This window comes from Prevotella brunnea, from assembly GCF_008016795.1.
Classification (GTDB): domain Bacteria; phylum Bacteroidota; class Bacteroidia; order Bacteroidales; family Bacteroidaceae; genus Prevotella; species Prevotella brunnea.
This window is the reverse complement of sequence record NZ_SDIK01000029.1, coordinates 1-47,748: the sequence shown is the minus strand read 5'-3', so window position 1 is coordinate 47,748 and position 47,748 is coordinate 1. Positions and strand designations below refer to the sequence as shown.

Below are 47,748 nucleotides of genomic sequence, written 5' to 3'. Positions count from 1 at the left end.
CACTTTTAAGGACACTACCGTTTATTTTCATAATTCATAGAATCAAAGCATTGAGTCCCAAAAGACTTTACCCCAGACAAGACGTGCTCAGATATCGTCCTGCGTTTTGACAAGCATGACAAGCCAATTAATACAGGAAATATGACAGTGTTAAGTGATTCAGAATGCATGATTTTATAATGACAAGCAAAAGCTATGAACAACAAAACTGATAAGTGCTTTCAGGAGAAAACAGATGTTTCCAAAAAGAGCCATTATCCACATCTCGGATAATGGCTCTTTAGTTGTTTATGTTTTACCTCCTTCTCGTAAGGAGTCAGGCTTCGTTTATTTTACTTTATCAACAATCGCCTTGAATGCTTCCGGATTGTTCATGGCAAGGTCTGCCAACACTTTACGGTTGATTTCGATACCATTCTTATGGAGCGCACCCATCAACTGGCTGTAGCTCATATCATAAAGACGAGCGGCGGCATTGATACGCTGAATCCACAACGCACGGAAATTACGTTTTTTGTTACGACGATCGCGATAAGCGTAAGTCAAACCCTTCTCATAGGTATTCTTGGCAACCGTCCAAACATTTTTGCGAGCACCAAAGTAACCCTTGGTCTTCTTTAAAATTCGAGTTCTCTTTGCTTTTGAAGCAACATGATTTACTGATCTTGGCATAGTTTTCTTTCCTTTTAATTTGTTTGACTAATGTGATTTAACGAAGATTTAACAAGTCGCGTACCTGTTTCATGTTGCTCCTGTCCACTATTGTAGAGCGAACGAGATTTTTCTTCTGTTTCTTTGTCTTCTTAGTCAAGATGTGACTGTGATAAGCTTTGTTACGCTTAATCTTACCTGTACCGGTGAAAGAAAATCTCTTTTTAGCACCGGAATTTGTTTTTTGTTTTGGCATTTTTTTATTATTTAAATTGTTATTTATTCATCCGTGGTAACGTATATACCAAGACGTTACGCACAGGAAGCTTGCCGATATTTTCCTCATCGGAAATACTCGGGAAGCTATTCTTTCTTTAGTTTCGCGAGTGCGTCAACCCCATTCTTCGCATTACCGAAGATTCCATTATCCAACGCTGTTGGCTCTTTCTTGCTTTCTGCTTTGGCATTGTTCTCTGCTTCCTCACGGTCGCGACGTTGCTGGCTCTTCTTGGTGGTGCCTGATTTCTTTGGAGAGAGATAGAGGAACATCTTCTTTCCCTCAAGCTTAGGCAATTGTTCCACCTTTGCCAATTCCTCGAGGTCGTTGGCAAACCTTAGAAGCAATACTTCGCCCTGTTCCTTAAACAGGATGGAACGACCACGAAAGAACACATAAGCGCGCACCTTATTCCCATCGTTGAGAAACTCTTGCGCATGTTTGAGCTTAAATTGATAATCATGCTCATCGGTCTGCGGTCCGAAACGAATTTCCTTTACATCCTGCTTTACCTGCTTCTGCTTTATCTCTTTCTGACGTTTTTTCTGCTGGTAAAGGAACTTTGAATAGTCGATGATACGACAAACAGGAGGTTGTGCGTTGGGAGATATTTCTACTAAGTCGAGCCCTTCATAATGAGCCTGCTCGAGAGCTTTGCGAGTGGGTATCACTTCAGCCCCCCCATCACTTACCACACGTACTTCCCGAGCGCGAATTTGCTCGTTCACCCGGTACTGAAACTTCATTTTGTCATTTTTCATCAACTATATTTATAATGGTTTTTATTGATTAAACGGCTGCAAAGTTACTATTTTTCAAATGATTAACCAAACTTTTTGAGTACTTTTCGTTGTTTCAAGTCTTATTTCTCACCTTATTTTATATAACAAAGTACTAAATTACAAACCTTAATCAGAAATCCCAATTTCTAAGAATCAGGTACAAATAAAGAATTGCTAAAAGGAAGTCGCGTTCACAAGTTACTTTCCTAAGCTGTTTATCCTTTATCTTCACATTTTTAAAAATAAGACTATATAGGGTAAAAATAAGACCTAAAGAAAAGAGTACTTGAATTACTTTTTCGTACATGATAAATAGTTCTATTTATTAAAAATTTGCTTTAATAGCTATAGTAAAGATTCGTTTATGAAATATCGGCTCAGTCGAAATATCTGAAACATCATAACGGCTACTACATTAATAGTCTCGCACAGAGCTGTGCAAGACCATTATTCCATAAGCATTGTGCAAATAATTCACGATGTCAATATCTATTTCAATCCAAATTCTTCAATTGTCCACTGACTTCATCATTGATGCGCTTTGCAAAGTCTGCCATAGGCATGGTAGCTTGTTCGCCACCTCCTTGCACACGCATGGAGACAAGCCCTTTCGCTTCTTCCTGTTCGCCCACGATTATCATGTATGGAACGCGTTTTAATTCGTTATCGCGAATCTTACGACCAATCTTTTCGTTGCGATCATCCAGCAGCACCCTTATACCTTTATCCTCAAGGAATGACTTCACTTTCTCGGCATAACCATTATATTTCTCCGAGATAGGGAGGATGGCTACTTGATCGGGTGTCAGCCAGAGTGGGAAATGTCCGGCAGTATGCTCAATCAGCACCGCGGTAAATCGTTCCAAAGAGCCAAATGGTGCACGGTGTATCATCACCGGAGTTTGCTTCGTATTGTCTTCGGCGGTATATTCCAGTTTAAAGCGGTTCGGAAGGTTATAGTCTACTTGAATGGTACCCAATTGCCAACGACGCCCGATAGCATCCTTCACCATAAAATCAAGCTTTGGTCCATAGAACGCTGCCTCTCCGATTTCAACACGAGCTTTCAATCCCTTTTCCTTACAAGCTTCTTTTATGGCGTTCTCGCTCTCTTCCCAAACATCGTCGGAACCGATATATTTCTCTTTGTCCGCAGGGTCTCGAAGTGAGATTTGCGCTTCATAGTTCTCAAACCCAAAGGTGGTAAATACCTTTTGGATGATATCAATAACGTCTTCAAATTCCTTTTTCACTTGTTCGGGACGAACGAATAGATGCGCATCGTCCTGTGTGAAAGTACGCACACGCGTCAAGCCGTGCAGTTCGCCACTCTTTTCATAACGAAAAACAGTACCAAACTCAGCGATACGCAAGGGAAGATCTTTATAGGAACGTGGTCGGCTCGCAAAGATTTCACAATGGTGCGGACAGTTCATTGGTTTCAACATATACTCTTCATCTTCTTCCGGTGTTTGAATGGGTTGGAAGGAATCTTTGCCATAATGTGCATAGTGTCCGGAGGTGATGTACAAGTTCTTTCCACCGATTCCGGGCGTGATTACTTCCTGATAGCCATAAGGTCGTTGCAACTTTCTCAGAACTTCTTGCAGGCGAAGTCGCATTTGCGTTCCCTTTGGCAGCCAAATGGGAAGTCCTTTTCCTACCCTGTCGGAGAACATGAAGAGTTCCATTTCTTTACCTATCTTGCGATGGTCGCGCTTCTTGGCCTCTTCCAACATGACGAGATACTCGTCCAGCATTTTCTTCTTTGGAAACGTGATACCATAAATACGTGTCAGCTGATCGCTATTAGAATCGCCACGCCAAAATGCACCGGCTACACTTGTTAGTTTCACGGCTTTGATAGCTCCTGTGGACACAAGATGAGGACCGCGACACAAGTCAGTGAAATTTCCTTGTGAATAGGTAGAAATTGTTCCGTCTTCCAAGTCTTCTACGATATGTTCTACCTTATAAGTCTGCCCATCAGCTTTAAATTCCTTTACAGCATCGTCTTTCGCAACGTTACGACGAACTATGGGAGAATCTTTTCTCGCCAATTCAAGCATTTTCTTCTCTATCTTCGGGAAATCATTCTCAGAAATCGGAGTACCGTCAGCTGTCTGTACGTCATAGAAGAATCCGTTTTCTATTGCAGGACCGAATCCGAATTGAATTCCCGGATAGAGTTCTTTTAACGCCTCAGCAAGTAAGTGAGCCGAAGAATGCCAGAAGGTATGTTTTCCTTCTTCATCTTCAAACTTATAAAGTGCTATTGTAGCATCCTCATTAATAGGACGGTTAAGTTCCGTCGTTACACCATTCACCCCACAAGATACAACGTTGCGGGCGAGAGCCGGTGAGATGCTCTCTGCGATTTGAAGTCCGGTAACTCCCTGTTCGTATTCGCGAATGGAGCCGTCCGGGAAAGTGATTTTAACCATCATACAAATTAGTTTTTATAAATCAATATTGCCACAAAGGTACAATTTTATGATGAGAATGAACAGGTTTGTGTTGAAAAATCGGGAAAAACAAGAATGTGTTGCCCATTTATTTGGTAAAAAAGTAAGAAAAGGAACACATAAATAAAAAAAAGTTCTCTGGGAGATAATTTTTTACGGATTTATATAAGCTTTTTATTCATTTATTCCTATCTTTGCAGCATGAAATCAAATACTACAACACAACCAAGCACAATGCGAAATCTATTTTACCATTTAGTAGCCCTATTTGTGGTTATCGTATGGGGTGTTACTTTCGTGAACACACGCGTACTCGTAGATAATGGTCTGAAACCACAGGATGTTTTTCTCCTGCGTTTTGCCATTGCTTATATCTGCATTTGGTTCATTTCGCCCAAAAAAGTTTTCTGCGGAAATTGGAAAGATGAACTAATGATGCTACTTTTGGGTATTTTGGGCGGTTCGCTTTATTTCATCACAGAGAACTATGCCGTAAAACTGACCTATGTAAACGATGTGAGCTTCATTGCCAACACCTCACCACTGCTAACGGTCATCATCGCGCTCATGTTCAGTAAGAAAGTAAAGTTCAGCTGGATGCTTGCTATTGGTTCCATCATGGCATTGGTGGGATTGGGATTTGTCATTTTCAAAGACCATTTTGAGTTGAATATCAAGTCTTTGGGGGATATGTTGGCTCTGACTGCTGCCATTAGTTGGGCTTTCTACTCATTGCTTATCAAGAAAGCTGCGAGCAAATACTCTTCTGTGTTTATCACCCGAAAAGTATTCATCTATGGTGTGCTAACCACGCTACCCATGTATTTGATTGAGCCTTGGCACTTTCCGCTCAAAGGTTTTCTCAATCCGGAAGTTTGGGGCAACCTTATTTTCCTCGGACTGATCGCATCGTTCGTATGTTTCGCTTTGTGGAGCTGGGTGGTAACAAAATTGGGAGCACTCAAAACAGCCAATTATATTTATCTTAGCCCCATAGCCACTGTTGTAGCCAGCTATTTCGTTCTTGGTGAAAATATGGTACTAATGTCTTACATTGGCAGTGCGCTAATTCTCGGTGGCGTGTTCATAGCCAATCAGGCAAAGAACGTGGATTATTGACATTCATGGCTATCAGATAAACCATCTACATTTGTTCCTATTATAATTGTTCCGGTAAGAACAAAGATGCAAAAGGGCTGACTTTCCAAATTAGAAAAGTCAGCCCAAACTTGTTTAATAATGACACTGCCTTGGCAAAAACCACACGCAATAAACTCATATCAACACCTGCGCTTGTCCGGGCAAGACAAGAGATAAGCACATTCTCTTTATTTAGCCGAACGCCATTGAAAACACGAAAATCCTTCCCTGCTATATGTGAAAAGTTCAACAGTGTCCTAAATTTTCTTCATTCATCCATCCAAAGCTTAGCTTTTGCTTTCCAAAAGGTAAGCTTTTGCAATGCAAAAGGTCATGAATTAGAGTGCAAAAGCTTACCTTTTAAATTACAATCAATATCATTCTGATTATCAGTAGATTACAAGGTATGTTTCTGACGCAGTTTTTGTAATATAATTTCGCGGTTTTGGTCGAGGCGAATGCTCGCTATCAAGCGTTTGTTAGCCACCATCTGAATATGAATTGAAATGATAAGAAGGTATGTGCTATTCTGCATTGAAACAAAAATACGTCAAGTCTCATGATTTGATACAACCGTACGTGGGGGAGGGGCACGAAATCATTTAGGACACTATCGGGGAAAGATAAAAGAATTGCTCACTGCCATATAACCCCGAGAAATCCTAATGTCCGATTTGGGTTTAATGGGGGGCGTCATAAAAGATAGCTCCCAGTGTCAAAACCATGTATGTGGGACAAATTGTTATCAGTTTCATCATGTGCCAAAACTGAAAGAAGACTGCCATGAACGATGGCAGCCTTCTTTTCAAAGATTTTATACGAATGTGTGTTTACTTTATAATACACTTTCAAACTCGTGTAAGAAACGTATGTCGTTTTCCGAGAATAAACGAAGGTCGTTTACACGAAATTTCAAGTTGGCAATGCGCTCCACACCCATTCCGAATGCGTATCCGGTATAAACAGTCGAGTCAATGCCACAAGCCTCAAGGTCGTGCGGATCAACCATTCCGCATCCGAGGATTTCCACCCAACCCGTATGTTTACAGAAGCCACATCCTTCCCCTCCACAGATATTGCAGCTAATGTCCATTTCCGCACTTGGTTCCGTGAATGGGAAATAGCTCGGGCGAAGGCGTATCTTGGTATCAGCTCCAAACATCTCTCGCGCAAATGTGAGCAGCACCTGCTTGAGGTCGGTAAAGCTGACATTCTTGTCCACATAGAGTCCTTCTACCTGATGAAAGAAGCAATGGGCGCGAGCCGAGACAGCCTCGTTGCGATAGACACGTCCCGGACAGAGCACTCGAATGGGGGGCTCATGGGTGGACATATAGTGTGCTTCATCATTGGAGGTATGACTGCGGAGAAGTACGTTCTTGGTAACATCCATCGTATTGGTGCGCTCAATGAAGAATGTGTCTTGCATATCGCGTGCGGGATGATCCGCAGCGAAATTCAACATCGTGAACACGTGCTTGTCATCATCGATTTCCGGTCCTTGATAGAGCGTAAAGCCCATACGCGCGAAAATATCTATGATTTCGTTCTTTACAAGGGTGAGTGGATGGCGCGTACCCAATTGAATGGGATAAGGCGTTCTGGTAAGGTCAAGGTCGTCGTCAATCTCTTCTTTCGTGGCAACTTGCTCTTTCAGCTCATTGATCTTTGTCTGTGCGAGTGTCTTGAGCTGGTTTATCTTCATCCCTACCGTCTTTTTCTGGTCAGCGGCAACATTGCGAAATTCGCTCATCAAAGCACTGATTTCACCTTTCTTGCTAAGATATTTCACACGAAGTTGCTCCACCTCCTCGGCGTTTTTGGCAGAAACAGCACTTACTTCTCTCAGGAGTTCTTCTATCTTTTCTAAGATCATTTTCTTAAATTTTAGTGCAAAGATACAACTTATAATTTGAACAAGAAAGACAGCTGCGAGAAAAAAAAGTTTTTGCTGTATTATTAGAAATAAATATCGTACATTTGCATCGAATTAGAGAACAATATACAGATATGAGAAAAGCAGTTTTATTTCTTGTTGTTTTTTGCGCGTTTATGACGTTTACGACCATTGGGTGTTCCAACAAAAAGGTTGAACCAATTGATTCCACAGCAGTTGATTCCTCATTTGCCGATACCGCGACAACCGTGGACACCACCGCTGCCATCATCGAGGAGACCCCAATGCCAAAAGCAGCCGACCAATTGTTCGACGACTTCTTCTTCAACTTCATAGCCAACAAGAAACTACAGCGCAGTCGCATCAAGTTTCCGCTGGCAGTTGTTACCAATGGAAAGACTACTCAAATCAATCGCAAGGCATGGAAAACCGACCATTTCTTCCGTCCGCAGGGATATTATACACTTATCTTTGATGATGAATCGCAGGCGGAATGGGCAAAATCCACAGACTTGGACACTGTGATTGTGGAGAAAATCCACTTGAAAGAAGGACTTGTGGAACAATATTGGTTCGATCATCAAGCCGGATATTGGACGATGAACCAAATTCGAAATGTGGGTTTTTCTTCAAATCATAATGCTTCGTTCTTGAAATTCCTGCAAAAGTTCTTTGTGTCGAAAAACCTTACCCATGTTGCCCATCCCTTAACCTACGATGGTCCAGACCCCAACGGAGAGGAAACCAACCATGTGCACACCACGATTCCGGCTGAAGAGTGGAGCAGTTTTCTACCGGAAATACCGGGGGATATGATTTATAACATCCTTTACGGTCAGAAATACAAGGAAAGAAAAAAGAAAATCTTGACTTTCCGCGGACTTTCCAATGGTATAGAAACACAACTCGTGTTTAAGAAAAAGGGAGAGACATGGAAGTTGGTGAAAATCATAGCCTATTGATGTATTCACCACGCAAAAAAGTGGAATTTGCCAAAAAGGATGAACCAGCATGAAAGATTTGAGAAATTATAGCCTTTTGAAACATAACACTTTCGGCATAGACGTGAAATGTAGGAGATTCATTGAATATGACTCCGTGGACGAGGCACAAAAGATAGTGAAGCATCTTAACGACGATGACTTGCCTTTGCTGATTCTCGGTGGTGGAAGCAACCTGTTGCTGACCGGAGATTATGATGGCACTGTGCTTCACTCCGGCATCAAGTATCTTAAGCAAATCGATGAAGAGCACGTAAAGTGTGGATCGGGATACGTATGGGACGATTTTGTGGCATACTGTGTCCAACACAACCTTTATGGAGCTGAGAATTTATCGCTCATCCCCGGAGAAGTAGGTGCGAGCGCGGTTCAAAACATTGGTGCATACGGTTCAGAAGCCAAAGACTTGATAGAAAAGATTGAGGCGGTAGAAATAGCTACGGGAAAAATTGTACAGATAAAAAAATCAATGTGTGAATACCGCTACCGTCAAAGTAAGTTCAAACACGACTGGCGAGACAAATATCTCATCACATCGGTTACTTACAAGTTGTCAAAGACATACGAGCCGAAGCTGGATTACGGAAATATTCGCGCGGCTTTGGAAAAGAAAGGGATTGTGAATCCAACGGCAGAAGAACTGCGGGAAACCATCATTGAGATACGCAACGCGAAACTTCCCGATCCTAACATGTTGGGAAACGGTGGAAGTTTTTTCATGAACCCCATTGTGGCACGGTCAAAATACGAAGAGCTTGCCTCCCAATACCGGAACATGCCCCATTACACCATTGATGCCAAGCACGAGAAAATCCCCGCTGGGTGGATGATAGAGCAGTGCGGATGGAAAGGCAGAACGTTGGGTAAAGTGGGAGTTTACGAAAAACAGGCTTTGGTATTGATCAACCGGGGAGGTGCCACAGGTCAGGAAGTGATGTACCTTTGCGAGGCAATTCAAAAAGATGTAAAGGCTAAATTCGGAATAGACATTTATCCGGAAGTAAACATAAAATAAACGACTGTCTCAGTTTGAGAATAGACTGTCGATACGAACAATCCATGCAGAAGATTAGTTCGCTTTCATGAAATGACATGGAATAATTGACATGGAATGTGCGTTGTCTTTAGTCGCTACCGAAATATGAAATTACGATTTTTGGGAACGGGAACTTCCAATGGAGTTCCGGTAATAGGCTGTAGGTGTAACGTCTGTCTTAGTAATGACTTGAGAGACAAGCGGCTGAGAACATCTGCCCTATTGGAAACAGAACATACAAGGATTCTAATAGATTGCGGACCAGACTTTCGACAACAAATTCTCCCATTACCCTTTCGCCGGATAGATGGAGTACTCATCACGCACATTCATTATGACCACGTAGGTGGGATTGACGACTTGCGACCCTATAGCAAACTTTCCGACATTGACGTTTTCGCCAATAAGACTACTTGCAATGGATTGCGACACACGCTTCCTTACTGTTTCACTGACAAACTCTATCCCGGCGTTCCCAAACTAATTTTGCACCGCATTGATGCGCATCGGAGTTTTACGATTGGTGATGTGGAGGTGATGCCTGTGGAGGTAATGCATGGGAATTTACCCATCCTTGGATTCAAGATAGGGAAGATGGCATATATCACGGACATGAAAACGATAAATCCCGAAGAGCTTGCTTATCTGGAGGGCGTGGATACGTTAGTAGTGAACGCACTTCGATGGGAGAAAGAGCATCACTCACACCAGCTTGTGGGAGACGCCGTGGAGTTCAGTCGGCAAATCGGTGCGAAATCCACTTACTTAACTCATCTCACCCACGAGATAGGGCTACATGGTGAAACCCAAAAGCGATTGCCGAAAAATGTCCATTTGGCCTATGATGGTTTGGTGTTGGACGTATAAACGATGTATCTTGGTTTAATCTCATTGTCTTTTGCGACAAAATTAAAAAAGCCACTTGACTGAAATGACATCAGGAAAAAATTATTATCTTTGTAATTATGAAGTTCAGAACAATAGTTGATATCCCCAAGCCCATTTTTGAAATACGTCCCGGTGAACGTATGCTATTTGTTGGCTCTTGTTTTGCAGATAATATAGGAAGACGCTTCCTTGAAGAACATTTCTCGGTAATTGTTAATCCATTCGGCGTGATGTATAATCCTGCCTCCGTTCTTCACACGGTTGAGAAAATCAAGGAGACCTTTGATACCGTGGTGGTCACTTTGGGAACCAATCATGTATATATAGAGAAAGCGACGGGAGAAATAGTGGATAACTGTAGAAAACGCCCACAACGATTGTTCGAAGAGAAAGAACTGACAACAGAAGAATGTGCGGCTTATCTTAAAAAAGTCGTTGGATTGCTACAGGCGGTGAAACCGAATGTGAACGTTATTTTTACCGTAAGTCCCATCCGATACGCAAAGTATGGATATCATGCAAGTCAGCTGTCCAAATCCGTTCTCCTTTTGGCGGTTCATCGGGTGGTACATAATTCTTCCGGGCATTTGGTTTACTTCCCTGCCTATGAAATTGTGAACGATGAGCTTCGCGATTACCGCTTCTATAAACCTGATATGCTACATCCCAATGAGCAGGCAATAGAATATATTTGGGAACGAATGGTTGAAGTGTATTTCTCGGAATATGCAAAAAAGTTTTTGGATGACTGGCAACCCATAAAGCGAGCTTTAGCCCATCGCCCTTTCAATGAGGACTCTACAGAATATAAGACTTTTATAGAGAACATGATGAAGCGAAAACAAATAATTGAAGAAAAATATAATATTTCGTTCGATAGATAAAGAAAGTATAGAAAAGCTTTCAAAACATGAACGCAAAAAAAGCTATTTGTTCCATAAGCGCATAGAGAAAGAATAAGAAAAAATGGATATAGAAGAATTGCTTACAAGACACGGAATAAAACCCACAGCCAACCGAATGATAATCGCTGAGGCTTTAGCGATGGAAAACTATCCATTGTCGATGAAGGAATTAGAAGTGAAATTACAAACCATTGACAAGTCGAGCATCTTTAGGTGTCTCGTGCTTTTTCGCAAACACCACTTGGTACATCAGGTAGAGGATGGCAACGACATTGTTCGTTATGAACTGTGCATGAGTGAAAACCACCTAAGAGATGAAGACTTGCACGTGCATTTCTACTGTGAGCACTGCCGGCATACCTATTGCTTGTCAGAAATTTCAGTTCCACAATTACAACTTCCAAACGGTTTTGAGCAGACCGGCGTTAATTTCATGGTGAAAGGTTATTGCCCTAAATGTTCCAAGAAACAGCATTGAAGAATAAAAAAGGTAAAAAAGAAGCTGAAAGCAGGCAAGCTATTTAGTTTTTGATTACCTTTGTATCCGAAACTACGTTACAATGTAGTCAAACGTTCTTGCTTCATGCCTGAGCGAAAGTATCTTAATAAAAAGTGCAATGAATTATTCTGTAGAAAAGTTATCATCCCTAATTGACGCGAAACTGATTGGCAACAACAAAGCTAACATAAGCTTCGTCTTAACGGATAGTCGTTCACTGTGTTTCCCCGAAGAGACTGTGTTTTTTGCGTTAAAATCAGAACGGAACGATGGACATCATTTCATACCGGAACTTTATAGAAGAGGCGTGAGAAACTTTGTGGTGCAGGAACTTCCGGATAAATTATCAGAGTTTCCACAGACCAATTTCTTGATGGTAGCCGATTCATTGACAGCTTTGCAACAGCTGGCAGAATGCCACCGCAAAGAGTTTCATATCCCCGTGATAGGGATTACGGGGTCGAACGGTAAGACAATGGTGAAGGAGTGGTTGTATCAACTGCTATCGCAGAATATGAATGTAACGCGTTCGCCTCGCAGTTACAACTCTCAGATAGGAGTACCACTCTCTCTTTGGCTGCTCAACGAACAATCACAACTGGGAGTCTTTGAAGCAGGTATCAGCAAACCGAAAGAAATGATACGATTGCAGCGCATTATTCAGCCCACGATTGGCGTGATGACAAGTCTTGGTTCCGCACATCAGGAGAACTTCGGCTCATTGGAAGAAAAATGCAAAGAGAAACTGTTGTTATTCAAAAATGCAGAAGCCATAGTCTATTCCATGGACGATGAGATAGTTTCCAAATGCGTGTGTACGTCCGATTATCCGGCATTAAAGCTCACTTGGTCGATGAAAGATGACACGGTGGCATTCTACGTAAGAGCTATTGAGAAACAAAACATTAACACTACCATTGCTTATACATGGAAAAATAAAGTAAATGGGAAGTTCACCTTACCATTCATTGATGAGGCAAGTCTAAAAAATGCCATCTCTTGTGCCGTTGTCGCGCTTTATTTAGGACTTACGCCTAAGGAACTGGCATTGCGAATGGAACGACTTGAACCGGTAGCGATGCGCTTGGAGGTAAAAGAAGGACAACACGGCTGTACGCTGATTAACGACTCCTACAACTCAGACATAAACTCGCTTGACATAGCCTTAGACTTCATGAATAGACGCCCCGACCACAAAGGGCGCAAACGGACTTTGATTTTAAGCGATATTCTCCAAAGCGGTAAGACCGAGAGCCGTCTTTATGAAGAGGTCGCTGAGCTCATAGAAAAGCGGGGGGTGAGAAAATTCATCGGTATAGGGACATCGCTGACGCACGAGTGCGATGCTTTTAAGAATATTTCGGAAAAATTCTTTTTCCCAACAGTTGCCGATTTTGTTCACAGCGAGGTGTTTCGTGGATTAAGCAACGAGGTCATCTTGCTGAAAGGAGCTCGTTCTTTCGGCTTCGACCGACTGACGGAGCTATTAGTAAATAAGGTGCATGAAACCGTATTGGAGGTAAACTTAAAAGCAGTGGTTGCCAACTTAAACCACTATCGCTCTTTCATGAAGCCGGAAACAAAGCTGGTCTGCATGATAAAAGCCGATGGCTATGGTGCCGGCGCAGTGGAAATAGCCAAGACTTTACAAGAACACCGTGTAGATTATCTTGCCGTAGCGGTAGTGGATGAGGGCGTAGCCCTTCGAAAGAATGGGATTACAAGCAGTATCATGATAATGAATCCGGAGATGAGTTCTTTCAAAACGCTCTTCGACTACGAATTGGAACCTGAGATTTATAGCTTTCGATTGTTGGACGCTCTTGTAAAAGCGGCACAAAAAGAAGGAGTAACAGGCTTCCCGGTACATATAAAGCTTGACACGGGAATGCACCGTTTGGGCTTCAATCCCCACACGGACATAAATGAGTTGATAACCCGCCTGAAGCAGCAAAGCTCCGTTATTCCCCGATCGGTTTTCTCACATTTTGTAGGGTCTGACAGCAATGACTTTGATAGATTTTCCGCCCATCAGTTTGAGTTATTCGATAAGGGAAGCAAACAACTCCAAGCAGCTTTTGAACATAAAATATTACGACATATTGATAACTCTGCCGGAATAGAACACTTTCCCGAACGGCAATTGGATATGTGTCGTCTGGGGTTGGGGCTGTATGGAATTAACTCTCGGAACAATGAGATTCTAAACAACGTATCCACGCTAAAAACAACAATTTTGCAGATGCGGAATGTTCCCAAAGGCGATACAGTGGGCTATTCGCGCAAAGGAATCATTGTGCGAGACAGTGTCATCGCGGCAATTCCCATTGGCTATGCCGATGGATTGAACAGGAGGCTCGGCAACCGAAACTGTTATTGTTTGGTGAATGGTAAAAAAGCGCCCTATGTTGGAAATATATGTATGGACGTTGCCTTAATAGATGTGACGGACATTGACTGCAAAGAAGGAGACAGCGTGGAAATCTTCGGCGACCATCTGCCGGTAACCGTTCTCAGCGATGTTATGGAAACAATCCCATACGAAGTGCTTACAAATGTAAGCAACCGCGTGAAGCGAGTCTATTATCAAGATTGAAACCGAAAACTTGTTACAAAAAATAAAGTGAGATTATCTTTAACGGGTAATCTCACTTTTTGATTTTAAGATCTCTTCGCTATGAGAAAGCGTTTTTTACCAAAAGAGCTTACCTCTATTGCGCTTCTTTCCTCCGCCGAACCTGCGATAGAGTTTCCATCCTAAAAGCAACCCATCTATTATTCCAGCCCCCGTGTTCATAAATCCCGATAACCGCCGTGTGGGAGAAGTGCTGCGGTTTCCGTTGTGAAAAACATCGTTCCACAATTTCGACATATGCTGATTGTCTTTCGCTATATCAGTTTGCAACTGAGCCTTGCGCAATCTAATCTCGCTCAAAGTCTTATAAACGGGTTCGTGTGAATGTGAGTTGTTTAACATGAGGTGAAATTATCTTGACATGAAAAGTCTTGCTAAAAATCTTACAAGCGGACGCTCCACAAGCTGATGCCGAAGAAGAACGAACAAAATGAGAAAGACTACGTAAATAAGTCCGACAAGAAGATATGCTATTGCCAACGACCCTACAAGCGGCTCAATGGCATACGCCGCAGCGAACGAGAGGTATATCAGCGAGATGAAAAACAAGCCTACAAATACCGCCAACAAAGCGATGGCGGTAAGTAGTTTTACAACCTTCTCAATAACATTTAACTTCACGTATTCATACTGAAGTCCGATGTAATGTTTGGCTACCTCAATGAATTGAGCTATCGTCTCTACATTGTCGTTGTTCGAGAACATACTTTTCTTTAGAGTACTTCAGAAGCTGCGTCTTTAATGTCTTCCACGAACTCGTCTGCCTCTTTCCGACTGAGTTTTATGTCGTGCTGTTTGCAGAAATCATCTACCGCATCGGCAATCTTTGTACGTGTCTCTGAACCTTTTTCCGGAGCCATCAAAATACCGAGAGCCGCACCGGCGATGGCACCGCCGAGGAATGCACCAATATAACCTAAAGTCTTCATAATCATTCAGTGTTAAAGTTAAAACCAATTATTATCAATCGCAAATATAATAAAAATATCTCACAGTCAATAACTTTTCATGTATATTTTATGTTAAAAATGTCATATTACTTTTATTTAACAAACTTTAGTTGCCCTGTTTATTTCATTTTAGAGGTTATTTCGTATCTTCGCGTAATAATCGTGAATTAGTATAATTATAAAATAAGAAGCGTATATGAAAAAGTTGATGATTTTTGGAGCGGCAATATGTATTGCCCTTGCTTTCACCGGTTGTAAATCAAGCGAAAGTGCATATAAGAAAGCCTACGAAAAGGCTAAAGCGCAAGAGCGTTCCGGTTATACTGCTGCAGAAGCAGAGACTGCCACAGAGACAACCAACGCCCCCGTTGTGGCACCGGTCGAGACACAACCGGTTACTGAAACCAGCGTTGTTGATAATTATGACAATGAGGCTGTTCGTCGCGAGAACGTGTCGTTGGTAAGTGGTACGGGCTTGAAAACTTATAGTGTAGTGGTCGGCTCATTCAGCGTAAAAGCCAATGCAGAGGGGTTGTGCCGTCGTTTGCAGGATGCAGGCTATGGTGCGCAGATAGTTTATAATTCCGGAATTAATATGTATCGCGTTGTGGCTGCCACATACGACAGCAAGGCATCCGCAGTTCAGAGTCGCAACCAATTGCGGTCTCAATTCGCCGACGCTTGGTTGCTCTCTAAATAATGAGTCGGATTGTTTCCGTAGATTACGGGAAGAAAAGAACCGGCATCGCAGTCACCGATCCATTGAAAATAATTGCCAACGGATTGGTGACTGTTCCCACGTCAGAACTTTTCGAGTTCTTGAACAACTACGTTCGGAAAGAGGAAGTGGAACGGATAGTCATAGGCAGACCCTTACAGCTGAATGGAACTCCGAGTGAGAACTTTGCTCGCGTGCAGCAATTCGTGAATCGCTGGAAGAAAGCCATGCCCGCAATACCAATAGAATACTTTGATGAACGTTTCACATCAGCCATTGCTCATCAGGCTATTATTGCCGGAGGAGTGAAAAAGAAAACAAGAAGAAACGACAAAGGATTGGTGGACGAAGTGTCTGCCACAATTATCCTACAAGATTATATGAAGTCGAAAGGCTTATAAATTAAGGTGCTTCTTCAAAGCAGAGAAGAACATAATTTTTTATAGATGATTTTACCGATATTTACTTACGGACAACCTGTTTTGCGCAAAAAAGCAGAGGATATTCCTTTGGATTATCCCGGATTGCAGACATTGATACAAGATATGTTTGAAACTTGTTCTGCCAGCGATGGCATCGGACTTGCTGCCCCACAGATAGGAAAGTCCATTCGCTTGGTGGTAATCGATTTGGATGTTATTTCAGAGCATTATCCGGAATATAAGGGCTTTAAGCATGCGTTCATCAATGGGCATATCTTGGAATTCGATGATTCCGAAACCGAGACATTAGAAGAGGGTTGCTTGTCGCTGCCGGGCATTCACGAAAATGTGAAGCGCGCCAAACGAGTGCACGTGAAATACGTGGATGAGAATTTGCAGGAACACGACGAATGGATTGACGGATATCTGGCACGTGTGGTTCAGCACGAGTTCGATCATATTGAAGGAAAAGTCTTCACCGATCACATCTCTCCCTTCCGCAAGCAAATGATAGCCAAAAAGCTGAAGATGCTTGCTTCCGGCAATTTTCGTTGTGCATATAAAGTAAAGCCGGCAAGGAGATAACCCCATGATCCGATGCTTTGTAATATGCCTGCTGGCAATTATTACGCTACCTCTTTCCGCTCAGTACAATATCAAGAAATTAATGGGAGAGGGGCGAAAAATGCTGGACATGGGATATTACGTGGCATCATTGCAAATCTTCAATCGTATCGTTGCCTTAAAACCCAATTTGTATGAGGCATGGTATCTGATGGCACTTTCCAAATACAGGTTAGAAGACTATAAAGGTGCATACGAAGATTGTGGGAAAGCACTTGAGCTACAACCTTACATTGCCGACATCTTCGAACTATACGGAATGGCTTGTATTCGCGAGGAACAGTACGATAGTGCGGTGGTTGCTTATACGAAAGCATTGGAGATCAACCCCGACAATCGCGACTATTGGTATAACAGAGCCTATTCGTTCTATATGGGCAATTACACGAAAGAAGCTCTTTCTCAGCTTGATTATATCCTGAAAAGATGGCAGTCGTTTGAGTTGGCAGCGACATTGCGCGAAGAGATACGCTTGGGAAGAAAGCCCAGGCAAAACCCATCCGGAACAGTGCGTACGGAATGGTTAAAACTAAATACTTTGAACAAAGGCTCGTGGTTAATGCAGCAGATAAACGAAGATGTCGAAACGAAAGAGAAACATCGCCCCATTTCAATAAGGCTGCATTAAAAGGAATGGATATGTATTGTTATATCATCCATGAGATCAATCATTGTCGGAGTGCAGACTACTAAACGACCATCTTTTTTCTCAATCCCACTTACTCTCTAACCTGTCATTAGACCAAATATAGATATTTGGGCTTAATGCTTCAAGATTATTACCACTTATTGGTAAAGGGATTACCAAGCACCGGTAAGAGGATTACCAAGCACCGGTAAAGGGATTACCACGCACCGGTAATTTCTTAAAAGTTAGTGAGAGACCATGTCTCTAAAAAAGAAATTCCACCATTGCTCTATCAATCTTCCTTCTTGTAACGCCAATCCTCGGTGAGATTGTTCAAAAATGAAATGATAAGAAGAAGCATCAGACGCGCAACTCTCTTTCTATACGCCTCTTATGCCACATCTTCCATAAGAGATTTTATGGATTGCTATTTGGAAGTGAGAAGCTCGCTACGTTTTGGTCGTTTGTAAGAACGATAATCGTCCAATTCTATTTCCACCTCAGGTTCTACTAGGGTGCCTGATGAAGGCAACCGGAATTTCATGTATTTAATGTTCAATCCTCTTTCAATCCATTGTGTCTCGTAATACGTGCGAATGCCTAATATCTCGCGGGTTTTATCATCGGGCATGGAATAATTTTGCGATTCGTTGCTCGTTATTTCATTGGCATATAAGTTCTCTGTTCGGAACACCATGGGAAGATGGTTCTTCTCTATGAGGTATGTGGTGTAAGTAAAAAGAAAACCGGAGTCGGTTTTGAGATGAACAAGACCGTTATCAATAAGAAATTTGCGATAACGATTTAAGAAGAAAGTAGAAGTCAGGCGTTTATGCACATTCTTCATTTGCGGATCAGAAAATGTCAGCCATATTTCCCTGACCTCGTCCTTAGCGAAGAAGTTGTCTATGAACTCAATATTGGTGCGCAAAAAAGCCACGTTATCAAGTTGTTCCTCCAAAGCCTGTCTAGCTCCCGTGTATATTCTCGCACCTTTAATATCTACCCCTATGAAATTTACATCCGGATAAGCTCGAGCCAGTCCAACGGTGTATTCACCCTTTCCACAACCTAATTCCAAAACGATGGGATTAGCATTATGGAAATAGTTGTCGTTCCAAAGTCCTTTCATTGGAAACGCTTCCTTACTTATGACGCTAAACGGATATTGGAAAACATTACTAAAGGTTTCCATCTCCGCAAATTTCTGTAGTTTTCCTTTGCTCATGGCTGCAAAGATAAGACAAAAAAATTAATTACCGATTGTTATTTTTCAAAAACAGATATTGGTTTTCATCCGTAACTTATAAGGTGAGGTCTAATATTAAGGGAAGATGGTCGCTATAGCCTCCGTTTTGACGCATCCCATTAAAAGTTCTCCGGGGTTTGAAGCCGCCATAGACTTTATCTTCTTCCATGAGAAACTTCTCATCATTTATGAAACAACACTTTACTTTGGGCAGAAGGTTCTTGCTGATAAGTATTTGATCCAAACTTCCCCAAGCTCCCTTATATTTATATGTTCCCTTTGCTCCATTTGTCCCACTCGCTTTTTCTGAAACATTCACGAGACCGTGGGCATAGAGATTTTTCAGTGAGGCATCTTGAGCATAATCGTTGAAATCGCCCATGACAATGATTTTTACCTCGTGATTATGCTGCCTTACTGAATCGATAGCAGCACAAAGGCATTCGGAAACATACTTTCTGAAAGGGCGTGTCTGAATTTCTCCACCTGAACGACTTGGAGCATGAATCAAGAAAATGTGGAGGGTATCTCCACTTATCACCTCACCTGCCACATGCAGAATATCTCTGGTTGGCTTCATTTCTTTCATGGGCTTTATTCTTATCGTATCGGCATGCAACAATCGAAAGGAAAAGGGCGAGTAGAGCAAAGCCACATCAATGCCACGCTCATCGGGAGAAGCTGTCATGACATATTTGTAGCGTGCCTTTCTGAGCAATGAACGCTCCGTAAGATAAATCATCGTGCTGTCGTTCTCCACCTCGCACAGACCTACTAAGTCGGGGAGTCTTCCCCAACCGTCTTTGAGACCACCGGCAATAATCCCCTGTCCCACCTTGTTCAGCTTTCTCCAATAAGCCGCCCGTGTCCAATGACGTGGCGAAGAAGGCAGAAAGTCTTTGTCGTTTTTCAACGAATCGTGTTCCGTGTCGAAGAGGTTCTCCACATTCCATTCCATGATTCTTAACCTGCACTGCGCATTTGACTCCAATGAGACAAGCAGAAACAAAGAAAGAAACAATATTTTCATGGTATGCCTTTTTGAGAAAGAAAGATTAAGGTCGTAAAATCAACAGCTGTTGCCGAACACTTTCCTCGTGAATAATCTCGAAAAGCCGGGCAGCGAAGTCAGAATCTATGCCGCAAGCATTGGCTTCATCCTCGCATCGCTTCAACATCTCATTGTATCGGATGCTTTGCAACACGGTCATGTTGTGTTCTCGCTTGTATTTTCCTATTTCTCTGCAGAGTAGGAAACGTTTGGCAAGCAAAACTATCAGATTGTTGTCCAGTTCGTCAATCTGTGAGCGCAGCTGTTGGAGTTCTTCGCTCTGCGTGTGCTTGTCTCTGACTACGAGCGCGGCGATAATTTCCGACAATTCATGTGGCGTTACTTGTTGTCGGGCATCGCTCCAAGCCTCATCCGGACAACAATGGCTTTCCACAAACAAACCATCGAAACCTAAATCCATTGCCTGCTGGCAAAGGGGCGCAATCAATTCTCTTCTTCCTCCGATATGACTTGGGTCGCAGAAAATGGGCAAATCAGGAATTCTCCGATGCAGTTCGATAGGAATCTGCCACATGGGTAAATTGCGATATAACTTCTGTTCATAAGAAGAAAAACCTCGATGGATAACGCCTAATCTGCGGATACCCACTTGATTGAGCCGCTGTAATGCTCCTATCCACAGCTCCAGGTCGGGATTGACGGGATTTTTCACAAGAATCGGCACATTTAGTCCTTTCATCGCATCTGCCAATGCCTGCATGGCGAAGGGATTGGCAGAGGTTCGCGCTCCCACCCACAAGATATCCATGCCGTATTTCATGGCAAGTTCCACGTGTTCAGGGGTAGCTACTTCCGTGGCAATGCACATTCCCGTCTGTTCCTTTACCATCCGCATCCATGGTAAGGCCTTCTCGCCATTCCCCTCAAAGCCCCCCGGTTTTGTTCTTGGCTTCCACACGCCGGCACGGAAGATTTTGCAACCCTTCTCTGCCAGCTGTAGGGCTGTGGTCATCACCTGCTCTTCGGTTTCAGCGGAGCAAGGCCCGGCAATGAATCGTGGTTGGTTCAATGCTCCGGGAAGTTTCAGTTGTTCCAATTCTAATAGCATTGCGCAGCTTCTTTTTTACTAATCTTTATTTTCTCCAAGTTCGTTTACCTCTCCCTCGTTCCTACGGCGCAAAGCTTCTGCCTTTTCATTGTCAGCAGCCGCTTTGTCGTCCTCTCCCAATTCCGCATACAGCTCGGCACGTTCCTTGTAGGCAGTTTCTGAAAATGGGTTGGACTCAAGAGCCTTATGATAATATTCCAATGCGACAGCCTTGTTATTTCTCGCTTGCTCTATTCTCGCTTTTAGCAACAAAACCTCCTCCTGATTGTCGGTATGTTGCAAAAGCCAGAGGGCATCTTCATCGGCTTCATCAGGTTTCTCCATTCGCAACAGGGTCTCCCCCCGAAGCAGATAGGCATCACCAAATCGTTTGTCCAGCGCAATTGCTTTTGTACTCAACGCCACTGTGTTTACGTCATCACCCTGTCCTTTGCTTGCCTGCGCATAAAGATAGTTTACCTCCGCATTGTCTTTATCTATCAAGAGTGCTTTCTCGCAATTGGATGCCATGATGTTATAGTCCTCCATCATGAAAGCGACATTTGCCATTCGGATGAGAATTTGCACATTGTCGGGTTGCGCATCGGCGAGTAAGCGCAATTCCTCATAAGCATCGCCAAACTCCCCTGACGACAGATAGCAAACCGACAGATGGTCGTGTATTTCCAAATCGTCCTTTAAGTCTAAGGCATGCTTGAAACACCTTTCCGCATAATCGTATTGTCCGGTCTTCAAAGCTCTTACACCATCGTATTTCAAGACCTCAAAGTCTTTTGCTTCGTTTTGCTCTTTCGTTTCAGACTTTGTTTCGTCTGTTCCTCTAAATAATTTCTGAAAAAAGTTCATGTCTATGAGTGTATTGATTTCTCCAAACTATCATCATTGTCCATTTCCAACATTGAGGGATGCTTTATCCATGACTTGTTGCTTAGCCGTAACCGGATTCTCTCGCAAAGGACATCGCTATTCTCAGCGCAGAGGATGTGTTTGATAGCGACACATCCTCTGTTTTCTCTGAGTGGAAACGTTTATCGCTGATACTCTTCGCCCTTTAGGAATATCCGGCGGATAATGGGGGTGGTATAGGCGTAGGGTATGAAGTCGATGGAGGGGATTGGGTCGGTGATGTAGAAGTTGGCGACTTTGCCCTTTGTTATCGATCCATAGTCTTCGCTTATTCCCATTGCACAGGCGGAATTCAATGTTGTTGCATTAATAGCCTCTGCCGGCATGAGACGCATCTTGATACAAGCCAATGAAACGGCAAACTTCATATCGCCTGATGGCGTAGAACCGGGATTGTAGTCGGAAGCTATCGCCAATGGCAATCCGGCTTCTATCATTTTTCTGCCGGGTGCGAATGGCATGTTCAGGAAGAACGAAGTGCCGGGCAATGCCGTGGGAATGGTTTCTGAATTCTTGAGCAACTCAATGTCGCGGTTGTCCATGGCTTCGAGATGATCCACTGACAAGGCATTACACTCCACAGCAATTTCCACTCCGCCCGAGACGGCAAGTTCCTCGCCATGAATTTTTCCTCGCAGCCCATACTTCGCTCCTGCCTGTAGCAGTCGGCGCGTCTCATCGGGAGTAAAGAAGCCCTCATCGCAGAAGACGTCAATGAAGTCGGCAAGATGTTCCTTTGCCACTGCCGGCAACATATCGTTGATGATGTGATCTACATATTCTGATTGGCGTCCCGTATAGGCTCTTCCCACAGCATGTGCACCAAGGAAGTTAGCCACTACTTTTATCGGAGCAGTCTGTTTAATGTGGCGGATTACGCGCAACATCTTCAATTCATCTTCCAGCGTCAGTCCATAACCACTTTTAATTTCCATGGCTCCAGTGCCTTTCTTAATCACCTCGTCCACACGCTGCATTGCCTGATTGTAAAGCTCTTCTTCGGAAAGCTCATGCAACCGGTCGGCAGAATTGAGAATACCGCCCCCACGTTTGGCAATTTCAGCATAGCTAAGCCCGCGAATCTTATCCACGAACTCACCCTCGCGACTGCCTGCGTAAACCACATGAGTATGGGAATCGCAGAACGATGGCAACACGGCGCCACCTTCTGCATCGACCACCAATACGTCGCGCCCTATCTGGGGTGTATCTACACGTGCGCCGTAATCAACAATACGTCCGTTTTCCACATATAGAAAAGCATGCTCGATGGTATTGAGTTTCAACATTTCCTCACCTTTCAGACAGCGTTTTCCCTCGTGTCCCACGCCGGCAAGAATACCTATGTTCGTTACTAATACTTTCATAATCCGGTAATTCAATAAAAAAGCCTTATTCCCATTTTCCCTCACAAGAGAGGAAAAGAAGGGAATGAGGCTTAGAGATTAATATAAGTTGTTTACTTTCTCAAGAAATCCACTGATTTGGCAATGTGAGGAGCCATAAACTGGTCGTTCTCAACGAAAGGCACTTCCTTGCGATAAGCCTCGAAGATGGCTTCTATAGCAGGTGATGACTTCAGCGGACGACGGAACTCAAGTGCTTGTGCTGCGTTGAAAAGCTCGATGGCGAGTACACGTTCAGTGTTCAATACGACTTGATAGAGTTTCGTGGCTGCATTGGCGCCCATGCTGACATGGTCTTCTTGACCTTGTGAGGATGGAATGCTGTCGGCGGAAGCCGGAGTACAATACATCTTGCTCTGACTCACGATGGAAGCTGCTGTGTACTGTGGAATCATGAAACCACTGTTTACACCTGGTTTGGCAACCAAGAAGCTCGGAAGGTCGCGCGTTCCGGAAACAAGTTTGTAAATTCTTCGTTCCGAGATATTGCTCAATTCGCAAAGGGCAATGGCTAAGAAGTCCATCGGCTGTGCGATAGGTTCGCCATGGAAGTTGCCTGCGGAGATGACCAAATCTTCATCTGGGCATACGGTGGGATTATCGGTAGCTGCATTCACTTCGATGTCGATGACCGACTTCACATAGCGGATGGTGTCTTTGGACGCACCGTGAACTTGTGGCATACAACGGAAAGAATATGGATCTTGCACGTTTACTTTCGGTTGCTTGATGAGTTCGCTTCCCTCGAGCAACTCGCGAATGTGCTTGGCCGTCTCTATCTGTCCCTGATGTGGGCGAACGGCATGAACGGCGTGTGTGAACGGTTCGATACGTCCGTCGTAAGCTTCGAGCGACATTGTTCCAATCTTGTCAGCCCAGTCACTCAGACGTTGTGCCTGAAGCAGACACCAAACGGCAAAGGCATTCATATTCTGCGTTCCGTTGAGCAGTGCCAAGCCTTCTTTAGATACGAGCTGGATGGGGTTCCAATTCAGTTTCTCCAACATTTCCTCACCGGTGATGACTTCACCCTTGTATTCTACTTTTCCAATACCAAGCAATGGAAGGCAGAGGTGTGCCAATGGAACGAGGTCGCCGGAAGCACCGAGTGAGCCCTGCATGTAAACCACTGGATAGATGTCGTTGTTGAAGAAGTCGATAAGGCGCTCAACTGTCTCTACCTGACAGCCGGAATAACCATAGCTGAGCGATTGAACTTTAAGCAGCAACATGATCTTCACGATGTCATTGGGCACACGTTCGCCCACACCGCAAGCGTGCGACATCATCAGGTTCTTCTGCAAATCAGCCAAACGTTGTTTGTCGATGGATATCTTGCACAATGAACCAAAACCGGTTGTTACACCGTAAATAGGTTTGTCGGATGTTTCTATTTTCTTGTCAAGGTATTCGCGACAACGAATGATGCGCTGACGAGCGTCAGCTGACAATTCCAGTTTGATGCCTTTTTCTATTATCTCACCTATTCTCTCAATAGAGAGGTGTTCCGCACTTATTTTATGTGTCATTTTCTTTTGTTTTTATTGTTCTTCGCAAGGGATAAGAAAGCAATAACCGAGCCTGTACTTTTGCCTGTCGAGTCGTTCTATTTAATCGACCGTTGCCGTTCTACTTAATCGACCGTTGTCGTTCTACTTAATCGACCACAGTCGTTCTATTTAATCGACTGTAGGGGTTATATTTAACGACTATTCGAACTATCGGCATTGCTTTCTTGTCTGCGTGTTTATAATCTGTTAAAAAGCTTTATCTATCACGTCGTCGTCCACAAAGTTCGGAAGCGTAACGTTCAAGCCCGGCGTGCGTTCCATCTCGCGTTTGATGGCATCGATGGAACCCTTGTTGCGAGCCCAGCTGCGACGTGTGATACCGTTGTTTACGTCCCAAAGGAGCATTTCGCGGATGTGGCGTTCTGAATCCTCGCCACCATCGATGACCATACCGAAGCCACCGTTCATCACTTCACCCCAACCTACGCCGCCACCGTTGTGGATGGATACCCATGTAGCACCACGGAAAGCATCGCCAATAACGTTCTGCACTGCCATATCGGCACAGAACTGTGAGCCATCATAGATATTGGAGGTCTCGCGGAAAGGAGAGTCGGTACCGGAAACATCGTGGTGGTCGCGACCCAATACGACGGGACGACTGATTTCACCCTTCTTTATGGCTTCGTTGAATGCCAAGGCTATCTTCGTTCTGCCCTCGCAGTCAGCGTAAAGAATACGAGCTTGTGAGCCGACAACAAGTTTGTTCTTCCCTGCCTCCTTTATCCAGTGGATGTTATCATCCAATTGACCAATGATGTCGGGAGTGACAGTCTTGCGCATTTCCTCCAACACTTCTGTGGCAATGCGGTCGGTAACTTCCAAATCCTTCGGGTCGCCAGACGAACAAACCCAGCGGAAAGGTCCAAAGCCATAATCGAAGAACATCGGGCCCATGATATCCTGAACGTATGAAGGATAACGGAACTTGCCATCCTTGTCCATGATATCTGCGCCGGCGCGACTCGACTCCAAGAGGAAAGCGTTGCCGTAATCAAAGAAGTACATGCCGTTGGCAGTTAGTTTGTTGATGGCTGCCACCTGACGACGTAACGACTCCTGCACCTTCTCTTTGAATTTTTCAGGTTCTTCTGCCATCATGCGTTTGCTTTCCTCAAAAGATATACCCACGGGATAGTAACCACCTGCCCAAGGATTGTGGAGCGATGTCTGGTCGGAACCGAGATCCACACGGATGTTCTCTTCTGCCAAACGCTCCCAAAGGTCAACCACGTTACCAACGTATGCCAAAGAAACGACGCGTTTTTCCTCTACCGCCTTGCGGATTGCCGGTATCAACTCGTCAAGGTTCTCGTGCAGTTCGTCCACCCAACCTTGTTCATAACGTTTACGAGCTGCCAACGGATTGATTTCCGCCGTTACGCTCACCACGCCGGCAATGTTGCCTGCCTTCGGCTGAGCTCCCGACATTCCACCCAATCCTGCGGTAACAAAGAGCTTCATGTTGTCGCCACCCACTTTGCGAGCGGCATTCAGCACGGTGATGGTAGTACCGTGAACGATGCCTTGCGGACCGATATACATATACGAGCCGGCTGTCATCTGACCATATTGGCTAACACCCAAAGCATTGTCGCGTTCCCAGTCGTCTTGTTTTGAATAATTGGGAATTACCATACCATTGGTAACCACTACGCGAGGTGCATTCTTATGTGATGGGAAAAGTCCGAGAGGATGTCCGGAGTACATTACAAGTGTCTGCTCATCGGTCATCTCACTCAAATATTTCATGACGAGACGATACTGTGCCCAGTTCTGGAACACTGCTCCATTGCCACCGTATGTGATCAATTCGTGTGGATGTTGAGCCACAGCCTTGTCGAGGTTGTTCTGAATCATCATCATGATGGCAGCAGCCTGCTCCGATTTGTGAGGATACTCATCAATGGGACGAGCATACATTTCGTAAGTCGGACGGAAACGATACATATAAATTCGGCCGTATTTATGCAATTCTTCTGCAAATTCAGGCGCCAACGTAGCATGGAACTTCTTCGGAAAATAACGCAAAGCATTGCGAAGAGCAAGTTTCTTTTCCTCCGAAGTAAGAATATCCTTACGCTTCGGAGCGTGATTTATCGTTGTGTCGTAAGCCTGTGGTTCCGGCAGTGTGTCGGGAATTCCGGCACGGATATCAGCAATAAACTGTTCTTTTGTCATTGTTCTATAGTTTTTATGTTAATTACAATTTTTCTTCTACAATCTTCATGATTTCAGCCTCTTGTTCGTTGGCTTTCTTAATCAGTTCGTTGGCCTCCCCAACGAGTTTGTCCGCAGTGGCACGATCTTTCAATCCGGCAGCATTGATCTTAACGTTCAATCCAGCACCCAAGACAGCTGCACGAGCTGCTAAAACGCCTACACCAGCATCAGAGACACTGTTGGGATTGCCTTCTTCTGCCATGGCTTTGCATATCTCGAACACCTTATAAGAAGCCTTCATGGTGTGCAAAGGAACTTCCGTGGCGAACAACGTGGCAGCCTGAATGGCAGCAGAGCGAGCCGCTTTCTCTTCATCGGTTCCCTTTGGCAGTCCGAATGCCTCCATGATGCGATTAAATGCTTCTGTATCTTCATCAACAAGCATCATCAGTTCGGCTTGAACCATCTGCCCTTTATCTGCCCAATTACTGAACTCTTCCCAACGTGCATCCCAACCTGCCTTGTGGCTGGAAAGGTTTGCCACCATCGTACCGAGAGCGGCGCCAAGCGCACCCATGTAAGCAGAGATGGTACCTCCACCAGGAGCTGGAGACTCGCGCGATGTCTCATCGGCAAAGCCTTTAACGGTCAGGTCGATCAGCTTCTCCGACTTTTGTGCGTCTTCCAAAAGGAATTCTATCACTTTCTCACGAGGATTAAACTCTTTCAAATCGTCCAACCCCATAGACTTGATGGCAATCTTTATAATATCGTTTTCGGGAATACCCGTAGAGCGTTGCTGCTTCTTCAAGAAATATTTACCGGCATCGATGAGTGTGCGTTTCGGTATCAAGCCCACAATTTCCGTACCCGTAACTCGAACGCCACGATTCTGCGCACAACGACTCACCTCGTCGAATGCCACATGGAGCGGAGTAACGTTGATATCGGTAATATTCATCGATACCTGTGCGATTTCATATTCATCAATATACCAGCCAATGGCTTTGGTTCCTTTCAACGTTCCGGGAATCATAATAGTCTTGCCATTGGCATCTTTCATGGGCTTACCTACCGGTGAACCGCCTTCTCGCTGTGGACGTCCTTTTTCCCTGACATCAAAGGCTATGGCATTGGCACGACGAGTGGAAGTGGTGTTAAGATTGAAATTGGTGGCAATCAGGAAATCGCGCGCACCCACAGCCGTACAACCGCTACGAGCAACTCCTTCATCCCAAGGCCGTGCGCCAAAATCGGGCGCTTCCTTCTCAACGGTCATTCTTTCTTGTAAGCCTTCATACTCTCCCTTACGACAAATCGCGAGATTCTTACGTTCCGGTGTTCTTGCGGCAGCCTCATAGCAATAGCAAGGAACTTTCAGCTCAGTGGCAATGCGCTCTGCCAATTTGCGCGCCAATTCTGCACACTCCTCAAGTGTAATGCCGGAAACCGGTATCAATGGGCAAACATCTGTAGCACCCATACGAGGGTGTGCACCGTGATGCTGACGCATATCAATAAGCTGAGCGGCTTTCTGAACACAACGGAAAGCAGCCTCCATCACTACATCAGGGGTACCGACGAAAGTAATAACTGTGCGGTTTGTAGCTTCACCCGGATCAACATCCAAGAGTTTCACGCCTTTCACGCGTTCTATTTCGTCCGTAACTTGTTTGATAACTTCTTTGTTGCGTCCTTCGCTAATATTTGGAACGCACTCAACGATTTGTTTTTCTCGTACCATTTTATTTTTTTATAATTTAGGCGTTAGTTTATTCAGGGTGTAAAAATAGCAAGAACTAACAACATTACAAAATATTTCTTATTAAACTATTCAAAAATCTACATTTTTATTTTCCCGGAACTTCAACTCTAAGAAGATGTGAAAATGGCAGAATGAAACATAAATACACCTTATTTTGCAATAACCATTCTTTTACTCCAAGTTTCACAACAAAAAGAAACTAACAAAGTGGAAGTGGTAACGCAAATGCTAAAATCATAGCACGACCTTTTTCTCATCTTTTCTCTCAATCCTAAAGAAAGAAAAAATCACTTTACCTCAAATCAATCATTGGGATTTTTCGGTGTCGCATGGCAGTGAGAAGTCCTTTATCTTTTCCAATGGTGTCCTGAATGATTTTTTTGAGTCTCTCACGCAAAGTTGCATCAAATCATGGGATCGGACGTATTTTGTTCCAATGCCGGACAGCACCAATCCTTTCATACCTCCAGTTCGTATTCAGATGATGGCAAACAGACGCTTGATAGCGCACATTCGCCCCGACCATCACCCCGAAATTATATTACAAAAACTGCGTCCGGGACACGCTTTGTAATCTATTGATAATCAAGACGATATTAATTGCGATTTAAAAGCTTAGCTTTTGCGCTCCAATTCATGACCTTTTGCATTGCAAAAGCTTACCTTTTGGAAATCAAAAGGTAAGCTTTGGATAGATGAAGGAAGAAAATTTAGGACATTATTGAACTTTTCTCATATAGCCGGGGAAAATTTTCGCGTTTTCAATGACTTGGCAAAACAAAGAACATGCTTATTTCTTGTCTTGCCCGGACAGACAGGTGTTGTTATGAGTTCATGGCGTATGGTCTTAGTTGCTAAGTTTCTGAATAACAAACATCTATAATTGAATATTTCCGATGGCGGTCATTAGGAGAAAGAACTAAAGTGGTTTCGACCAATTTGAGTTTAAGCGAAAGAAACTTCACTTCCCAATATCAACACGCCAATGTCTCTTACCTTGATAAATTGCATGCGAGTATGGAATAAAGGCTAATAAGTTTTAAAATTTTTGGAAGATTGAAGGTGATAAACTAAATTTGCAACGTATGAAGAAGATATTTATCATATCAACAGCCATTCTGCTGAGCATTTCTCTATATGGGCAAGATATCCATGATACCGAATCAATGGAGAGCACGGATATTGCACCTATAGAATCGGCACACCTTCAGGGTCCGAGAAAAGCCACAGAAGCTGAGAAGGAGTATGCACGCATGTTGGCTGAAGAACGCGTGCAGCAACAGCAAATCGACAATAATCTTCCTCTTGTTGATGAGAACGGACAAGTAATCACACCGAACGATATACACTATCCGTATTGGGATTACGGATGGGACACGAGTGCATGGCGACTTCACCGGGGATTGAACGTGAATGTGGGCGCATCCGTGTTTGCCAATTTTGGAAATGGCTATCACAACGGAGCCGGCTTCACTCAAGACGTATCATTAATGTATGTTACTAATCTCTCACCCAAAACCACATTGGCAGTGGGAGGATATTTCAACAACATGATTTACGATGGTAACAACTATACCTCGGCAGGCATCAACGCTCTCTTGGGCTATCAGTTTGATGAACATTGGAGTGCTTACGCTTTTGTACAAAAAGCATTCACGTCAGACAATTTCAGCCCATGGCTGATGGGATGCGGAGCATTGGGATACGGTGGTTTCGGAATGGGCTACGCGCCTGCCTATTATGATTGGGGCTACCATCCTTATATGGGCTATGGATATTCCGGCATGGCAAATCGCTTCATGGACAGAATTGGGGGAGGCGTTACTTACCGATGGGGAGAACGCAATCAAAACTCCATCTCTATCAACGTGGAAGTGGATCGCATGCCACAACCAAAGAACAGAAACTACCTATATAATATAGGCAGATACGGCTATCCCGTGAGATAGGATAACAACCCAAACGGACTTCGGCAATGACCAAGAAAATGTGTAAAGGCTACGAAAGAATCCATTTCAGCCACAATTGTTGAAAGCTGAAGAACCTACAATAAACACGAACAAAAATATTACAAAATAATGAAACGAGTTAAGTATCTTTTAACAGCCGTTTTGGTAGCGACGCTCGCTGCCTGCGGTACAACTTCGACGGTGCCACTAACAGGGAGACAGCATAAAATCAGTGTTAGCGATGGCGAATTGTTGAGTTTAAGCAAACAAGAGTATGCCAAATTCATGGCATCGGCAAAGAAATCGACCAACATAAAGAACAGCCAAATGGTAACACGTGTGGGTAAACGACTGGCAACAGCCGTTGAAACCTACTTGAGAAGCAACGGCTATGCCAATGAGGTGAATAATTTCCAATGGGAGTTTAATCTCGTTCAAGACAAGCAAGCCAACGCTTTTTGCATGCCCGGTGGGAAAATTGTCGTTTTTGAAGGTCTGTTGCCCTACACACAAAACGAGCCCAGTCTTGCCATCGTGTTGGGACACGAGATAGCACATGCCGTGGCAAAGCACAGCGCGGAACAAATGACCAAGAAACAAAACCAAAACATAGGGACTTCGGTCTTGGGAGCCGTCCTCAATTCAGCCATAGGCAGTGGCGTAGGCGATGTGGCATCGCAAGTGGCAGGAGAATATTTCACGTTCCAAAACCTGAAATACAGCCGTAGCAACGAGAACGAGGCCGACTATATGGGACTGATCTTCGCTGCCATGGCAGGTTACGACCCACAAAACGCAATAGGCTTCTGGCAAAGAATGGCAGCCTCATCGAAAAATTCCACATTGGAATTTTTCAGCAGCCACCCCTCAGATGCCAAACGCGTGGAGAACATCAAGAAATGGATGCCTGAAGCAATGAAATATTATAAAGGCAACAACACAAAGAAAAATCAAAGAACTTTGCATATCCGATAATGCGTTGAGAATTTATCCATCAACTATCCGGACACCGATGAGCAGAACGACATGAATCATCCATGAACATTTGCTCATTGGTGTTTTTTTTTCACAAAAGTTGCCACATTCAATATCTTTTACTAACTTTACCATCGAAATTAAAAACAAACAACTATGATAGAGTATTTTGCTCACAATCTTTGGTTGGCATGGATATTGGTCAGTCTTTTATGCCTCGTCTTAGAACTGACCAACGGCGACTTTTTTATTTTATGCTTCGCCATTGGTGGAACAGCAGCTGCCATTGTATCGGGAATAACAAACAGTATTACCATCCAAATCATCGTATTTGCCATTTCCACCCTGCTCAGTATATTTTTTGTCCGTCCCATGGCACTGAAGTATTTTCATAAAGGAGGCGAGCACCGCGTTTCCAACGCCGAAGCACTCATCGGTCGCGTGGGAGTGGTAACAGAAAAAATCGAGGCCAACGGCTACGGAAGAGTAAAAATTGACGGCGACTCATGGAAAGCGCAGTCATCCGAAAATGCAGAAATAGCGATTGGAATGTCCGTACGCGTCATTCAGCTTAACTCTATCATCATCACCGTTGAAAAAGCCTGAGATATATAGAAAACACCAAAACATTTATCATTATGAATATAGGATCCATCGTTTTAGCAGCCATTATCCTGTTGGTCATTGTTTTTGCCAAGATGGCAATTGTAATCATTCCACAAAGTGAGACACGCATCATCGAGCGACTTGGAAGGTATTATGGCACTTTCCAACCCGGTATCAATATCATCATACCATTCATCGATCGCGCAAAAGAAATCGTTGCCTTGAGAAACGGAAGATACAGCTACACCACCTCCATCGACTTGCGCGAACAGGTATATGACTTCGACCGCCAAAACGTTATCACCAAAGATAACATTCAGATGCAAATCAATGCCTTGCTGTACTTTCAGATTGTCGATCCGTTCAAGGCTGTGTATGAAATCAACAACCTTCCCAACGCCATCGAAAAACTTACCCAAACAACGCTTCGTAATATCATTGGCGAGATGGAACTGGACCAAACGCTTACTTCTCGCGACACCATTAACACGAAATTGCGTTCCGTACTCGACGATGCCACCAACAAATGGGGCATCAAGGTGAACAGAGTGGAACTGCAAGACATTATCCCCCCGGAGAGCGTCTTGCAGGCAATGGAGAAGCAAATGCAGGCAGAACGCAACAAGCGAGCCACCATTCTTACCAGCGAGGGCGAGAAGCAAGCAGCCATCCTACAATCAGAAGGTGAGAAAACCTCGCGCATCAATCGCGCGGAAGCCGAACGCGAACAAGCTATCCTCATCGCGGAAGGAGAAGCGCAAGCACGCATTCGAGTAGCAGAAGCGGAAGCTGTTGCCATCTCCAAGATAACCGAAGCTGTCGGGAAAAGTACCAATCCTGCCAACTACCTTATCGCACAAAAATACATTCAGATGATGGGAGAATTGGCAAAGAATGAGAACCAAAAGACCGTTTACCTGCCTTACGAAGCTACGGGCATGATGGGTTCTATCGGTGGTATCAAAGAAATGTTCAAAGGAGAATAAGTCTTTTGCAGCTATATAAAATTCTATGTCAGAAAAAAAGAAAGAATTAAGAATTTGCATATTTTGCGGAGCACGCCCCAATTTCATAAAGGTGGCTCCCATCATCCGCTTGGTGGAGAAGATGCAAGGTGGAGAAGATGACTCACGCAAGGTATCCTACTCGCTGGTTTATGCCGGCAAGGCTGATGATACTACGCTGGAGGATGGTTTATTTACCAATCTTGAGATCAATCGTCCGGATGTTTGTTTGGGAGTGGTTTGTGAAAACCTTAACGACCTTACGGGTCAGGTAATGTCCAAATTCGAGCTTTATCTTCAAGCACACCCCACAAATGCTGTGATTGTGGTGGACGATCTCGCATCCACTATGGCAGCAGCTATCGTAACCAAAAAGCAAGGCATTACCTTAGTGCACATCGCTGCCGGCACACGCTCATTCGATATCACGATGCCAAAGGAAATTAATCGGTTAGTGATTGACGGACTGTCGGATATCCTCTTCACGGCAGGGCTGAGCAACAACAGCATAGCCAACAAAGAGGGCGCGGAATTGTCGAAAGTATATATGGTCGGAAATATTCTCATCGATAACATCCGCTATAACCGCGACCGCATGAGAGGCTTGACGGCAGATGACATACCGGCATTGAAGGATCTGCACCTGAAGGAGAAACAATATCTGCTTTTCACGCTGAACAGAAAAGCACTCATGAGCGACAAGGTAAATTTGGAGAAGATGCTCACCGCCCTGACGGAAAGTGCCGGCAACATGCCGATAATCGCCCCATTGCGCCAATCGGCAAAAGCCACCATCGCCGACATGAAGGTGGTGAAATGTAAGAATTTACACGTCATCGAACCATTAGGATATTTAGACTTCGGATATCTTGCCGCCCATGCTTGTGGCGTAATAACCGACTCGGGAAATGTGGCGGAAGAGGCAACATTCAATAATGTGCCTTGTGCCACACTGAATAGTTATACCGAACACATCGAAACGGTGAAGAAAGGAACAAATCTCCTCGTTGGTGAAGACGCCGAAAATCTTCGTGAAGCCGTGAAAGATATGGTAAACGGCAGATGGAAAGCATCCGAACTGCCTGATAGATGGGACGGCAGATCGGCAGAGAGAATTGTCAGAACACTAATCGATGTGGTGAAATAGCCCCCATTGCGAAGGAAGCGAGGACGAGCATTTGACTTGCCCTCGTCTTTTTTTACTGCTTTTTGCGTAAATTAAATATTCCGGCAATTCTATCCTCCACCTTTTTTGTAACTTTGTAACTGACATGCAGAAAGAACAGGATAATTTTACGATACTGACACAGGCACCCGTCCACCGGATTGTCATCAAGATGGCACTCCCAACCATCATCTCAATGATGGTAACCGGCGTCTATAACATTGTCGATACTTATTTTGTAGGACAGTTGGATACACAATCCACGGCTGCCGTGGGTGTCGTCTTTTCCGTTGTTTTCTTTATTCAAGCATGTGGCTTTTTCTTCGGGCACGGCTCCGGAAACTATATCTCGAGGGAATTGGGCGCACGGAGAAGAGAGAATGCCGTGAAGATGGCATCCAATGGTTTTTTCTATTCCTTTCTTTTAGGCATGGCAATTCTCATCGCAGGATTGCTTTTTCTAAAGCCTCTGTCAGTGTTACTGGGCAGTACGCCCACTATTCTCCCCTATACGGAACAATATTTGGGAATCGTACTCTTATCGGCTCCTTTCCACACAGCTTCGCTAACCCTCAACAACCAAATGCGACTGCAAGGAAACGCCGCTTACTCGATGATTGGTATCGTTTCCGGAGCCATCCTGAATATCCTCCTCGACCCCATTTTTATTTTTCTCTTGGGAATGGGCATCAAGGGAGCGGCATGGGCAACGGTTATAGGGCAGGTGGTTTCGTTTCTCATTTTGTTCTTCATGGCACGACACAAGAAGAACATCGGTATCTTTTTCAAGAATTTCACTCCCTCTTGGAAGGCAATGAAAGAGATTTTTTACGGAGGCAGCCCCTCATTCATGCGACAGGGACTGGCTTGTTTGGCAACGATGACCCTGAACATCGCTGCCGGCGCATATGGCGATTCCGCAATAGCGGCAATGAGTATTGTTAATCGTATCTCAATGTTAGTACTCGCGGCAGTGATTGGCTTGTGTCAGGGTTTCCAGCCCATTTGTGGATTCTGCTATGGGGCAGGACTTTATTCCCGTTTGCGCGAGGCCTTTAGGTTCACGCTGAAGTTAGGAACCATTTTCCTGTTGTGTGTTACTGTTGTTGGGTGGCTGGTTAGCAGTTCGCTGATAGGGCTTTTCCGCAACGACCCAGAGGTGATAGCCATCGGTGTTGTGGCATTCCGCTGGCAACTCTGCACCTATGCGCTCTGTCCTTTTATCATTGGCAGCAACATGCTGGCACAGACGTGTAGGAAACCAGTACGTGCCAATATCCTTGCAGCTAGCCGGCAAGGGTTGTTTTTCATACCTCTGATTTTTACTTTGCCCATGTTTTTCGGGTTGTTGGGAGTCGAAATGTGTCAGGCTGTCAGTGATGTGCTGTCGTTTGCCGTGACGATTCCCATCATGATATATACCTTCAAAGAATTCGCAAGAGAAGAAGTTGTTCGGGGAACGACGGTGAATCAACATACAAAACAGGAGGAATTATGACAAGACTGTACATCAAAAATATGGTTTGCGATCGTTGTAAGATGGTGGTCGATAAGCTATTGCAAGAATTGGGCTTGTCTCCGCAACGCATAGACTTGGGCGAAGTGCTGATTGAGGGTGAGCTGGGAACGGAGAAACGTGTTGAGCTGATGGAAAAACTGGCAGCATTGGGCTTCGAATTGCTCAGTGACAGACGGCAGAAGACCATCGAATTGGTAAAAAAAGCTCTGATTCGGCAGGTTCATCACAGAGACATTAATTCGCCTTTGAACATTAGCGAATATCTTTCAGACGAGCTTCACCAGAACTACAATACGCTTTCCAAACTCTTTTCTGAAGTGGAGGGAAAGACAATAGAACGCTATTACATAGAGTTGCGTATCGAACGGGTCAAGGAACTTATCCGTTACGACGAACTTTCACTATCGCAGATCGCCTTACAGATGAATTATTCATCAGCGGCTTATCTCTCAACGCAGTTCAAAAGCGTGACGGGCATGACTCCATCACAATTCAAAGCTTTGAAAGAGAATAACCGAACGAGCATTGACAAGGTATAAACGATGCGAAATCTTATAAGTCTTACCCATAAAATTATAACAGACTGAGGTGATTTAATGCTTATCTTTGTAGCAGATAAATTATTATTCACAATTAAATATTAAAGTTATGGTAAGGAAAATATATTCAGTTAGCGGAATGAAATGTGAGCACTGCAAGGCAAACGTTGAACAATCATTAAAGTCTTTGTCAGGTATTCAGGACGCAAAGGTAAGCCTCGTCGATGCCAATGTTACGGTTGAGTTTGACGAGAATGACGTAACCCCACAACAAATTAAAGAGGTTGTAGATAGTTGCGGCAGGTATGAGCTGACATTATAGCTGGCAAGCTGTTGCCTGTCAGCAGCGAAGTAACGCCGTAATGGTTTCAATCGTAATTTTTAATTGATGTTTTATGAAGAGAACTATACCTGTTGTTGGCATGGCATGTGCTTCTTGCTCTGCCAACGTTGAACGAAAACTTAACAGTTTGCCGGGAATAACGAGCGCAACCGTCTCCTTGCCGGGGCGGTCGGCACTGGTTGACTACGACCCTGAGCAGATTTCGCTCATGGATATGAAAGCAGAAATCAACGGAATCGGCTACAATCTAATTATCGATGATGGCCAGTCGGTCGAGGAGATAGAAAAAAGGGAGTACGTTTTGTTGAGGCGTAAGACCATCATATCCTGGCTGTTTGCCATTATTGGCATGGCTATCTCAATGCGTTGGATAGACCTTGGCTCAGCGAGGATGACCAATCAGACCGCCATGCTGATAGCTTTGGCAAACCTTCTGTACTGCGGAAAACAGTTTTACGTGAGTGCTTTCAGGCAACTCAGGCACCGAACGGCGAACATGGACACACTTGTCGCCCTCTCAACGTGCATCGCTTTCCTTTTCAGTGCTTTCAATACGTTCTGGGGCGATGAGGTTTGGACCACCCGCGGTATAGTATGGCATACCTATTTCGATGCTTCGGTGATGATAATCACTTTCGTTCTCACGGGTAGGCTGCTGGAAGAAAAGGCAAAGGACGGCACAGCTTCCTCCATTAGGAAGATGATGGGACTGGCCCCCAAGACCGCCCACATCGTCAACGGTGATCAAGTGGAGGAAGTTCCATTATCTACCATTGAAGTTGGAGATATCCTTGAGGTTCGCCCTGGTGAGAAAGTGCCTGTCGATGGCGAGGTTCTTTCTGCTGAAAGCTTCATGACGGCAGGTGTGGCATATGTCGATGAGAGTATGTTGACAGGCGAACCGACTCCAGTGGACAAGCGCAAGGGCGACCGTGTGATGGCAGGGACGATACCAAGTCAAGGAAAATTCCGAATGAAGGCAAGGCAAATAGGCGAGGACACTGCCCTTGCGCATATCATTCGTATGGTTCAGGAAGCGCAAGGGTCAAAAGCGCCGGTTCAGCGCATTGTTGACAAGGCTGCATTGGTGTTTGTTCCCGTTGTGACGGGTCTTGCCCTGGCTACTTTTCTTTTGTGGTGGCTTATTGGTGGCTATGCCTATCTGCCACAAGCGATAGTCTCGGCTGTGTCGGTGCTTGTTATAGCGTGCCCTTGTGCAATGGGATTGGCCACACCTACCGCACTGATGGTGGGAATAGGCAAAGCCGCCGATAAGGGAATCCTCATCAAGGATGCCAGCGCTTTGGAGGTGTTGCGCAAGATAGATGTGCTTGTAACGGACAAAACTGGAACTCTGACGATTCCCAACAAGAATGTTGACTTCACGAAGGCTGACAGTCTGGCCTTTGATGCTCGTGAGACGTTGAAACCCAATGCGAGGAAAGCCATGGAGGAACTGCAGCAAAGTGGAATAGAAATCTATATGATGAGTGGCGATAAGGAAGAGGCCGTCGGCTACTGGGCATCGAAAGCTGGTATAAAGCATTATAAAAGCCAGGTCATGCCACAGGATAAGGAAAAACTTGTGAAAGAGCTGCAAGCCGATGGCAAGTGTGTGGCAATGGTTGGCGACGGAGTTAACGACATGCAGGCGCTTGCCTTGGCCAATGCCAGCATTGCAATTGGCAAGGGAACGGATGTAGCCATGGACGTAGCACAGGTGACTCTCATGGGGGATGATCTGCAAATGCTTCCCGATGCCGTAAAACTTAGCAGGCACACCGTAAGGATGATATGGCAAAACCTATTTTGGGCCTTCATCTATAACCTGATTTGCATTCCACTTGCAGCAGGCTTGCTCTATGCTTTCGGCATCGATTGGCAGATAACTCCTTCATGGGCGAGTGCATTGATGGCATTTTCCAGTGTGAGTGTGGTGCTCAACAGTCTGCGGCTAAAGTTTGGAAAGTAACGTACAATTGTCTTCCGATCGAAACAAGAAAGCTAACAAAAAAGGGTGTGCCGGAATAGGTACACCCTCGCTTATCAAATAAATGTATGATACACATTGTCAAAAGATGACTTTAACCTTCAGTCTCTTCTTTCTTCTTTCGCGTAGATCTCTTTTTCTTGGGCTTATCATCTGCGTTTTCAATCTTAATGCCTGCCAGCTCTGGATCAATGAGGATACGTCCGCAATATTCACAGACGATGATTTTCTTGTGCATCTTGATGTCGAGTTGTCGCTGAGGTGGAATTTTATTGAAGCAACCTCCGCAGGCATCGCGCTGCACATAGACAATTCCCAAACCATTGCGTGTACCTTTGCGAATGCGTTTGAAGCTGCGAAGCAATCCCGGCTCTATCTTTGTTTCTATTTCACCGGATTTTTCCTTTAATGCTTCTTCCTCTTCACGTGTTTCCTGCATGATTTCCTCAAGCTCTCCGCGCTTCTCTTCCAAAGCCTTTCGACGATCGCTGAGGAGTGCTTCATTCTCGGTGAGCACTTCCTGACAGTTCTGCACTTTAGCCTGAGCTTCCTCTATCTTCTTCTTGCACACCCCTATCTCCAAAGTTTGGAACTCTATTTCCTTGGTCAGCGTGTCGTACTCGCGGTTGTTGGCAACGGTATCAAGCTGTGCGGTATAGCGTTCCAGACTCGCTTGAGCTTCTTTGATTTCACCCTTCTTCTGCGTTTCTGCCTTCTGCAACTCACTGATTTCGTTATTGATTTTATCAATACGGGTCTTCAACCCGGCAATCTCATCCTCAAGGTCGCGCACCTCAAGAGGTAACTCTCCGCGCAACGCACGCTTCTCATCAATGGAAGAGAGTGTGCTTTGCAATTGATAGAGATTCTTCAGTTTCTCTTCTACCGGTAAATCTTTGGGATCTTTCTTTGCCATGTTTCTTGTATTTAAATGATTATATTTTCTAATTAGAAATAAATGATAGGATTTGTGTTTATCCTTGTCAGATGACACGCCACACCCGGGCAGTGCTTCTTAATGATGTCGCGGAACACTTCATTCGTGAATTGCTCACTCTGATAATGACCTATCGCACAGATTTGGATTTCCTGATCATGACCAAAATAGTCGTGATAGTGCATCTCGCCCGTGAGAAAAGCATCTGCACCGACCCGCAAGGCATCGCTCAACAGAAACGAACCTGCACCACCACAGAGGGCAACCTTTCTTATCTCGCGACGCAAGAGTTGGTTGGCTTGCACACATTCCACTTGGAACAAGCGTTTCAGTAGCAGTATGAAGTCATCTGCCGCCATGGGCTCGGCAAAGGTTCCGATTACACCCTCACCACCTTTCACCTCGGTATCAGCCGTCATTATGGTCTGCGTTTTTCCGAGAAAAGAGATGTCTTTGAGTCCAATCTTTTCAGCAATCTTGAAGTTCACTCCCCCCGGAGCGGCATCGATGTTCGTGTGCATCGCCACGATGGTTATGTCGTTCTTGATTGCTTTCATCACAAGATGCTCCACATAGTTGGCATCGGATATTTGCGACAGACGACGGAAGATGAGCGGATGGTGCGCCACAATAAGATTGCAGCCCAACTCCAATGCCTCATCAATGATACTGTCGGTTACATCAAGAGACAACAAAGCCCCTGATACTTCCGTCCCTGTTAATCCTACTTGCAGACCGGCATTGTCATAGTCTTCCTGCAAGGGCAGAGGCGCAAATCGTTCAAGGGCATCAATAACATCCTTTATTTTCACGCTACGCATAAGTTTTGCTTGCAAAGATACGAATTTAAACTTGAATATCGCCACATCAACGCATATTTCTTCATAAAAAGCCTTCGTTAGCCGATAATCCATTTCTGAAGGTGGCTCTTTCGTTAAAAAAAAGACTCCCTCAAACAGTCTGTATTCTCATTCTTTTTCATACCTTTGCAGCAAACAACAACCTACCCAAAGTGAATACCAAAGAGCGAAACAAGTTTAGACTTCCGGCAGAATGGGAACCACAAAGTGGCATCCTACTGATGTGGCCACATGAAGCTACGGGTTGGAAGCCGTATTTGGATAATATTAATGAGATTTTTCTTCAATTGGCAGATGCCATCACACACCGAGAACATTTGCTGGTGGTAACTCCACGCCCAGAGCAAACACGAACTTTGTTGAAAAGCCGACTCTCTGTCAATCAACAAGAAAGAGTGCACTTCAGAAAATGCGACACCAATGACACGTGGGCACGCGATGTGGCACCTATTTCGCTGATTAGCGAGGACGTATCAAAGCGTTTTCTGCTTTTGGACTTCCGGTTCAACGGATGGGGAATGAAATTTGCCGCCGAAAAGGATAACGAGATGAACCAAAAACTACATCTTTCTGGTACTTTCAACGGCACTTTGGAAAATCAAAAGGATTTTGTTCTTGAAGGTGGTTCCATAGAAACGGACGGAAAAGGTACGCTTTTCACGACAACGGCATGCCTTACCGCTCCCAACCGTAACCAGCCGCTTAAGAAGCCCGACCTTGAAAGAAACTTGATAAACCTGTTTCCCAACACGAAAAAAGTAGTTTGGATTGAGCATGGCAACCTGATTGGTGATGATACAGATGGACATATTGACACCATCTTGCGATGCGCCCCCAACGACACACTCCTCTATAACGGAACCGATGACACTTCTGATCCGCATTATGAAGACTTAAAAGCGTTGGAAGAACAGATTGCAGCACTGCGCACACCGGAAGGAAGGTCTTACCGGCTGCTGAAAGTTCAGCTTCCTAAGCCCATGTTTTGGGATGGAGAGCGGTTGCCTGCCACTTATGCCAACTTCGTGATACTGAATAATGCGGTCATCGTACCCACCTATCAACAACCCGATTTGGATAAGTTGGCAATGCAAACTATCAAAAAAGCCTTTCCGCAACACGAAATCATAGGGATAGATGCCTCAACGGTAGTAAGACAGCATGGGTCGCTTCACTGTCTGACCATGCAATTCCCAAAGAGCTGTCTCACCCTATCATAATAACAACATCAATAACATTGAAGAGTATGCACGAAATAAATATAGGAATATTGCAACTTCACAACACAGCAGACATTCAAAAAAACATTGAGAAACTCACAAAGGGAATTAGAGACCTCGCACAACGCGGCGCAGAACTCATCGTACTGCAAGAGTTGCACAACTCACTCTATTTTTGTCAGGTGGAAGATGTAGCGAACTTCGACCTCGCAGAGCCTGTTCCCGGTCCTTCCACCGAGTTATATGGTGCACTTGCCAAAGAGTGTGGAGTGGTGCTCGTTACATCACTATTTGAGAAACGAGCAGCCGGACTTTATCACAACACGGCAGTTGTATTCGAAAAAGATGGAACCATTGCCGGAACCTATCGCAAAATGCACATTCCAGACGATCCGGCTTATTATGAAAAGTTCTATTTCACACCCGGCGACCTTGGTTTTAAGCCCATCAATACAAGCATGGGGAGATTGGGGGTTCTCATCTGTTGGGATCAGTGGTATCCGGAAGCTGCGCGAATGATGGCTTTGCAAGGCGCGGAAATCCTAATCTATCCTACTGCAATCGGCTATGAATCCACCGATGAACCTGATGAACAGCGCAGACAACGAGAAGCTTGGACTACTGTAATGCGTGGTCACGCCGTGGCAAACGGTTTGCCGGTAGTGGCAGTAAACAGAGTTGGACACGAACCCGATCCGAGCGGACTAACCAATGGCATTCATTTTTGGGGCAGCAGTTTCGCAGCAGGTCCACAGGGAGAGATGTTCTATCAGGCTTGCGATAACGATGAGGAGAGCTTGATAATCAGTATCAACCTCGACCACAGCGAAGAAGTGCGTCGCTGGTGGCCGTTCCTTCGCGATCGCAGAATAGACCATTACGGAGAGATAACTCGGCGGTTCATAGACTGACAACAAGAAAATGTGGAAACAACGGATAGAACGTAACCGTTCCGAATCTACTATTATACTTTTTACAAGAAGCAATACAACTTCTCTCCGTTTACATCGTTTCTTATTCGTAACACAGTGGTTGTTAATGGATTACGAGAATTCTAAAAGCTATCATCCTGCATTTTCAATTCCTTGATAACCCTGCACGGATTGCCCACTGCCACTACATTGTCGGGTATGTTGCGTGTAACCACCGAACCCGCTCCGATGGTTACGTTGTTGCCAATCGTAATTCCGGGCAGCACCGTTACGTTGCCACCTATCCACACATTGTTACCCACCTTTATGGGGAGAGCGTATTCTATATTCTTGTTGCGCTCCTCCGGGTTCAAGGGGTGTCCGGCAGTATAGAACGAACAGTTTGGAGCAATGAATACATGGTCGCCGAAAGTAACCTTAGCCTCGTCGAGAATAACGAGGTTGGTGTTGGCGAAGAAATGTTCTCCAATTTCAATATTGTAGCCATAATCGCAGAAGAACGGTGCAATGATTTTGAAATGTTCGCCCGTCTTTCCCAATAACTTTCTCAATCGTTGCGTGCGTTCTTCGCGTTTCGATGGTGGGAGCATGTTCAGGTTGAAACATTCCTCCTCGCATACAAACAGGTCGTTCAACACCTCCGGGGCACTTGCAAGATATGGAAGACCTTTCTGTTGTTTTTCTTTTTCAGTCATAAATCTATAATTTTATGAGACGGGACTTTGGCTACATCTGTTTTCAGCCATAGCTCCCGACCTACCATGAGACAAAATTGAAGTGGTGTCAGCGTTTTTTCTGGAAAGCGACCCTTGGATCGCCGTTCTCAAGATAGATAATGCCACAATAAACAAACCCCAATCGCTTCAGGGCTCTTTGCATGGGAAGATTGTCTTGATGTGTGTCGATACGGATGTTTTCCACTTTCCTGAAGCAGTAATCCACAATGGTGTCCATGATGCCTTTTGTTCCCGGAATCGAAGCCACCCTGTGCAGTGTTCCGTAAGCCTCATGGTTCAGCCAATGTCCACCCTCTATTCGTGCATAGGTAGGGTCGGATCCCTTTATAAAGGCAAAGGTGGCAACAGGCTTTTCTTCATCCGCGACAATCAGATAGCTGTTCCCATTCATGATGTCGCTTTCAATTTGTTTCTTTCCGGGGTGTCCATTCGTCCATTGGTGCAAGTTCCCCGAATCAATCATTTTCTGCCTACCGCAATCAATAAGACGGAGTACGGTTTCCATATCCTCTCGTGTAGCTTTTCTTATCATAACGGCAACAAAAATAAAGAAAAAAACACATCCGTGCAAATTCTCATACACACATTCTGCCACTATTGTCCGCTTGTCTTGTAAGCAGGTGCTTAAAATGGAGCGTACATGTCTTTATTGTCCCGATGATGATCTGACTTTCTTTGAGCGGATGTGGGGGATTGCAAAAAAAATAAAACTTTGTCAATTCGAGGAAAAACCGTAACTTTGTGGCTCAGAAACCGTCTGAGCTGTTTGCGGCAAAACTTTCCCTTCATTGTTCCATTCGAGGTGAAGACGAGGCGCATACAACATAGAGACATTCAGCGTAATTACTCACATGATACAGGATATTGAAAAAAGCGAGAGATATTATAAAGGAAAGATGAGCGTCGAGATAACCCGACCGCGTATAGATGTCATCAACGAAGTTATCTACGCGCAGTATTTCAAGAACGGAACACGCTCCCTTCACATGACACTCTTCGTACCGAATACTGACGAGCCCAAACCCTGTGTGGTTTATTTTCCCGGCGGTGGCTTCACCACGTCAGACTATGGCAAATGGAGTCGATTGCGCATGGCTATGGCATTGCAAGGATTTGTGGTGGCGGCAGTGGAGTATAGAGCCATTCCCGACCCATTCCCCGCTATTCTTATTGATGGAAAGACAGCCATTCGCTATCTCCGCGCCCATGCCGTTAAATTCGGAATTGATGGCAATCGCATTGGCGTGATGGGCAATTCTGCCGGTGGGTATCTTGCCAATTTGGTGACTATGACTGCCGATGTGGAGGAATTCAACGTTGGCGATTTTCTTGATTACTCATCCGACACACAAGCTTGTTGCGACATCTTTGGTCCGACAGACCTCGCTTCGGTTGACGAGGGCTTTCCACCGGAAGTTCACAAGTATCACAAGTCGCCAAGTGCGACGGAGGCCCTTCTGTTAAATGGTGTTACCTATGGGCGAAATCAGAGCTACGACATCCACGACGACTTGGTACGAGCACGATGGGCAAGCCCGATGGGTTATCTGAAGACCGGACTTCCGCCATTTCTCATCATGCATGGAACAAATGATCAGATGGTCTCGATTATGCAGAGCGAGCATCTTTACGATGGATTGAAAGCACTCCGCGTTCCGGTGGACTACTATCAACTCAAGGATGCCGGACATGGCGACGACCCTTGGTTCCAGCAACCGGTCATAGAATTGATTGTTAATTGGTTCAGAAAACAGCTGATGAATGTGGATTAACATCGCTCCGACTCTTTCTTGCTTTCCGGTCCCAGCTTCCAATATCAACGATTTTTTTTGGGATTAGGGATAATCGGCGACTAAACAGTCGTGAAGCATCATCTCAAATCACTACACAAAAGGGTAATAATTCATCACCGAGGCTATTTTTTACCAAAAGTGTAGTGATTTTTTTCTTTGAAGACATTACTTTTGCGGTATAAAAATGATCATGTAAGACAAAAAACGCATTGGAATGTCACAAGACAGACAGTTTTTCCGTCTTTCTTAATTAGACGTAAAATGAAGAAAATGAAAAAATGTATTCTATCGCTGTGGCTCTGCTGCATGGCTTTTGTACAGGGGCAGGCACAGCAAATTACTGGAAAGGTGATGGATGAGAACAACTCGCCGATGGAGTTTGTGAATGTAGTTTTGCTCACGGCAAAGGATTCGGCTTTCGTAAAGGGAGCCGTTACGAAAGAAGACGGCAGCTTCGTGATTGATACGGAATGTAAAGGCGGTATTCTCCGCGCCTCGTTCGTGGGGTATCAAACGGCATTCAAGACTTGCAGCGGTGCGAACGTTGGTATTATCCAGATGCAGTTGGAGGCAAGGACAATGGACGAGGTAGTGGTGAAAGGACGACTGCCACAGTACAAAATGACGGGCGAGGGCATGATGACTACCGTTGCCAACACCACGCTCAGCAAACTCGGTACAGCCGATGACGTGTTAGCGCACGTTCCGGGACTGATCAAGAAGAGTGGGGCTTACGAAGTGTTTGGCAAAGGTTCGCCCATCTTTTATATTAATGGTAGGCTGATGCGCGACAAGACGGAATTGGACCGACTGAAGGCTGAGGACATTTTGAGCATTGAAGTAATCAGAAATCCGGGAGTGAAATATGATGCTACGGTTACGGCGGTGGTGAAGATAAAGACACGCCGCAGAGCCGGTGAGGGCTTTGGCTTCGACCTTCGCTCGTCTTATTACCAATCGGAAAACATCGACCTCATAGAGCAAGCCAATTTCAACTACCGACATAAAGGGTTGGATGTGTTCGGCTCGTTCTATTACTCAAACATCAAGGGTTTCTATAAGGGAATCACTACCACAGACGTGGCTGCCGATACGCTTTGGCATCAGCAGTTCTCGCAGAACTATCAATATAAGAATCTCAGTTATACACCCACCATTGGTTCAAACTTTCAGCTGAACGACAGCAATTCCATCGGTTTCCGTTATCAGTTAAGTTTGAGTCCGAACAAGAATTATTGGACTCCGCTCATCTTCGATATCACCGCCAACGGCGAGTTTTACGACCATCTGACGAACAATGTGGACTATTGCTATATCTACAAACCGTCACACAACCTGAACCTCTATTACAACGGAAAGTTTGGAAAAGTAAATCTAAACCTCAATGTAGATTATATGCGGAATGGGCAAGAGGAAAATGCCGTTTACAACGAGAAGAGCACTACCCATCAGGACCGCACGGTAACATCGTTGAACAGCGTACGCAACTCGTTGGGAGCATTCAAGTTGGATGTGAGTTTCCCTTTGCTGGGCGGCGAACTTTCCGTAGGAGCTGAGGGGAGCAAGACCAACAGAACCGACACCTACTACAATGCGGAAGGCTATGTGCCGTCGGCCAACAGCGAGCTGCGCGAACGGCATTGGGCAAATTTCTTCCAGTATTCCCGTATGACCCCGATAGGACAGTTGATGGCCGGTCTCCGATATGAACATGTGAAATTCGACTATTTCAAAGACGGTGCACACATGGATGAACAAAGTCGATCGTTTGGCAATCTCTTCCCACAGCTTTCCTTGGGTACTCAGTTAGGCAAGGTTCAGTTGCAGCTCGCTTATGCAGGCAGGACCGTGCGTCCCAACTATAGCCAGCTTAGCACTAACGTTACTTACGGCAACCGTTTCCTTTTGCAGACGGGAAATCCCTATCTGAAACACGAGTATGTGCACAATCTCTCGCTTTCGGGAATGTGGAAAATACTGCAATTCTCTATCGACTATACCGACTATCGCAACGCCATCCTCTTTTGGGCGGAACAGAAGGAGGACAATCCATCCATCTCTATCGTAACACACAGAAACATCCCTACGCTGAAGAACCTGGCACTCTCGCTCGTCGTAGCTCCGAAGATTGGAATATGGTCGCCACAGCTGAGTGTGGCATTGATGAAACAATGGCTCACATTTGACACCAAAACCAATCACTACACGATGAACAAGCCTTACTTTCAGCTTTCGTTCGACAATACTTTTAATTTCGGACACGGTTGGGTTGCCACTGCCGGAATGTGGCTAAGAACAAAGGGAGACATGGAGAATTCCTATTTTCCAATATTACTGTCCGCTAAACATCCCACATTTTTTATGAATTAGGGCTGACACTTCTCACGAGGTATCAGCCCTTTTTGTTATCTTTGCTTTTGTTTCCAAACTCAGATAACATGGGCAAAAGTACACATTTCTTCGGACAGCCGGTATATGGTC

At 44.7% G+C, this 47,748-nt stretch carries 44 protein-coding genes; 24 read left to right on the top strand and 20 right to left on the bottom strand.

Annotation, left to right across the window (positions count from 1 at the left end; all coding sequences use genetic code 11):
• Positions 1 to 327: 327 nt before the first annotated feature.
• The 4 genes from rplT to thrS all read right to left on the bottom strand — a co-directional run bounded on the left by rplT (position 328) and on the right by thrS (position 4,154).
• Positions 328 to 672: a 50S ribosomal protein L20 gene (gene rplT, locus ETF27_RS04530; protein ID WP_130829567.1), complete on the bottom strand. Its 345-nt coding sequence runs from the start codon at positions 670 to 672 to the stop codon at positions 328 to 330.
• Positions 673 to 709: 37 nt separating this feature from the next.
• Positions 710 to 907 (bottom strand): 50S ribosomal protein L35, encoded by a 198-nt coding sequence (rpmI, locus tag ETF27_RS04525; protein WP_130829566.1) that lies wholly within the window; start codon positions 905 to 907, stop codon positions 710 to 712.
• Positions 908 to 1,014: 107 nt separating this feature from the next.
• Entirely contained in the window at positions 1,015 to 1,689 is a 675-nt protein-coding gene (gene infC / locus ETF27_RS04520) for a translation initiation factor IF-3 (protein ID WP_130829565.1), read from the bottom strand.
• A 515-nt stretch (positions 1,690 to 2,204) separates the two neighbouring features.
• Positions 2,205 to 4,154 carry a threonine--tRNA ligase gene (thrS, locus tag ETF27_RS04515; protein ID WP_147785547.1) on the bottom strand — a complete coding sequence of 650 codons (1,950 nt, stop codon included), beginning with the start codon at positions 4,152 to 4,154 and terminating at the stop codon, positions 2,205 to 2,207.
• Positions 4,155 to 4,409: 255 nt separating this feature from the next.
• On the opposite strand from thrS, the gene ETF27_RS04510 reads away from it, so the two are divergent.
• On the top strand, positions 4,410 to 5,294 hold the full coding sequence (locus ETF27_RS04510; RefSeq protein WP_240048127.1) for a DMT family transporter: 885 nt from the start codon (positions 4,410 to 4,412) through the stop codon (positions 5,292 to 5,294).
• Positions 5,295 to 6,150: 856 nt separating this feature from the next.
• Here ETF27_RS04510 and pheS read toward each other — a convergent pair.
• On the bottom strand, positions 6,151 to 7,191 hold the full coding sequence (gene pheS / locus ETF27_RS04505; RefSeq protein WP_130829560.1) for a phenylalanine--tRNA ligase subunit alpha: 1,041 nt from the start codon (positions 7,189 to 7,191) through the stop codon (positions 6,151 to 6,153).
• Positions 7,192 to 7,325: 134 nt separating this feature from the next.
• Between pheS and ETF27_RS04500 the strand changes: the two genes are divergently transcribed.
• From ETF27_RS04500 to ETF27_RS04475, 6 genes are all read left to right on the top strand, one after another.
• On the top strand, positions 7,326 to 8,174 hold the full coding sequence (locus tag ETF27_RS04500; RefSeq protein WP_130829559.1) for a DUF4348 domain-containing protein: 849 nt from the start codon (positions 7,326 to 7,328) through the stop codon (positions 8,172 to 8,174).
• A 49-nt stretch (positions 8,175 to 8,223) separates the two neighbouring features.
• Entirely contained in the window at positions 8,224 to 9,228 is a 1,005-nt protein-coding gene (gene murB / locus ETF27_RS04495) for a UDP-N-acetylmuramate dehydrogenase (protein WP_130829558.1), read from the top strand.
• Positions 9,229 to 9,354: 126 nt separating this feature from the next.
• A complete protein-coding gene (locus tag ETF27_RS04490; RefSeq protein ID WP_130829557.1) occupies positions 9,355 to 10,116 on the top strand; it encodes an MBL fold metallo-hydrolase in 762 nt (253 codons plus the stop codon).
• A 98-nt stretch (positions 10,117 to 10,214) separates the two neighbouring features.
• Positions 10,215 to 11,021 (top strand): GSCFA domain-containing protein, encoded by an 807-nt coding sequence (locus ETF27_RS04485; protein ID WP_130829556.1) that lies wholly within the window; start codon positions 10,215 to 10,217, stop codon positions 11,019 to 11,021.
• 82 nt (positions 11,022 to 11,103) lie between these two features.
• Positions 11,104 to 11,520, top strand: coding sequence for a Fur family transcriptional regulator (locus tag ETF27_RS04480; RefSeq protein ID WP_130829555.1), 417 nt, complete (start codon positions 11,104 to 11,106; stop codon positions 11,518 to 11,520).
• Between the two features lie 139 nt (positions 11,521 to 11,659).
• Positions 11,660 to 14,137, top strand: coding sequence for a bifunctional UDP-N-acetylmuramoyl-tripeptide:D-alanyl-D-alanine ligase/alanine racemase (locus ETF27_RS04475; RefSeq protein WP_130829554.1), 2,478 nt, complete (start codon positions 11,660 to 11,662; stop codon positions 14,135 to 14,137).
• A gap of 96 nt (positions 14,138 to 14,233) precedes the next feature.
• On the opposite strand, the gene ETF27_RS04470 is transcribed toward ETF27_RS04475, so the two are convergent.
• From ETF27_RS04470 to ETF27_RS04460, 3 genes are read right to left on the bottom strand one after another with little or no spacing between them, the layout of a single operon-like run.
• Positions 14,234 to 14,476 carry a hypothetical protein gene (locus ETF27_RS04470; protein WP_308535108.1) on the bottom strand — a complete coding sequence of 81 codons (243 nt, stop codon included), beginning with the start codon at positions 14,474 to 14,476 and terminating at the stop codon, positions 14,234 to 14,236.
• A gap of 51 nt (positions 14,477 to 14,527) precedes the next feature.
• Positions 14,528 to 14,881 (bottom strand): phage holin family protein, encoded by a 354-nt coding sequence (locus tag ETF27_RS04465; RefSeq protein WP_130829552.1) that lies wholly within the window; start codon positions 14,879 to 14,881, stop codon positions 14,528 to 14,530.
• An 8-nt stretch (positions 14,882 to 14,889) separates the two neighbouring features.
• Positions 14,890 to 15,105, bottom strand: a complete 216-nt coding sequence (locus ETF27_RS04460; protein ID WP_130829551.1) for a YtxH domain-containing protein — start codon at positions 15,103 to 15,105, stop codon at positions 14,890 to 14,892.
• A gap of 217 nt (positions 15,106 to 15,322) precedes the next feature.
• Between ETF27_RS04460 and ETF27_RS04455 the strand changes: the two genes are divergently transcribed.
• Genes ETF27_RS04455 through ETF27_RS04440 form a run of 4 tightly spaced genes read left to right on the top strand, consistent with a single transcriptional unit; the run spans position 15,323 to position 17,518 of the window.
• On the top strand, positions 15,323 to 15,826 hold the full coding sequence (locus ETF27_RS04455; protein WP_130829550.1) for an SPOR domain-containing protein: 504 nt from the start codon (positions 15,323 to 15,325) through the stop codon (positions 15,824 to 15,826).
• Entirely contained in the window at positions 15,826 to 16,245 is a 420-nt protein-coding gene (ruvX, locus tag ETF27_RS04450; protein WP_130829549.1) for a Holliday junction resolvase RuvX, read from the top strand. The genes ETF27_RS04455 and ruvX overlap by 1 nt, the downstream gene beginning before the upstream one ends.
• Positions 16,246 to 16,290: 45 nt before the next feature.
• A complete protein-coding gene (def, locus tag ETF27_RS04445; RefSeq protein ID WP_130829548.1) occupies positions 16,291 to 16,851 on the top strand; it encodes a peptide deformylase in 561 nt (186 codons plus the stop codon).
• A 4-nt stretch (positions 16,852 to 16,855) separates the two neighbouring features.
• Positions 16,856 to 17,518 carry a tetratricopeptide repeat protein gene (locus ETF27_RS04440; protein ID WP_147785546.1) on the top strand — a complete coding sequence of 221 codons (663 nt, stop codon included), beginning with the start codon at positions 16,856 to 16,858 and terminating at the stop codon, positions 17,516 to 17,518.
• Positions 17,519 to 17,945: 427 nt separating this feature from the next.
• On the opposite strand, the gene trmB is transcribed toward ETF27_RS04440, so the two are convergent.
• From trmB to ftcD, 8 genes are all read right to left on the bottom strand, one after another.
• Positions 17,946 to 18,746 carry a tRNA (guanosine(46)-N7)-methyltransferase TrmB gene (trmB, locus tag ETF27_RS04435; RefSeq protein WP_130829545.1) on the bottom strand — a complete coding sequence of 267 codons (801 nt, stop codon included), beginning with the start codon at positions 18,744 to 18,746 and terminating at the stop codon, positions 17,946 to 17,948.
• Positions 18,747 to 18,822: 76 nt separating this feature from the next.
• Entirely contained in the window at positions 18,823 to 19,797 is a 975-nt protein-coding gene (locus ETF27_RS04430; protein ID WP_130829544.1) for an endonuclease/exonuclease/phosphatase family protein, read from the bottom strand.
• 25 nt (positions 19,798 to 19,822) lie between these two features.
• Entirely contained in the window at positions 19,823 to 20,887 is a 1,065-nt protein-coding gene (locus tag ETF27_RS04425) for a bifunctional 3-deoxy-7-phosphoheptulonate synthase/chorismate mutase type II (RefSeq protein WP_147785545.1), read from the bottom strand.
• An 18-nt stretch (positions 20,888 to 20,905) separates the two neighbouring features.
• Positions 20,906 to 21,733, bottom strand: a complete 828-nt coding sequence (locus tag ETF27_RS04420; protein WP_147785544.1) for a tetratricopeptide repeat protein — start codon at positions 21,731 to 21,733, stop codon at positions 20,906 to 20,908.
• A 182-nt stretch (positions 21,734 to 21,915) separates the two neighbouring features.
• Entirely contained in the window at positions 21,916 to 23,160 is a 1,245-nt protein-coding gene (gene hutI, locus ETF27_RS04415) for an imidazolonepropionase (protein WP_147785543.1), read from the bottom strand.
• A 92-nt stretch (positions 23,161 to 23,252) separates the two neighbouring features.
• Positions 23,253 to 24,728: a histidine ammonia-lyase gene (gene hutH / locus ETF27_RS04410; protein WP_147785542.1), complete on the bottom strand. Its 1,476-nt coding sequence runs from the start codon at positions 24,726 to 24,728 to the stop codon at positions 23,253 to 23,255.
• Positions 24,729 to 24,956: 228 nt separating this feature from the next.
• Positions 24,957 to 26,951 (bottom strand): urocanate hydratase, encoded by a 1,995-nt coding sequence (locus ETF27_RS04405; protein WP_147785541.1) that lies wholly within the window; start codon positions 26,949 to 26,951, stop codon positions 24,957 to 24,959.
• A 22-nt stretch (positions 26,952 to 26,973) separates the two neighbouring features.
• The gene (ftcD, locus tag ETF27_RS04400; RefSeq protein ID WP_147785540.1) at positions 26,974 to 28,677 is read right to left on the bottom strand and encodes a glutamate formimidoyltransferase; all 1,704 of its coding nucleotides are present in this window, start codon (positions 28,675 to 28,677) and stop codon (positions 26,974 to 26,976) included.
• A gap of 1,106 nt (positions 28,678 to 29,783) precedes the next feature.
• On the opposite strand from ftcD, the gene ETF27_RS04395 reads away from it, so the two are divergent.
• From ETF27_RS04395 to ETF27_RS04355, 9 genes are all read left to right on the top strand, one after another.
• Entirely contained in the window at positions 29,784 to 30,647 is an 864-nt protein-coding gene (locus ETF27_RS04395; RefSeq protein ID WP_147785539.1) for a hypothetical protein, read from the top strand.
• A 129-nt stretch (positions 30,648 to 30,776) separates the two neighbouring features.
• Complete coding sequence (locus ETF27_RS04390) at positions 30,777 to 31,622, top strand: M48 family metallopeptidase (protein WP_147785538.1); 846 nt, start codon at positions 30,777 to 30,779, stop codon at positions 31,620 to 31,622.
• Positions 31,623 to 31,778: 156 nt separating this feature from the next.
• A complete protein-coding gene (locus ETF27_RS04385) occupies positions 31,779 to 32,228 on the top strand; it encodes an NfeD family protein (protein ID WP_130829538.1) in 450 nt (149 codons plus the stop codon).
• 32 nt (positions 32,229 to 32,260) lie between these two features.
• Positions 32,261 to 33,214: an SPFH domain-containing protein gene (locus ETF27_RS04380; protein WP_130829537.1), complete on the top strand. Its 954-nt coding sequence runs from the start codon at positions 32,261 to 32,263 to the stop codon at positions 33,212 to 33,214.
• A 25-nt stretch (positions 33,215 to 33,239) separates the two neighbouring features.
• Positions 33,240 to 34,379: a UDP-N-acetyl glucosamine 2-epimerase gene (locus ETF27_RS04375; protein ID WP_130829536.1), complete on the top strand. Its 1,140-nt coding sequence runs from the start codon at positions 33,240 to 33,242 to the stop codon at positions 34,377 to 34,379.
• Positions 34,380 to 34,503: 124 nt separating this feature from the next.
• Positions 34,504 to 35,895: an MATE family efflux transporter gene (locus ETF27_RS04370; RefSeq protein ID WP_147785537.1), complete on the top strand. Its 1,392-nt coding sequence runs from the start codon at positions 34,504 to 34,506 to the stop codon at positions 35,893 to 35,895.
• The gene (locus ETF27_RS04365) at positions 35,892 to 36,455 is read left to right on the top strand and encodes an AraC family transcriptional regulator (RefSeq protein ID WP_130829534.1); all 564 of its coding nucleotides are present in this window, start codon (positions 35,892 to 35,894) and stop codon (positions 36,453 to 36,455) included. Before ETF27_RS04370 ends, ETF27_RS04365 begins: the two co-directional genes overlap by 4 nt.
• A 109-nt stretch (positions 36,456 to 36,564) precedes the next feature.
• Positions 36,565 to 36,777, top strand: coding sequence for a heavy-metal-associated domain-containing protein (locus tag ETF27_RS04360; RefSeq protein ID WP_060940209.1), 213 nt, complete (start codon positions 36,565 to 36,567; stop codon positions 36,775 to 36,777).
• Positions 36,778 to 36,850: 73 nt separating this feature from the next.
• Entirely contained in the window at positions 36,851 to 38,770 is a 1,920-nt protein-coding gene (locus tag ETF27_RS04355; protein ID WP_147785536.1) for a heavy metal translocating P-type ATPase, read from the top strand.
• Positions 38,771 to 38,882: 112 nt separating this feature from the next.
• On the opposite strand, the gene ETF27_RS04350 is transcribed toward ETF27_RS04355, so the two are convergent.
• Complete coding sequence (locus ETF27_RS04350; RefSeq protein ID WP_130829531.1) at positions 38,883 to 39,704, bottom strand: zinc ribbon domain-containing protein; 822 nt, start codon at positions 39,702 to 39,704, stop codon at positions 38,883 to 38,885.
• 32 nt (positions 39,705 to 39,736) lie between these two features.
• Entirely contained in the window at positions 39,737 to 40,546 is an 810-nt protein-coding gene (locus ETF27_RS04345) for a Nif3-like dinuclear metal center hexameric protein (RefSeq protein ID WP_130829530.1), read from the bottom strand.
• A gap of 191 nt (positions 40,547 to 40,737) precedes the next feature.
• Here ETF27_RS04345 and ETF27_RS04340 point away from each other — a divergent pair, with 191 nt between their 5' ends.
• The gene (locus tag ETF27_RS04340) at positions 40,738 to 41,805 is read left to right on the top strand and encodes an agmatine deiminase family protein (protein ID WP_147785535.1); all 1,068 of its coding nucleotides are present in this window, start codon (positions 40,738 to 40,740) and stop codon (positions 41,803 to 41,805) included.
• Positions 41,806 to 41,831: 26 nt separating this feature from the next.
• Positions 41,832 to 42,716, top strand: coding sequence for a carbon-nitrogen hydrolase (locus ETF27_RS04335; protein WP_130829528.1), 885 nt, complete (start codon positions 41,832 to 41,834; stop codon positions 42,714 to 42,716).
• A 143-nt stretch (positions 42,717 to 42,859) separates the two neighbouring features.
• Here ETF27_RS04335 and ETF27_RS04330 read toward each other — a convergent pair whose 3' ends face one another.
• Positions 42,860 to 43,432, bottom strand: coding sequence for a sugar O-acetyltransferase (locus ETF27_RS04330; RefSeq protein ID WP_130829527.1), 573 nt, complete (start codon positions 43,430 to 43,432; stop codon positions 42,860 to 42,862).
• 88 nt (positions 43,433 to 43,520) lie between these two features.
• On the bottom strand, positions 43,521 to 44,006 hold the full coding sequence (locus tag ETF27_RS04325; RefSeq protein WP_130829526.1) for a GNAT family N-acetyltransferase: 486 nt from the start codon (positions 44,004 to 44,006) through the stop codon (positions 43,521 to 43,523).
• 319 nt (positions 44,007 to 44,325) lie between these two features.
• On the opposite strand from ETF27_RS04325, the gene ETF27_RS04320 reads away from it, so the two are divergent.
• The gene (locus ETF27_RS04320; protein ID WP_130829525.1) at positions 44,326 to 45,246 is read left to right on the top strand and encodes an alpha/beta hydrolase; all 921 of its coding nucleotides are present in this window, start codon (positions 44,326 to 44,328) and stop codon (positions 45,244 to 45,246) included.
• 291 nt (positions 45,247 to 45,537) lie between these two features.
• Entirely contained in the window at positions 45,538 to 47,637 is a 2,100-nt protein-coding gene (locus ETF27_RS04315) for a TonB-dependent receptor domain-containing protein (protein ID WP_158635976.1), read from the top strand.
• Positions 47,638 to 47,748 lie beyond the last annotated feature (111 nt).

Excerpts from the sequence above, each read along its gene's own strand:
- ETF27_RS04325 (WP_130829526.1), bottom strand. The coding sequence starts at position 44,006 with ATGATAAGAAAAGCTACACGAGAGGATATGGAAACCGTACTCCGTCTT.
- infC (WP_130829565.1), bottom strand. The coding sequence starts at position 1,689 with ATGAAAAATGACAAAATGAAGTTTCAGTACCGGGTGAACGAGCAAATT.
- ETF27_RS04365 (WP_130829534.1), top strand. The coding sequence starts at position 35,892 with ATGACAAGACTGTACATCAAAAATATGGTTTGCGATCGTTGTAAGATG.
- ETF27_RS04455 (WP_130829550.1), top strand. The coding sequence starts at position 15,323 with ATGAAAAAGTTGATGATTTTTGGAGCGGCAATATGTATTGCCCTTGCT.
- ETF27_RS04510 (WP_240048127.1), top strand. The coding sequence starts at position 4,410 with ATGCGAAATCTATTTTACCATTTAGTAGCCCTATTTGTGGTTATCGTA.
- ETF27_RS04475 (WP_130829554.1), top strand. The coding sequence starts at position 11,660 with ATGAATTATTCTGTAGAAAAGTTATCATCCCTAATTGACGCGAAACTG.
- ETF27_RS04405 (WP_147785541.1), bottom strand. The coding sequence starts at position 26,951 with ATGACAAAAGAACAGTTTATTGCTGATATCCGTGCCGGAATTCCCGAC.
- ETF27_RS04375 (WP_130829536.1), top strand. The coding sequence starts at position 33,240 with ATGTCAGAAAAAAAGAAAGAATTAAGAATTTGCATATTTTGCGGAGCA.
- ftcD (WP_147785540.1), bottom strand. The coding sequence starts at position 28,677 with ATGGTACGAGAAAAACAAATCGTTGAGTGCGTTCCAAATATTAGCGAA.
- ETF27_RS04350 (WP_130829531.1), bottom strand. The coding sequence starts at position 39,704 with ATGGCAAAGAAAGATCCCAAAGATTTACCGGTAGAAGAGAAACTGAAG.
- ETF27_RS04465 (WP_130829552.1), bottom strand. The coding sequence starts at position 14,881 with ATGTTCTCGAACAACGACAATGTAGAGACGATAGCTCAATTCATTGAG.
- ETF27_RS04360 (WP_060940209.1), top strand. The coding sequence starts at position 36,565 with ATGGTAAGGAAAATATATTCAGTTAGCGGAATGAAATGTGAGCACTGC.
- ETF27_RS04430 (WP_130829544.1), bottom strand. The coding sequence starts at position 19,797 with ATGAAAATATTGTTTCTTTCTTTGTTTCTGCTTGTCTCATTGGAGTCA.
- ETF27_RS04480 (WP_130829555.1), top strand. The coding sequence starts at position 11,104 with ATGGATATAGAAGAATTGCTTACAAGACACGGAATAAAACCCACAGCC.
- ETF27_RS04490 (WP_130829557.1), top strand. The coding sequence starts at position 9,355 with ATGAAATTACGATTTTTGGGAACGGGAACTTCCAATGGAGTTCCGGTA.
- ETF27_RS04335 (WP_130829528.1), top strand. The coding sequence starts at position 41,832 with ATGCACGAAATAAATATAGGAATATTGCAACTTCACAACACAGCAGAC.
- ETF27_RS04380 (WP_130829537.1), top strand. The coding sequence starts at position 32,261 with ATGAATATAGGATCCATCGTTTTAGCAGCCATTATCCTGTTGGTCATT.
- ETF27_RS04345 (WP_130829530.1), bottom strand. The coding sequence starts at position 40,546 with ATGCGTAGCGTGAAAATAAAGGATGTTATTGATGCCCTTGAACGATTT.
- ETF27_RS04395 (WP_147785539.1), top strand. The coding sequence starts at position 29,784 with ATGAAGAAGATATTTATCATATCAACAGCCATTCTGCTGAGCATTTCT.
- trmB (WP_130829545.1), bottom strand. The coding sequence starts at position 18,746 with ATGAGCAAAGGAAAACTACAGAAATTTGCGGAGATGGAAACCTTTAGT.
- rpmI (WP_130829566.1), bottom strand. The coding sequence starts at position 907 with ATGCCAAAACAAAAAACAAATTCCGGTGCTAAAAAGAGATTTTCTTTC.
- def (WP_130829548.1), top strand. The coding sequence starts at position 16,291 with ATGATTTTACCGATATTTACTTACGGACAACCTGTTTTGCGCAAAAAA.
- hutH (WP_147785542.1), bottom strand. The coding sequence starts at position 24,728 with ATGACACATAAAATAAGTGCGGAACACCTCTCTATTGAGAGAATAGGT.
- ETF27_RS04320 (WP_130829525.1), top strand. The coding sequence starts at position 44,326 with ATGATACAGGATATTGAAAAAAGCGAGAGATATTATAAAGGAAAGATG.
- ETF27_RS04460 (WP_130829551.1), bottom strand. The coding sequence starts at position 15,105 with ATGAAGACTTTAGGTTATATTGGTGCATTCCTCGGCGGTGCCATCGCC.
- murB (WP_130829558.1), top strand. The coding sequence starts at position 8,224 with ATGAAAGATTTGAGAAATTATAGCCTTTTGAAACATAACACTTTCGGC.
- hutI (WP_147785543.1), bottom strand. The coding sequence starts at position 23,160 with ATGAAAGTATTAGTAACGAACATAGGTATTCTTGCCGGCGTGGGACAC.
- ETF27_RS04330 (WP_130829527.1), bottom strand. The coding sequence starts at position 43,432 with ATGACTGAAAAAGAAAAACAACAGAAAGGTCTTCCATATCTTGCAAGT.
- ETF27_RS04420 (WP_147785544.1), bottom strand. The coding sequence starts at position 21,733 with ATGAACTTTTTTCAGAAATTATTTAGAGGAACAGACGAAACAAAGTCT.
- thrS (WP_147785547.1), bottom strand. The coding sequence starts at position 4,154 with ATGGTTAAAATCACTTTCCCGGACGGCTCCATTCGCGAATACGAACAG.
- ETF27_RS04390 (WP_147785538.1), top strand. The coding sequence starts at position 30,777 with ATGAAACGAGTTAAGTATCTTTTAACAGCCGTTTTGGTAGCGACGCTC.
- ETF27_RS04385 (WP_130829538.1), top strand. The coding sequence starts at position 31,779 with ATGATAGAGTATTTTGCTCACAATCTTTGGTTGGCATGGATATTGGTC.
- ETF27_RS04485 (WP_130829556.1), top strand. The coding sequence starts at position 10,215 with ATGAAGTTCAGAACAATAGTTGATATCCCCAAGCCCATTTTTGAAATA.
- ETF27_RS04315 (WP_158635976.1), top strand. The coding sequence starts at position 45,538 with ATGAAAAAATGTATTCTATCGCTGTGGCTCTGCTGCATGGCTTTTGTA.
- ETF27_RS04370 (WP_147785537.1), top strand. The coding sequence starts at position 34,504 with ATGCAGAAAGAACAGGATAATTTTACGATACTGACACAGGCACCCGTC.
- ETF27_RS04355 (WP_147785536.1), top strand. The coding sequence starts at position 36,851 with ATGAAGAGAACTATACCTGTTGTTGGCATGGCATGTGCTTCTTGCTCT.
- rplT (WP_130829567.1), bottom strand. The coding sequence starts at position 672 with ATGCCAAGATCAGTAAATCATGTTGCTTCAAAAGCAAAGAGAACTCGA.
- ETF27_RS04500 (WP_130829559.1), top strand. The coding sequence starts at position 7,326 with ATGAGAAAAGCAGTTTTATTTCTTGTTGTTTTTTGCGCGTTTATGACG.
- ETF27_RS04425 (WP_147785545.1), bottom strand. The coding sequence starts at position 20,887 with ATGCTATTAGAATTGGAACAACTGAAACTTCCCGGAGCATTGAACCAA.
- pheS (WP_130829560.1), bottom strand. The coding sequence starts at position 7,191 with ATGATCTTAGAAAAGATAGAAGAACTCCTGAGAGAAGTAAGTGCTGTT.
- ETF27_RS04440 (WP_147785546.1), top strand. The coding sequence starts at position 16,856 with ATGATCCGATGCTTTGTAATATGCCTGCTGGCAATTATTACGCTACCT.
- ruvX (WP_130829549.1), top strand. The coding sequence starts at position 15,826 with ATGAGTCGGATTGTTTCCGTAGATTACGGGAAGAAAAGAACCGGCATC.